General features: G+C 56.5%; 50 protein-coding genes. 8 read left to right on the forward strand and 42 right to left on the reverse strand.

Annotation, left to right across the window (positions count from 1 at the left end; translation table 11 throughout):
- The 17 genes from G560_RS0116220 to G560_RS0116310 form a co-directional block, all read right to left on the reverse strand.
- Window positions 1-245 (reverse strand): helix-turn-helix domain-containing protein (locus G560_RS0116220; RefSeq protein WP_244870038.1); only part of this gene is annotated, 245 nt, incomplete at its 3' end.
- Between the two features lie 98 nt (window positions 246-343).
- Window positions 344-889 (reverse strand): AAA family ATPase, encoded by a 546-nt coding sequence (locus tag G560_RS0116225; protein ID WP_022705348.1) that lies wholly within the window; start codon window positions 887-889, stop codon window positions 344-346.
- Window positions 890-1,212: 323 nt separating this feature from the next.
- Complete coding sequence (locus G560_RS19565) at window positions 1,213-3,204, reverse strand: type IV secretory system conjugative DNA transfer family protein (protein WP_022705349.1); 1,992 nt, start codon at window positions 3,202-3,204, stop codon at window positions 1,213-1,215.
- Between the two features lie 2 nt (window positions 3,205-3,206).
- Window positions 3,207-5,396, reverse strand: coding sequence for a hypothetical protein (locus G560_RS0116240; protein ID WP_155947347.1), 2,190 nt, complete (start codon window positions 5,394-5,396; stop codon window positions 3,207-3,209).
- Window positions 5,397-5,459: 63 nt separating this feature from the next.
- The gene (locus G560_RS0116245) at window positions 5,460-6,446 is read right to left on the reverse strand and encodes an ATPase, T2SS/T4P/T4SS family (RefSeq protein ID WP_022705351.1); all 987 of its coding nucleotides are present in this window, start codon (window positions 6,444-6,446) and stop codon (window positions 5,460-5,462) included.
- On the reverse strand, window positions 6,446-7,750 hold the full coding sequence (locus G560_RS0116250) for a TraB/TrbI/VirB10 family type IV secretion system protein (protein ID WP_028914190.1): 1,305 nt from the start codon (window positions 7,748-7,750) through the stop codon (window positions 6,446-6,448). The genes G560_RS0116245 and G560_RS0116250 overlap by 1 nt, the downstream gene beginning before the upstream one ends.
- A complete protein-coding gene (locus tag G560_RS0116255; protein ID WP_033419477.1) occupies window positions 7,747-8,463 on the reverse strand; it encodes a TrbG/VirB9 family P-type conjugative transfer protein in 717 nt (238 codons plus the stop codon). The genes G560_RS0116250 and G560_RS0116255 overlap by 4 nt, the downstream gene beginning before the upstream one ends.
- A 1-nt stretch (window position 8,464) precedes the next feature.
- Window positions 8,465-9,145, reverse strand: coding sequence for a VirB8 family type IV secretion system protein (locus G560_RS0116260; RefSeq protein ID WP_022705354.1), 681 nt, complete (start codon window positions 9,143-9,145; stop codon window positions 8,465-8,467).
- Window positions 9,146-9,190: 45 nt separating this feature from the next.
- On the reverse strand, window positions 9,191-10,192 hold the full coding sequence (locus G560_RS0116265; RefSeq protein WP_022705355.1) for a TrbL/VirB6 family protein: 1,002 nt from the start codon (window positions 10,190-10,192) through the stop codon (window positions 9,191-9,193).
- On the reverse strand, window positions 10,192-10,674 hold the full coding sequence (locus tag G560_RS0116270) for a hypothetical protein (RefSeq protein ID WP_155947349.1): 483 nt from the start codon (window positions 10,672-10,674) through the stop codon (window positions 10,192-10,194). Before G560_RS0116270 ends, G560_RS0116265 begins: the two co-directional genes overlap by 1 nt.
- Before the next feature lie 2 nt (window positions 10,675-10,676).
- Window positions 10,677-11,474, reverse strand: coding sequence for a type IV secretion system protein (locus G560_RS20415; RefSeq protein ID WP_022705357.1), 798 nt, complete (start codon window positions 11,472-11,474; stop codon window positions 10,677-10,679).
- Window positions 11,471-12,613 (reverse strand): lytic transglycosylase domain-containing protein, encoded by a 1,143-nt coding sequence (locus G560_RS21675; protein ID WP_022705358.1) that lies wholly within the window; start codon window positions 12,611-12,613, stop codon window positions 11,471-11,473. Before G560_RS21675 ends, G560_RS20415 begins: the two co-directional genes overlap by 4 nt.
- A 170-nt stretch (window positions 12,614-12,783) precedes the next feature.
- Window positions 12,784-15,126: a VirB4 family type IV secretion/conjugal transfer ATPase gene (locus G560_RS0116290; protein ID WP_022705359.1), complete on the reverse strand. Its 2,343-nt coding sequence runs from the start codon at window positions 15,124-15,126 to the stop codon at window positions 12,784-12,786.
- Window positions 15,116-15,382, reverse strand: coding sequence for a VirB3 family type IV secretion system protein (locus G560_RS19570; RefSeq protein WP_022705360.1), 267 nt, complete (start codon window positions 15,380-15,382; stop codon window positions 15,116-15,118). Before G560_RS19570 ends, G560_RS0116290 begins: the two co-directional genes overlap by 11 nt.
- 15 nt (window positions 15,383-15,397) lie before the next feature.
- A complete protein-coding gene (locus G560_RS20420) occupies window positions 15,398-15,697 on the reverse strand; it encodes a TrbC/VirB2 family protein (RefSeq protein ID WP_081647686.1) in 300 nt (99 codons plus the stop codon).
- Between the two features lie 20 nt (window positions 15,698-15,717).
- Window positions 15,718-16,335, reverse strand: coding sequence for a lytic transglycosylase domain-containing protein (locus tag G560_RS19580; RefSeq protein WP_231575888.1), 618 nt, complete (start codon window positions 16,333-16,335; stop codon window positions 15,718-15,720).
- The gene (locus G560_RS0116310; protein ID WP_050525242.1) at window positions 16,319-16,657 is read right to left on the reverse strand and encodes a hypothetical protein; all 339 of its coding nucleotides are present in this window, start codon (window positions 16,655-16,657) and stop codon (window positions 16,319-16,321) included. The genes G560_RS19580 and G560_RS0116310 overlap by 17 nt, the downstream gene beginning before the upstream one ends.
- 205 nt (window positions 16,658-16,862) lie before the next feature.
- Here G560_RS0116310 and G560_RS0116315 point away from each other — a divergent pair, with 205 nt between their 5' ends.
- The 3 genes from G560_RS0116315 (at window position 16,863) to G560_RS0116325 (ending at window position 18,948) form a co-directional block, all read left to right on the forward strand.
- The gene (locus tag G560_RS0116315; RefSeq protein WP_162140878.1) at window positions 16,863-17,240 is read left to right on the forward strand and encodes a hypothetical protein; all 378 of its coding nucleotides are present in this window, start codon (window positions 16,863-16,865) and stop codon (window positions 17,238-17,240) included.
- Window positions 17,241-17,252: 12 nt separating this feature from the next.
- Window positions 17,253-17,891 (forward strand): hypothetical protein, encoded by a 639-nt coding sequence (locus tag G560_RS0116320; protein WP_022705365.1) that lies wholly within the window; start codon window positions 17,253-17,255, stop codon window positions 17,889-17,891.
- Window positions 17,892-18,108: 217 nt separating this feature from the next.
- A complete protein-coding gene (locus G560_RS0116325; protein ID WP_022705366.1) occupies window positions 18,109-18,948 on the forward strand; it encodes a hypothetical protein in 840 nt (279 codons plus the stop codon).
- Window positions 18,949-18,999: 51 nt separating this feature from the next.
- On the opposite strand, the gene G560_RS19585 is transcribed toward G560_RS0116325, so the two are convergent.
- The 13 genes from G560_RS19585 to G560_RS0116395 all read right to left on the reverse strand — a co-directional run bounded on the left by G560_RS19585 (window position 19,000) and on the right by G560_RS0116395 (window position 32,971).
- A complete protein-coding gene (locus G560_RS19585) occupies window positions 19,000-20,148 on the reverse strand; it encodes a Fic family protein (protein WP_022705367.1) in 1,149 nt (382 codons plus the stop codon).
- A 668-nt stretch (window positions 20,149-20,816) separates the two neighbouring features.
- Window positions 20,817-23,966, reverse strand: coding sequence for an efflux RND transporter permease subunit (locus tag G560_RS0116335; protein ID WP_022705368.1), 3,150 nt, complete (start codon window positions 23,964-23,966; stop codon window positions 20,817-20,819).
- Window positions 23,963-25,399 carry an efflux RND transporter periplasmic adaptor subunit gene (locus G560_RS0116340; protein ID WP_022705369.1) on the reverse strand — a complete coding sequence of 479 codons (1,437 nt, stop codon included), beginning with the start codon at window positions 25,397-25,399 and terminating at the stop codon, window positions 23,963-23,965. Before G560_RS0116340 ends, G560_RS0116335 begins: the two co-directional genes overlap by 4 nt.
- A complete protein-coding gene (locus tag G560_RS0116345; protein ID WP_022705370.1) occupies window positions 25,396-25,794 on the reverse strand; it encodes a FixH family protein in 399 nt (132 codons plus the stop codon). The genes G560_RS0116340 and G560_RS0116345 overlap by 4 nt, the downstream gene beginning before the upstream one ends.
- A 323-nt stretch (window positions 25,795-26,117) precedes the next feature.
- The gene (locus tag G560_RS21250) at window positions 26,118-26,306 is read right to left on the reverse strand and encodes a hypothetical protein (protein WP_162140879.1); all 189 of its coding nucleotides are present in this window, start codon (window positions 26,304-26,306) and stop codon (window positions 26,118-26,120) included.
- A 48-nt stretch (window positions 26,307-26,354) separates the two neighbouring features.
- The gene (locus G560_RS0116355; RefSeq protein ID WP_022705372.1) at window positions 26,355-26,822 is read right to left on the reverse strand and encodes a DUF411 domain-containing protein; all 468 of its coding nucleotides are present in this window, start codon (window positions 26,820-26,822) and stop codon (window positions 26,355-26,357) included.
- A 13-nt stretch (window positions 26,823-26,835) separates the two neighbouring features.
- Entirely contained in the window at window positions 26,836-27,435 is a 600-nt protein-coding gene (locus G560_RS0116360) for an SCO family protein (protein ID WP_022705373.1), read from the reverse strand.
- Window positions 27,417-27,866: a copper chaperone PCu(A)C gene (locus G560_RS0116365; protein WP_244870047.1), complete on the reverse strand. Its 450-nt coding sequence runs from the start codon at window positions 27,864-27,866 to the stop codon at window positions 27,417-27,419. The genes G560_RS0116360 and G560_RS0116365 overlap by 19 nt, the downstream gene beginning before the upstream one ends.
- A gap of 24 nt (window positions 27,867-27,890) precedes the next feature.
- Window positions 27,891-28,481: an SCO family protein gene (locus G560_RS0116370; RefSeq protein ID WP_028914195.1), complete on the reverse strand. Its 591-nt coding sequence runs from the start codon at window positions 28,479-28,481 to the stop codon at window positions 27,891-27,893.
- Between the two features lie 34 nt (window positions 28,482-28,515).
- Entirely contained in the window at window positions 28,516-29,178 is a 663-nt protein-coding gene (locus G560_RS0116375) for a DsbA family protein (RefSeq protein ID WP_022705376.1), read from the reverse strand.
- Complete coding sequence (locus tag G560_RS0116380) at window positions 29,175-29,612, reverse strand: disulfide bond formation protein B (protein ID WP_050525245.1); 438 nt, start codon at window positions 29,610-29,612, stop codon at window positions 29,175-29,177. The genes G560_RS0116375 and G560_RS0116380 overlap by 4 nt, the downstream gene beginning before the upstream one ends.
- Complete coding sequence (gene lspA / locus G560_RS20790) at window positions 29,605-30,702, reverse strand: signal peptidase II (RefSeq protein WP_081647688.1); 1,098 nt, start codon at window positions 30,700-30,702, stop codon at window positions 29,605-29,607. Before lspA ends, G560_RS0116380 begins: the two co-directional genes overlap by 8 nt.
- A 1-nt stretch (window position 30,703) precedes the next feature.
- Entirely contained in the window at window positions 30,704-32,971 is a 2,268-nt protein-coding gene (locus G560_RS0116395) for a heavy metal translocating P-type ATPase (RefSeq protein ID WP_022705378.1), read from the reverse strand.
- Window positions 32,972-33,056: 85 nt separating this feature from the next.
- On the opposite strand from G560_RS0116395, the gene G560_RS0116400 reads away from it, so the two are divergent.
- Complete coding sequence (locus G560_RS0116400; RefSeq protein ID WP_022705379.1) at window positions 33,057-33,494, forward strand: MerR family transcriptional regulator; 438 nt, start codon at window positions 33,057-33,059, stop codon at window positions 33,492-33,494.
- Window positions 33,495-33,496: 2 nt separating this feature from the next.
- On the opposite strand, the gene G560_RS0116405 is transcribed toward G560_RS0116400, so the two are convergent.
- The 8 genes from G560_RS0116405 to mntR all read right to left on the reverse strand — a co-directional run bounded on the left by G560_RS0116405 (window position 33,497) and on the right by mntR (window position 39,482).
- On the reverse strand, window positions 33,497-34,063 hold the full coding sequence (locus tag G560_RS0116405; protein ID WP_022705380.1) for a DedA family protein: 567 nt from the start codon (window positions 34,061-34,063) through the stop codon (window positions 33,497-33,499).
- 266 nt (window positions 34,064-34,329) lie between these two features.
- A complete protein-coding gene (locus G560_RS0116410) occupies window positions 34,330-34,821 on the reverse strand; it encodes a hypothetical protein (RefSeq protein WP_022705381.1) in 492 nt (163 codons plus the stop codon).
- A gap of 40 nt (window positions 34,822-34,861) precedes the next feature.
- Window positions 34,862-35,374 (reverse strand): TlpA family protein disulfide reductase, encoded by a 513-nt coding sequence (locus G560_RS0116415; RefSeq protein ID WP_022705382.1) that lies wholly within the window; start codon window positions 35,372-35,374, stop codon window positions 34,862-34,864.
- Window positions 35,375-35,473: 99 nt separating this feature from the next.
- Complete coding sequence (locus G560_RS0116420) at window positions 35,474-35,869, reverse strand: c-type cytochrome (RefSeq protein WP_231575889.1); 396 nt, start codon at window positions 35,867-35,869, stop codon at window positions 35,474-35,476.
- 184 nt (window positions 35,870-36,053) lie between these two features.
- The gene (locus G560_RS21110; RefSeq protein WP_022705384.1) at window positions 36,054-36,197 is read right to left on the reverse strand and encodes a hypothetical protein; all 144 of its coding nucleotides are present in this window, start codon (window positions 36,195-36,197) and stop codon (window positions 36,054-36,056) included.
- A gap of 55 nt (window positions 36,198-36,252) precedes the next feature.
- A complete protein-coding gene (locus tag G560_RS0116430; protein WP_022705385.1) occupies window positions 36,253-36,708 on the reverse strand; it encodes a DUF411 domain-containing protein in 456 nt (151 codons plus the stop codon).
- Window positions 36,709-36,746: 38 nt separating this feature from the next.
- Window positions 36,747-38,093, reverse strand: a complete 1,347-nt coding sequence (locus G560_RS19595) for a multicopper oxidase family protein (RefSeq protein WP_022705386.1) — start codon at window positions 38,091-38,093, stop codon at window positions 36,747-36,749.
- An 885-nt stretch (window positions 38,094-38,978) separates the two neighbouring features.
- Window positions 38,979-39,482, reverse strand: coding sequence for a manganese-binding transcriptional regulator MntR (gene mntR / locus G560_RS0116440; protein ID WP_022705387.1), 504 nt, complete (start codon window positions 39,480-39,482; stop codon window positions 38,979-38,981).
- 115 nt (window positions 39,483-39,597) lie between these two features.
- Here mntR and G560_RS0116445 point away from each other — a divergent pair, with 115 nt between their 5' ends.
- The 3 genes from G560_RS0116445 to G560_RS0116455 all read left to right on the forward strand — a co-directional run bounded on the left by G560_RS0116445 (window position 39,598) and on the right by G560_RS0116455 (window position 42,344).
- Window positions 39,598-40,737 carry a multicopper oxidase domain-containing protein gene (locus G560_RS0116445; RefSeq protein WP_022705388.1) on the forward strand — a complete coding sequence of 380 codons (1,140 nt, stop codon included), beginning with the start codon at window positions 39,598-39,600 and terminating at the stop codon, window positions 40,735-40,737.
- Entirely contained in the window at window positions 40,734-41,915 is a 1,182-nt protein-coding gene (locus tag G560_RS0116450) for a ZIP family metal transporter (RefSeq protein WP_022705389.1), read from the forward strand. The genes G560_RS0116445 and G560_RS0116450 overlap by 4 nt, the downstream gene beginning before the upstream one ends.
- A 126-nt stretch (window positions 41,916-42,041) precedes the next feature.
- A complete protein-coding gene (locus tag G560_RS0116455) occupies window positions 42,042-42,344 on the forward strand; it encodes a hypothetical protein (protein ID WP_050525243.1) in 303 nt (100 codons plus the stop codon).
- A gap of 128 nt (window positions 42,345-42,472) precedes the next feature.
- Here G560_RS0116455 and G560_RS0116460 read toward each other — a convergent pair whose 3' ends face one another.
- Window positions 42,473-43,135: a L,D-transpeptidase gene (locus tag G560_RS0116460; RefSeq protein ID WP_022705391.1), complete on the reverse strand. Its 663-nt coding sequence runs from the start codon at window positions 43,133-43,135 to the stop codon at window positions 42,473-42,475.
- Between the two features lie 219 nt (window positions 43,136-43,354).
- Here G560_RS0116460 and lnt point away from each other — a divergent pair, with 219 nt between their 5' ends.
- Window positions 43,355-44,941: an apolipoprotein N-acyltransferase gene (gene lnt / locus G560_RS19600; RefSeq protein WP_033419478.1), complete on the forward strand. Its 1,587-nt coding sequence runs from the start codon at window positions 43,355-43,357 to the stop codon at window positions 44,939-44,941.
- Between the two features lie 252 nt (window positions 44,942-45,193).
- On the opposite strand, the gene G560_RS0116470 is transcribed toward lnt, so the two are convergent.
- From G560_RS0116470 to G560_RS0116485, 3 genes are all read right to left on the reverse strand, one after another.
- Window positions 45,194-45,700, reverse strand: a complete 507-nt coding sequence (locus G560_RS0116470; protein WP_022705393.1) for a L,D-transpeptidase family protein — start codon at window positions 45,698-45,700, stop codon at window positions 45,194-45,196.
- Between the two features lie 280 nt (window positions 45,701-45,980).
- The gene (gene mrdA, locus G560_RS0116475; protein ID WP_028914201.1) at window positions 45,981-47,921 is read right to left on the reverse strand and encodes a penicillin-binding protein 2; all 1,941 of its coding nucleotides are present in this window, start codon (window positions 47,919-47,921) and stop codon (window positions 45,981-45,983) included.
- A gap of 435 nt (window positions 47,922-48,356) precedes the next feature.
- Window positions 48,357-48,622: ATP-binding protein (locus G560_RS0116485; protein WP_022705396.1), on the reverse strand; the 266-nt coding region annotated here is incomplete at its 5' end.

Below are 48,622 nucleotides of genomic sequence, written 5' to 3' on the forward strand. Positions count from 1 at the left end.
GCAGTCCGGCGCTCTTTGCGTGATTTGCGCTGATCCGAAACAAGCCATGCTGTCAGCTGAGTGACATACGGATCCAGCTTGCTCGGACGATCCGGCGTCTGAAACGCTGGCTCAACAATCCCCTCCCGCAAATACTTCTTGATCGTGTTGCGCGAGATGCCCGTGCGCCGCGCGATCTCGCGAATGGGCATCTTCTCTCGCAGCGCCCATCCCCGGATAACTTTTAAAAAACTCATGTCTATCACTCCAAGTGCCCCCAGCTGATTCAAGCTGAGGCAAGGTTGCACATGGGTCAGTTCTCAGTGACAATTTTTGCTGTTGCCGGGTCAGTTCTCAGTGACAATCAACAATTCGGAATTTGCAGTCGAAGATGCCGGAAGAATGCGACATTGGGATCGGCGGGCAAGGGGGCCTCGGGCTCTGCTGCGCCCTCTACAATGGCTTCACCTTCTGCTGGAATCGGCAGGTCGAGGAGGTCGCCGACCCCAGAGAGAGCGGGCGCATATTCGATTCTTGCAATAGCAATTCTGCAGTCCGGGTCCAGATCAATGATAAAGGGTGAAAGCGGCCCAAGGTCTCCGGCCGCCTCGTAGCTGAAAGTGAGATCCAGCGAAATAGTGGGCAGCGCATCCAGCAGGACACTTGCCGGTGCATTGTCTTGAACTCGCTGTGTTCGGCATGAGATAAAAGCGGCGCGAAGCGATGCAGAAAAATCCTCAAGCCGGAATTGCCCGGCCTTGTCGCCAATAAAGCGGTCTAGCACCTCGGTCAGCGATGTTTTCCCGCTGTTATTGCGACCCACGATCACCGTTGAACTGGCCTCGACCGAAATTTCGACATCTTCAAGAAGCCTGAAACCACGCACATTTATTCCGGTCAGTCTGATCATAAAATTACCCGCTTTAACATTCATGGATTGATGCCCGCTCAACCGTTGAGTGTCACCATGTTTTTTTAATCGTGCTTCCTAATTTTCCAACGTTGTCCTCGCCGTCAAAGCCTGAAGCTGCATCTTTGCCTGTCCGTCTTCTGTCCGAAAATGCACCCATGCCAGTTGCGGTCGATGGCTGCCCCGCATCAAGGACTTAGACGGGACAGAACCCCATGCCAAAACCTTTGCAGTTTTGGGAAGTTTTCGCCAGCGATGTGGCCCTGACAACTGTAACTTTGCCTGATTCGGATTCGGGTTCTTCGTGATGAGCACGATCGCAGCTATGCCTCTTGTGCCTGAAGGCTGACGGTGAACTTGTTCATCCGGGCTACCGAGATTGTCGCCGACGGTTTCAAGGCATCCAGACCAACTTCGGGCTCAGCGACAGCCTCGGGCGGACCCGCTGTGAGAGCCACTTCGGACTCGAATTCCGCCTGCGCTGCGTCCTGCAAAACTTCCTCCCGCGCCACAATTTCGGCCGCCAGCTTCGGCTCCGGCTCGACGGGGGCTACTGCCTTTGCTTTCTCCGGCCGCACGAAATCCACCACCACCCGTTCCGCAACTCGCCGCTCCAGCGCTTCCAGCCGTTCGGTCAACACCTGAACCGAGGCTCCTTCTTTTGACGGATAGGGCAGGACACCCTTCTGGGCCTCGAACAACTTCCTAAACGTCGGATCTTGGAAATACACAATCCGATGCACCAGAAGGGGGTTTTGCCGTTCTGGGATCAGGATCGCCAGATCCGGGTTCAAACGCCGAACTTCATCTGGCGTCAGCAGTGGCCGTTCCTCCATTCGCCGACTGACCGAGCGCCGCTGCATGAAGTCCCGATCCCGCGACACGCTGTCCGATACCGAAAGCTTGGTGGTTTTACCCAAAGCGTCTGAGATTTCCCCGGCAGTTTTCTTGTCGTTGGCGGCAAGGTAGAGTTTCATGCCTGCAGCAGATTCAAGCGACAATCGAACATTTTCGCCATAGATGTTGTCGAGGCCGGGGATCGACTGTGTGATAATCGAAACCCGCGCGCCGTGACCGGCCAGCTGCTTTAGCGCCTGCTCAACAATGGGCATCGGCCCCAACTGGTCGAATTCATCCAACATGACCATCACGGGCCAAGGCTCCAACTTTGGGTCGGGCAAGGTCGACCGCATGGTGGCGATCAACTCCCCAAAGAACAGCCGAACCAGTGGCGACAGCGTGCGGATATCGTCGGCGTTGACGACGACGTAGATCGACATCGGGCGTTTACGCAGATCGGCGAAGGAAAAGTCGTTTCCGGATGTCGCGCGGTCCACGGCCGGATTGTTCCAAAGCGTCATACCCGCGCCGCCCAAGACCGAGGCATGCGAGGAAAGAGTGCGGTCGGAATAGCCCGCGAACTTGCGGAAGGTCTGGGCGGCGTTGGGATGTTTCACTTCCTCGGCATGCTCGCCGTACACCGCTTGCGTCGCACCGCGCCCGAAGAGGATGCGGCTGATTTCTCCGATAGTGGGTTTGCCCCGCTCAATGGCCAGAAGACCTGCGGCGACGTAAAGCTCGCGCCCTTCTGTCAAAAAGTCCCCGGCAGTGCCTTTGTCGGAAACGGTCAAAAAGTAGTCCGATATCTTGGCCAATTCCGTATAGCGTTGTTCGAGATTTGCAATCCGTGCCACGCGCTCGAGCGGGTTGTAGCGATGGGTTGGATGCTCAAAATCAAAGGGCGAGAAACGATAGACCGCGTCGCCCTCCGATTGGCGATGCCGGGATGTGGCCTCAAAAATCTCGCCTTTGACGTCAAGAATGACGACGCTGCCGTTGAAGAGAAGGGTGTTCGGGATGACATACCCCACGCCTTTGCCCGCGCGGGTTGGGGCCACAACGAGGCAATGCGGGAATTTCTGGAACGTGGCGCTAACGTAGGGCGCGGATTTCGCGGGGGCGGCGAGCTTGCCGAAGACGAGACCTGCGCCCAAAGGCTGCAGAAGACCATTTGCCTTCATCTGGGCCCGTGCTTGGAATTTTGACTGACCATATTCGGTGAGTTGCTGGCGGAACGTCAGGGCAACGGCCGCAATCGTGAAGAGGCCGGTTGAACCGCCGACGATCTGCCAGGGCAGGACCCAAGGCACGGACGTCAACCGGTCAAAACCTGGAAACTCTGCCAAGAGCACGAAAAGACCTGTCGCATTCGGATCGCGCCCGAGGATCAGGTTGAGAACGAGTCCCCCAGCGATAAGGCCGACGAGCAAGCCTGATGTGAGGCCAAGCGGCAGCAACAGTGCAATACGCTGCATGATCAAAACTCTCTGTGGTGGTCATGGGCGCGGTTGCGGTCGCGCGCATGCTCAGGCGGGCGTTCATGCCCATGGGCAAGGGCTGCAAATTTCTGCTCGGCTGCTTCTGCTTCATGGGAACTGAGACCAAGCGCGGGATGTTCTTTCGCCGCTGAGACCACCGCAAGTGCCACTGCCTGCCGGGCAGTGGGGTCGGGCACATCCCTAGCAAGTGCCTCGGTGCGGCCTGCGGCGATGTCTTTCAGGATCGACGCGCCATAGCGTTCTGTCATCGCGTCCGCAAAATCGCGCGCCTGATCTTCGTTGCGGAAGGTGACCGAGCCTTGCTGTGCCTGCACCGAAGCAAGCTTACCCAAGGCCGCGACCAGTAGATCAGGGCCTCGTGCCACCTCAATCGTGCGCGCAGAATGGATCAACTCTGCGGCCCGCTCGTAAAAGTTGTCAACGAGCTCTGCCGCGCGGCTTCGGGCAGTATTGTCGCCCATATCAAGCCGATGGCGGGCCGCAACCTCCGCAATGTCGGACTTCACCCAGCCCTCTTCTTGATGGGCGTTGGCGGCACCTACAATGAGACGCAGCCCCAGTTTGGATCCGTCGATCCCAGCCTCAATGGCTGCAGCTTGCAGACCCGCTTTGAGGTTTGTGCGGGTGTCATTGCTCAGATCTATTTCCTCGGCGCCCACCATCATTGATGTTGCGCCAAACGCCGTGCTGTAAAGGGTTGAGCGCGGTGGGGCCTCAACTGCTTCGCGCTCCTTGTCGAGACCAAAGGCTGCGGCGGCGTCTTTGGCAATGCCTTGCATTTCTGTGCGTAGATCGTCCTGCACGTCCCAAGGCAGACGGTCGATCTGGGCACTCGATTGCTCCACCCAAGTAGATATAGCCCGCGCCGGGTCCGCGGCGAAGTCTGCGCGTTGCCGTTCTTCTGCGGCATAGGCTGCAATTACAGGACTTTGCGCCAGGTGTGTGGCCAAGGCCTCGCTCAGCGGCCCCTCATCAGGAAACTTGGCCAGTATCTCCGACCCGCCATTTTGGGCATAGGAGGTCACAACCAAAAGCTCGTCCGGCAGAAATCCACTGGAGTCTGCGCCATCGATGAACCTCCCCGTGCCAAGCGCCTCATTCGCGTCGGGAATATGCGCTTTAACCAATTCCCGGAACTCTGGATCAGCGATCAGCCTCTCGGCCAGATCCCGCGTGTCGGCATCATCGCGCCCCAAGGTCAGAACCAGTTGCGCATCCTCGCCTGCATAGATCGCAGTTTCCGGGCGAGGAAACTCGGGTTGCTCGCGATGTTCAATGATAAGTCCAGTGGGGGCGGGCTCGGGTGCGTCCAACAAATCGCGATCCATCTCTGCGGCGCGATTTACTGCCACCTCGAGCCCTTTCTCGCCGCCCTCGTAGAAATCCCAAGCGTGACGCAAGGCGTCGCGGGAATTTGGGAAGCTCATTTCCGAGATGGTGATCTCAACCTCTCCTCCCGGCAAATGCGCCTCATATCCCGTGTGCATGCCCTTCTCTGTCGCGACAGCCACAGGCCGCAGCTCGACATTTGCATCGGTGGTGACCCAGTCGCCTGCGGCGATGATGGCTGGTTTGTCACTGGCGGCGGCATCCGGTTGCGCCATTTCGCGATCCGCGCCTGCATCCCTGGCCTGCACTGCTGCTTGCAGTTTTGGACCGGGTGCCACTTCGTCTGTGTGCTCGGCCCAAAGGGCCGCTGCCTTTTCCGGTTCGCGGCGCGCGAAGGCTTCCAGATCATCTTTCACCCTGGCATCGAGCCGCTCAATCACATTTTCCCCGTCCTTGCTCCAGTCGACCTTGCCGAGCCGTTCCATTAGCGAGGCCTCCATCGCATTCAGGAACCCCACGCGAAACTCTGCGTCTGGCGCATGCGAGTCCGGCAAGCTCTTGAAATAACGCGCCTCGCCGCCCTCATGGACCCCGTGGATTTCTGTCCGGGCCATAGTGCGTGCAGAATTGCCATCAATGTGAGCCACCGAAGGCCGCTCTGCGGGATCGGCACGGAAGAAGGCCTCTCCTGCCAAGCGCGGGTCTTCGAATTCTTGCGCCTCGCCTGACCGGCTCTGGTACAAGGAAAAGTACTCTTTTGGGCGTAAGGCGGCCGGATGCTCCGTCTCTGCGCGGTCAGTTTCTGGGCGGGCTTGCCCTGCATTAAATACGTTTTCCATTGATGTACCTGTGACGCGGGCAAAGAGCCGGAAAAGAGAGAAGAAAAGGAACGGGCTTTGGCGCTAGTCGTCGAGACCCGGAAAATACATCTCCATGATCCCGCGCTGATCGCCGATGCGGCCCATTTGCAAGATCACATCGATTGAAGTCTGCAGGTATCGGATCACTTCGCCGAAACTGAGCTTAGTGCCTTGGGCCATGACGAGGAGCGCCAAGCGGTCCATGGCTTTGCGTGCGGAATGCGCATGGAGCGTGGTGAACGACCCCGAATGCCCGGTGTTGATTGCATCGAGAAACGTCGCGGCCTCAGACCCGCGCAATTCGCCGAGGATAATCCGATCTGGCCGCAGGCGCAGCGTCGCTTGCAAAAGCTTGTCGGCGGACCGAGGCGATCGCTCATCCCGCTGGGCGATCAAGCTGACAGTGTTGGGCTGGCCGGGCAGCAATTCCAGGGAGTCCTCGATGGTGACAATACGTTCATCCGGGGCCACCATTTCCAAGAGCTTGCGGCCAAGTTCGGTTTTGCCAGTCGAGGTGCCACCAGACACGATGACGTTGAGGCGTTCGCGCACGAGGGTTTGAAGGAATGCATCAACATCGACCCCTTCAGATTTGGCGCGAATGCCTGCAACCATCGCCCGCCGCTCCTCCTCCAAAGAACGTTCTTGCCCGCGCAGAAAGCTGAAGGCGCGGGCGGGCCGCCGTGCATCCCCGATATGTGAGCGAAACATGCGGATGCCGATTACCGTGCCACTTGAGACCGCCGGGGTGCCAACGACCTGACAGCGCAGCATCAAATCGCGGTAGCGCACAGCCGCCGAGACAAGTGGGGCGGCATCGGTAAAGGTGTTGGACGTTGAGTTGGCAATTTGGGAGGCGAGATCACGGACCTGACGCGCGGGCAGGGCGGATAGATCGCTCCGCGTCATGTGAATCTGCCCCAACCGCTCGATCCAAATGCTGCCATCTGCATTGATCGCGATTTCCATGACGGCAGGATCTACAAGAACTGCATCCAGCTGGCCAAGATAAGTGTCGAGATAGCTCATCAGTAGAACTCGATGTCAGCATCAACGCGGACCATCACCACGGCCCCTTGATTGACGCTGATGGTGGGGGGAATGCTGAGATAATCGGCCATGACGGTGTTGACCGCCTCGCCGAGATCATTGCCGACGCTTTCGGCTGTATCCGATGCCGTTTGATTGCTGTCGTATTTCGCGGCGGCGATGGCTGGGACAGCGCCGATCACAGAAATCAGCGCGGCCGTGCCAAAGCGTTGCAGAAAATGGTTGCGGACCTTACCGGACAGACCCGAGCGCCCCATGCGGTCAGTGCCATAGGCAGCAAGGCTGACGGACTGGCCATCTGTTGTGACCAACCGATCCCAAGCAATCAGCACACGTCGCTGGCCGGGAGAGACATCGCTATCGTAGCGCCCGAAGAGGCGCGAGCCACGCGGGATCAACACCTGGCTCATATCGAAGGACCAGACATCATGGCTGACGATGGCCGCAACATTGCCGGATAGATCAGTGCTGAGTGCCGTTTCAAGTGAGGCCTCGATCAACGTGCCTTGCATTATGGTGTTTGCCGGATTGGCGATCACTTCCGCTTGCCGAATGTCAGCCGCTTTGGCACTCGCCCGGCGGAAGGCATCATCTACCGTTCCTGCACTGCCAGACGTTGCAGCCTCTCCAGTCCCGCCCGCATCCAAGCTTGAGCGTAGGGCTACCATATCCGAATGGATCTGCGACTGCTTCAAGGCTTCAGCCTCCTCGCGACGTCGGGCCAATTCCGCTTCCCGGGCCTTTGCTGCGTCAGCGGCCGGGTCGCCTGCGATCAAAGCTTGGGTGTCTAGTTCGGTCTGCAGGCGGATATTTTCGCGCTCAAGCTCCGAAAGGGCCGCTTCGCGCGCTCTCGCGTCGGCATCCAAGCTATCGACTTGCGCCTTTAGGGCTTGCAGACCAGCCTCGTCCAAAACTGTCACAGGGTTCGCCTTGAGATCAGCGATCTGGGCATTCAACCTATCCACCTCGGCTTGAAGCCGGTCTTCCTCGCTTCGATCAACGGGGGCGGATGCAAGCTGCGGTTTGGCTTTTGTGATGCTGAACCCGTCTGTGCCGGTTCCATCCCCTTGGAAATCACTGACCGAGGCGGTTTCAATGGCGGGTGCTGCGGCAGGAGCGTCGGGTGCAGCAAGCACGAGCCAGGCCCCGACGCCGACACCCGCGACAGCAGTAACGGCGGATAGAGCATAGGGGTTGATGCCGCGCCGGCGTTTTGGCGCATCAGTTGGTTTTATACGCGCCATACGAGCTGAGAGTTTGTCGCTTTGAGCCTCGTCATTCATTGGAGGGCTCCTGGTTCGGCCGTCACGCAAACATAGTCGTCGCCATAGCGCAGCACCCAACGCTCGGACCGCGTGCTGACGGTAATGGTGGTGCCGCGCACAGCAGAATTGACCGAATATTCCTGGCCCTTGTCATCCGCGCGGAAAATCGTAGGCATGGGTGCGCCCGGCGGGATTAAAAACATCGTTCTGCGCCCATCATCCGAGATAGAGATCGGTGTAAAGGCTGGCAGCTTTTTGCGCTTTTTCATAACCTTATAGGTCATGGGTTGGACGGGTGGGATTTCAGAGGCTGTCTGCTTGGCCCCACTTGCTCCCGGTACGGTGAATTTCACCGAATAGTTCGGATTGCCTTTGGCACTTTCAGAGACCTGCAAGAAGTAGATGTTGCGCTGGGTCTCAACCGTGAGGTTTGTCGAGGCCCCTGCAACAACGGGCTTGATGATGAAAAGGTTTGGCCGCTCCAATTTATCGATCTTGAAGCTTTCGAGATCACCGATGGCGATGGACTGGATTTTCTCACCGGCACCCAATTCGACAAGGGTCACAGCGCGAAGCCGTGTGGTGATCCGGTAGACTTGGCCTTCTTGATAATTTGCATAAGTCACCCGCGCATCGCGACTGCCGGATTTGGGGGCGGTTTCGGCAAAAGCGGGCAGGGCGGTGAGACTGGCCAGTAATCCCAAGGCAGCAATTGTCATGTGTGATGTCATCTTAGCCCTCTTGAGCTTGCAGGGTTTCGGCGGTGATGCGGTAATTGGTCACCAAGAACCCGGTCGGGTTTTGCCAAACGAGATCGAGTGCTGTTTGTTTGGAGGGCTCAAAGCGATAGGTGACGGTCGCTGTGAACTTACCCTCACGGTCTGGAATGCCCTCGCCGTCAGAGACCCAGGTCTTGGTAAAGCGCACTTGTGCTGTGGTGTCGGTGACCGGCGTGATCGACAGTATATCAACGACAACACGCCCACTCTGGCCGTAAAGCTTTGGCGGGTAGTTGGCGTTTCCTTCGGTCCAGAGGCTTACAAGGCCTTGGCGTGCATTGGCCGCAGACCAAGTGTAGGCGCGTAAGATACGGGCCTCATTGTCGTGTTGATCATAGGTTTCGCGGTCGGTGACATAGGCGAAAAGCAGGCTTTGTCGGATCGCTTCAGCCTGTTCGATCCCGGCTTTTTCCACCGCGACCACGCGTTCAGCCACACCAGTGTCTTTGTCGACGATGGCCAGAAAGGCTTCGGTCTGTTTCAAAGGAAGCATGACGGCGACGGCAATCATCCCTATGAGGCCAATGGCCAGTCCGCCACCTGCAATTGCGTAAGCAATGCGCTCGCGCTTTTTGACGCCAAAGAACATCTCAGCCTCAATAAAGCTTCTCAATTCAGGGGATGAACCTGTCATAGTCTTGCTCCGAAAAAAGGGGAATTACGCGGGTATCGGGCGGCGTTAGCTGTCGCGAAGAAACTGAGAGAAGCGCTGCCTTGTAGCGTGGCCACGCTCAGCATCTGAGCGGGCTTGATCGCGCAGATGATGGTGCTCGGTTTTGCCGCCATGCATCATCCCCGAGCGAAACTCGTTCATCCGCCGCGACGTATAGTCGGAGGTTTTTTCCAGCGGTTTGCCAGCAATGCGCAACGCTTGCGGCGCAAAACCAGCCAGACTTATCTGCCCGGTGATATGCGTGACGGCATTCGGAATCGACATCAGCGCAAAGATGCCCACGAAAACGATAACAAAGAAACCGAGGATTGATCCTAGATCAGTGACATCCGTTGCCTTTTTGAAGACGTCGTGAGCAACCGTAACAACGGCGACGATTACCCCGGCAGAGGCGACCGGATACATGAGATAGCCAATCATTGCAGAGAGCCAAGCTTCAAAGATGCCCTTGGTTTTGTCAAAGATCGTGGCGCCGATGGCGATGGGGGCCACGCCCAGGAGAAAGGCGATCATTAACTTGGAGAAGCCTACGATGAAGACATAGACAGCCATGAGGATTCCAAGAACGACATAGAGGACTGCGGCAACAAATCCCCGCATAATTGAAGACATGGCAGAGGAAACAGAGTCCACGTTTCCGGCCATCATATTCGCCATGTCATCCATTGCTGCAGTGGCTGATGTTCCAACACCACTGCCACCCATTCGGAAATATTCCAGCGCGAGATCGCCTAGGCCATTGCTCAATGCTTGGTAAATTTCGACAAAGTTCATCCACGAAAGGCCAAACATCAGCACCATGGCGATCCGAAACGACAGTTGCACCGCATCTCGCATGGCAATGCGATAGACATTCAGTGCCATATTGATCCCGACGAGCACAAGAAGCAGGGTCAATAGGCTAGTGTAGATCGGCGCGATTGCACGGGCAGTTGTCTCGAAATACTGTTGGCCAACTGCGGCTATAGCACCATCAAGCGTTGCCAAAATGGTCGAGACGCTATCCATCAAAATGGCCCGCCACACATTGTTTCAGCAACAGCGATGAGTTCATCAGCCACGTTTGAGATTGATTCAGTGTCAGCCCAGCTCAGAAGCTTAGTGTTGCTTTGCTCGCGAAGCTTTTTGGCGATCGGCTCTGACTTGCCCCAAGACGCGACCTTTCCGGCACATGAACAATCTTTGTTTTCGATGACGTTTACAGCTCGCACATAACCAAAGATGTCACGATAAGCCCGAGCTTCAGGACCTTTCTGGCTTTGTACATATTCATGTGGCCAAGTTGCGCGGCAAGACCGCCATTCCTCGTTCACGGCACCTTCAATGGGTCGTACATCATCGGGCACTGTAACCTTTGGCAGCACGTTCAAAAATGCCTCTTCTTGGGCTGGATTCGCTGGGACAGGGGTTTGAGCCATGCTCGGCCCACCAAAAGCGACAAGAGACACCATCGTGAGAGCCAAGATTGTGGTGGGTTTATTCTTTGACATGGTCATTTCTCTCCAAGGACCTTTATGAACTTTTGTTCTTCGGCGGCGGTGGCTGCGTCCATGACGCCGGCCTCACCCATGCCCATCAGCTGGGCGGATTCCATATTCCAGATATTGGCAAGCGCAATAGACAGCTCCGCCGTCACGCGGGTGTTCAGATCAATGGCCTCTTTCATCCCTTCGGTGCCGGGAATTGCCTGAACGAGATCATTTACTCGACCAAGGCTTTCGGACGCCTTGACGGAGGAGGTTTCAGCGGCGGCGGAGAGAAATGCGGCGGTATTGGCCTGTGTGCCGATCCGGGCGGCCCCTGGGTTTTCGCTCTTGGCGAGCGCATCGACGGTTTTCACATCAAGGCCAACGGAGGTGAAAAACTCAGAAACATAGGTTTCGGCAGGCTTGCCCCCGACTTTGCCAGAAGTGGTCATGCTGGAATAACTGCCATCCTTCGCGGCCAAGAGCCCGCCAGTCAGATTATTCACATCAGGCAAGATATCATCGAAAAACGTCTTGGGATCCGGAATGCCGAGGGCCTCCAGCGTCAGTCCTTCCTTCAACGCCTTCAATTGCTGTTCTAAAAGTAGGATCTGCTGGATCTGCTTCAGAATCTGATCATCGAGTTTCAAATTGGACGCAATCTGCTCTTTTACCTGCAGCTTGGCCTCTGTCAGAACCTCACCAAGCTTCAAAAAGCTTTTGATGTCAAAAATAGGAACGCCTTGTGCAAGCGAAGGGATTGGAAGGATGAGTGTAACAGACAGAATGAAAGGTGGGAGACCCCGTAGGAATTTGCGGATCATTCAGTATTTGCCCCTACTTTGATAAATGTTGCGTCGGTAGCATAGGCCTGCAGCCACAGTGCGTAGCGCGCTTGATCGACGCGTCCCCGGGCTGCCTTGACCCGGTTGACCATCAGCGCAATCCGCACGGCCTCGGCTCGCGCATAGCTGTTGAGGTCCAGCGCCTCCTTGGCGGATTTGGTGGTCGGAATGCGCTCGATGATGCTGCGCAAGCGCTTTAGCGATGTTTCAATCTCAAGACTGGCCTGCATGCCATAATGCAGCCCTGCGTCCGAGATATTGCTGGCCTCAGATATTGCCATGTCTCGCGGATCAAACGTGCCGACTTGATCAATCCCACTGATCCGACCCGCATAAGCGTTAAAGAAGCTCGTGATCCGAACCACGTAACCTTGGGTTTCCTTATAGGGTGGGACGCCACCGTATTTGATCACAGCACCGGGCCCAGCGTTATATGCGGCCAAAGCAAGAGGGACGGAGCCAAATCGATTGAGTTGCGCCAGAAAATACCGCGCCCCGCCATCAAGCTGCAGCATTGGATCATCATAGTAGGCGGGGTAGATGCCCAGATCTTTTGCAGTTCCCGGCATAACTTGGGTAAGCCCAAACGCTCCTACGGGACTGCGCGCTCCGATGGAAAACCCAGATTCCTGCTTCACCAGGCTTTGGAACCAGATGCGGAACTCGACCGCGCTTAAGCCGGCCCGCGCAAGACCGGGATGCCCCGCATATTTGCGAGCCGTGGCGACAATCATTTCCTCAACGCTGGTCTTGGCATCACCAAACAGCCGCGCGGCATAGGGATTTTTGTCGTCAACTGCATAGAGGACCTTCGCCTCTGCACCGGGAAGTGTTTCCAGATTGCCGATCCACGGCGTTTTGCCGGTCATCATCGCCAATGTGGCGTCCAGAGCATCAAGTTGATCTTGATGCAGCGCATCGATGCGACGCTTTTTGTCGGCTTCAAGTTCGCGCGCGCCGGTCAGCGTTGTCATCTGCGCAATCTCAAGAATGTGCTGAAACAATGCTTTCGTATCCAAGCCAGGCACACCTTGTGCCGCCGCTGCAAAAGGCAGCGCCGTAACGGCCATCAACAGCCCGCAAAGAAAATATGAAAACCTATCGGCAGGGCGAGACATGAGTGTCTGTTGCCAAGTTTGGGCCAGTGCCCATTGTAGAGACCACGGTGTTAGAGCCTGCAGTACTCCAGCAATTGGTCTTGGTGATTGGCACTTCCGCGCAAGCAGACAGGGTCAGAGCGCTGAATCCTATAATAGTAATTATGTAATATATTGATTTCATTAGGTAATCATTCCTTCCAGAATTTGGACCGTGACGCATAGTCGGCACCAAAGGCATTCAAACCAGCCTGACCACCGCCGAGGGCAGTCAAAAGTGGCCCCAAGGCTTTGAGATCGACATTCAGAACTGTGGAGCTGCGCGGGTTGCGCGACAGCACCATACGTTGGCCCGGGATCGGGCTCAGGACAAAATCCAACTCGCCATCGGTCAGGCGGAACCCGTCATAGTCTGAGACCGCCGCCTCGCCATTGGGAAAGAGCAACTGGTTTGGCAGGGCTTCCAGGATTGAGCGGGCTTTTGATCCCCGGATCTGGCTCGGGAACTGGGTCATCATCACCACGACGACGTTCTTCTTGCGCGCAGTCACCAACCATTCGGCGAGCTTCTTGGCGAAGTATTCGTCGTCAAGAACTTTCCAAGCTTCATCAATCAGGATCAGCGTCGGGCGCTTTTCCTCGATCAGCATCTCAATGCGGCGGAAGAGATAGCCAAGGATTGCAGTGCGCTCGGTGCCAAGGTCGAGGATTTCTGTAAGATCGACGGCTGTCACGTCGTGGCTGGTAAAATCCACCACGGGCTCGTCGGCTTCGCCAAAGACCCAGCCATAACGGCCCTCCGGCCCCCATTCGCGCAAGCGCTGCGCCAGATCGAGGCCATCCCCGACATCACCAAAGAGCTCTTGAAACGCCCGAAAATTCCGCAACCCAACGCGCGCTTTGCCGTTTTGGGCAATGGCCGATTTGAGCGCTTCTGATTGCAACGGCGACAGTGGTCCACTGCGCTGCTCTAAAAGTGCCACCAGCCAATCCAAAAACCACGCCTCGCCACGCTCGCCGGATTCAGTGGCAAGCGGGTTTAACCCCGTTGGACGCCCGGCGCGAATTTCGGCGTAGCGACCACCAAGCGCGTGAACTGCCATCTTCAGCCCCGCTTCCTTATCAAAGATGATGGTTCGGCCGCCTGCCCTTTGGGCTTGCGCAGCCAAGAAGGCCACCGTCGTGGATTTCCCGCCGCCAGATTTGCCCAGAACGAGTGTGTGGCCGTTGGTGGGTTCGGCTTTGGGATCGCCTGGCTCATGAAAACTGAACCGATGCAGCGAACCTTGCAGCGTCTGAAACAGCGTGATCGGTGTGCCCCACGGCAGACGCGCAGGCTCTGTCCCGGTGTCAGCTGCATGCAGGGCTGCCATATCGGCGAAATTGATCGATGATACGGTCATGTCGCGCGCGCGATACGCCATATTGCCGGGATGCATGGAAAACAGACCTGCTTCGAGCGCCGTTGTTTCTCGCACCAGCCGCATACCGTTCTGATGCGCGATGCCGCGGATGCGCGCGACTTCAGTATCTAGAGCAGTTTGGCCCTCTGCAAAAATGGTAATGGTCATCTGATGCAGACCAAAACCCAACTCGCCGCTTTCAGCCTTGTCGGCGGCCTCGAAGAGCTGCGCTTCGACCGTTGCGGCGATGTCTTCGGCAGCGCGCATCTGTGTCACGCGGCGCTTGACGCGCTCGGTGATGCTGCCGCGTTCAATCGGCGTATAGCTATGGGTGATGATGGTGTCACGGCTCGCGCCGAGCGCATCAAGCATGCCGGGCCAAGTTGAGGTGGCATAGGATTTGACATAGAGGACCGCGCCAACGCGTGGTGTGTCAGTGCCCTCTTCCACGGTGAACTGCGCTTTTTCAAAGCGGATTGCGGCCCCGGCGGCATCTTCCGCGAGGAGGCCGAAGGGGCTGCGCGGCACAAGGCGAAGCTCGCCCGTGAGAAGGGACGCATAAAACCCGATGAGGCTGCCGTCACTGATTTTGAGTCGGTGGCTTTTTGCGCCAAGCCCGGTCTCCAAGATCGAGACCACTTCGTGGAGTTCCTCAAGCCGCCGATCGGTATCCTCGCCCCAGATCTTTGCAGCGGCCTTGCCGAACAGAGGCACGGCAAGCGGTGCGGTTCGCTGCCGCACCACGGTCAGGATCAGCACTGACTCTTGCAGGTTGCGGCGGCCGAGATCTTGTCCCCAAGCTTTGTCGATATCCGCGGCAAAACTTTGACCGTGGATCGGCTTTAGTCCAGTCTCGGCAGGACGCATCATGCGGTGCAAATAAAAGGTGAAGCGCTCATCCAGCGTGTCCAAGAGATGCGCTAAGCCTGCACGTAAGGCCGTGATTGCGGACGCTCCCGTGGTTACCCCGTCGATACCAGTGATTTCCAACGAGATCATCAGCGCATTGTCCCGTGTGCGCACGGTCTCATCATCAATCTCGATGACATAGGGCAAATGCGCATAGAGTTTTGGGTCCGCCGGGATCAATGCCCGCGCCCTGCCCCGCACGCCGTCCCGCTCAAGAAACATGACGCCGCCCTTTGCGCAAAATGGCGAGGGGCGTGACTTGCATCATAACGGCAAAGACATGGTGGCCGTTTGGATTGACCCGTGTCGCGATACGAGCCAACCCGTACCAGACCGGAGCCGTCAGAAACCACCAGATCACTTTGAACAGAATGAAAGGAAGCACGGTCATGGCCCCCACGGCCATGGCGTAGGGCATCGGAAGCCCCAAAAACTTTGCCTGCCGTGAGAGGCCAAGGATGACCGCGCTTTTTTCCATGATGCTTTCCTCGCCTTAGCTAAACGACGAGCGCAGGTTTGCGACAATGGCGGGGCCTGCAAAAACCAGGAAGGCGCCGACCACGACCAGTGCCACCCAAGCCCAAGAGATGCGGTTAAACGCCGCGAGAAACCCGGTGACGACAAAGGCAATGCCGAAGAAGGCAGTCGCGAGCGTGCCCCGGAAGGACGCAAGTATTCCGGTGGCCACGGTTTCTGCTTTGGTAAAGACGACCTGCGCTAGGGCGGGTTCGGCATGGGTGAGAACGACAAGCGTGGCCGCCAGGGCCAGCGTCAAAGCTGGAGAGAGTTGCATGAGGATTTTCCTTGGGGGGTCTAGAGGTCTGCGAGGATACGGTCGTAAGCCGCCATTACTTTCACGATGTGATTGCGGGTCTCAGTATAGGGCGGCACACCGCCATATTTGCGCACGGCCTGTGGCCCGGCATTATATGCGGCGAGAGCCAGCGTCAGGCTCTCAAAACTGTCCATTTGCTCGAGCAAATAGCGGGCACCACCATCGAGGTTTTCCAGCGGGTCAGATGCATTGACGCGTAAATACTTGGCGGTGTCTGGCATGAGTTGTGCAAGGCCTTGCGCCCCGACCCGGCTAACCGCCCGTTGGGTGTAATTGCTCTCGACCTTGATCATCGCTTGAAAAAACGCCGCCCATTGCTTTGGGCTGAGATCCAATCGCGCAAGCGCCGGGTGATCTTGATACCGTGTTGCGATCAATCGGATCGACGGCAAGACGGCCGTCGGTACCGCAACGCTCCGAGAGCCGAGCGCGGCAGTGGCGCCAAGACCACCCGCCTTCTCGTCTCGGGAACTTTCCACTGGTTTTTTCTTGGCCGGAACAATCAGATGCCCCTGCCCGTCATAGCGCAGAACTACAGCGTCATAGGAGGCGAGCTGAACATCGCCGCCCTGCCCCGGATTATTCCAGCGAATCACGTCCGCCTGGGCGGCTCCGCATACCGGTGCGGACATCGCCAGCGATAAAAGGCACGTCGAGATGATCGAGATTGAGTTTGCCGAACGCCAGCCCGAAGAGGCCGATTGACGAATTGACGATCCGCTCTCGGGCAAGGGCCGTGACCAGCATAAAACGCTCGCCACTCGCATTGACGACGTAAAACAGCCATTCGCCCGAGAAGCGTTCATCGGGGTTTGGCGCAGTGACACACTCGATCTCAACTGTCGCTCCGTCCTTGGCGGCCAGGCTGCGGAAATCCCGCTCCAGCAAAACTGGTAATGCACGCCGTTTCATAGTCATGGGGTCCCCTCGGATGGTTCTGTTGGGGTCGTTGTAACGCAGATTTTTCCGTGCAGCGATGCCTAACAGAATTTATGTTGCATTCAATATAAAAATGACAAACACACTGATTTAAGTTGATACGAAGGCCGCTGATCCAGTCGTTCTTGATTGGAAACCGCGCCTTCAACGTTGTCATGCGAGGCGGTGGACCTGTGCGAAAGATGTGCTGGAATTTATGAGTGGCCAAGAAAATAAGGGTTTTGAGACGACAGTGTTTATGGATTCACGCGCGTTGAGGCCCAGATTTTCGCGCATCTGCAGTGCATTAGGGATTGCTGGCATTTGTCTTAGCTTGGCGAGCCGCGCGGCCTTCGCACAACCTGAAGTGATTCTCTGCCTTGCCCCTGCAGTGCCTATCACGGCTTTGCCGGAGGCTGTTCTTGCCGAATACCGCGCAGAAATCAGCGCCGAGTTCGAAGCCTATTTTTCAACGGTGAGCGACTACATCGCCTGCCATGACGAAGAGCGTGCGCGTGTACTGGCCGAGGCGAATGCCGCGACCGCCTCCTACGCTTCGTTTCTTCAAACACCCTCAAATTGAAAAGGACACTCCGTGAAGCCGCTTCTCCTTGCCCTATTGCTAAGCCTTGGATTTTCTACTGCCGCTGTGCAACCCGCCGCCGCTTACCCGGTCGATTGCGCCATCCTCTTGTGTTTGGCGGGCGGATGGCCCGGTTCCGCCGAATGCAGCCATGCGCGTGCGGTCTTTATCCGCCGCATCACACCTTGGCCTATAGAGCCGCCGCTGCAAATCTGGAATTGCCCGATGCGGGTGGGTTATCCGAAACCGACAGATTTGGAACGGCTATTTGATATTCGCGCGAATGCGCCAAAGCCAGAATGGTCTTGGCGATTTCCGACCAGAGAGGTTCCCGTGCAACGCGTTGCCAATCAGGCCGATGTCGACATCTCTGATCCCGCCTTTGATTTTGTTCGCTCCATCAAGGTTTTTGAAATCACATTCCAGATGCAGCGCAGTGGTGATGACAATTGCAGCAGTTCAGCTGCTTTCTATGAGGGTAGCTACGGGTCCCAAGGCGATTATCAGCGCAAGCGAAGTGACCCAAGTGCTGTACCCGCCGCGTCGGACTTCAGGATGCCGGTCGAATGTCGCAACTACCGCTACCGATCCGTCTTTGTCGAATGGCGCGATTACATGGGCAGCTATGGCTCAGAGGAGGTCCACTATTAGGCCCTACCTGAATTCGAGCAAAATAAGCCCATAGCGCGAGACGATCTCACCCCCAGAAACCAAAACGACGCCAGACCATAGGTCCGACGCCGGTTCAGAAACGCTTTGCACCGCATTTCTAACCGAGCTTTTGGACCCCTTCAACTCCTAGATCACTCTGGGAGACGAAAAATTATGGCCGAATGGTTTGGCGTCTCACTTCAGAAAGCAGACGACAATGAGCCTCACAACCGGCGCCCTACTTCGCCGCATCACTGAAACCGATCTCTCGGTGTCCGCCCACAAACTTGCCACGATTATTCTCGACGGGATTGCTTGGAAGGATGGCTACAACGGCCTTCCGCGTGGCACTGCGGCCTTTACGCTTGCCTCATTGGCAGAGCGCATGGGCATCTCGCGTCAGTACCTGTCCAATTTACTTGGTGAGCTTGCTGCCTCTGGGCTTCGCTTGGAACGGCGCAAACCGCATGGCAAATATGCGCCGTGGCTGTTCCGGTTTGGCGAGAAAACTCGCGAGAGATCACAGGATGTGGTGTCATCAGGCCACGACACATCACTCTTTAAAGAAGACTCTCACAAAACTATATTTGCAGGAAAGATAGATATCGGGGGAACGCAAAGCGTGTTTCAGACCCGGTGGGCCGGGCTGATCAAGGCGGCTAAAACCGCCCTGCCCTGCTGGAATGTTGATACGCAGGTGATTTGGGAACGGTTTATTGCGTTCAATCGGCAACGAGGGAATGCGAGCGTGCCAGCGGGGTATTTGTTGGGGTTTATGCGGCGGTGGCGGCATGCGCCAAAGGCTGCTCATGAAGAGGTGAAGGTGCCGGAAACAGCCGTTTCCGTTGATCCGGTGCAGGCTGAACTCACAGAATTGATTAGCGCCGCACCGGTTAGAAATAGGCAGTTTCACGAGGCGGATTTGTGCCGATTGATCGGCCAAGCTGCTTATCAAGCTCGCGTCCACGAGGTCGTAAAGCAGTTCGGCTGCCCGAGGTTCACTGCAACTCTTGCTGTGCATGGGCAAGCGGTCTTGGTCGGGGAGATTTTGCGGTGAAGCTTGATAGAGATCGCATCAAACCTTTTGGATATCTTCCATTGATATCGATCATCTTTGCATGTCAATGCCGTCTGCGGGGGGCTGCATTAGAGCCCTTCTTGCGCAAAGCCAATAGCGCGTATGCCGCCGTTCACCGGTTCGTCTGAGCGCGCCCTTCTCGACGAGGTCCTGCAGGTCCCGGGTTGCGGTCGCGCGCGAGGTGCCTGTGATCTTGAGGTAATTCTCGGCGCTGAGCCCGCCTTTGAAGCCAGCGGGACCTTCACGGAACATCCGTGCGATAGCTTTTTCCTGGCGATCGTTCAACTGATCGCGGTGCCGGTCGTAAAACTGCGCCTTGCTGATGAAAAACCCGACACGGTCGAGCGTGACCTGTTGGGCCTTCAGGACGATCTCGGCGAACCAGACGAGCCACTCTGACACGTCCAGCGTCTTTTGATGGAACTCGAGCTGATCGTAATAGGCCTTGCGTTCTTTCTCGATGGTGAAGGCAAGCGCTATGAGGCTCGGTTGGCCAATGTTCTGCGCCAATGACTTTTCAGCCAGGGCGCGGCCCAACCGGCCATTGCCATCCTCGAAAGGATGGATGCTCTCAAAGTATAGGTGACTGAGCCCCGCACGTGTCAGGCCTGGGAGCGGTGTTGCGCGGCCGGGTCCGGTCTTGTTGAACCAGTCAACGTAGCGCTCCATTTCGGGCATGACTTGAACGGAGGGAGGCGCTTCAAAATGGATTGTCGGTCGATCAAGGCGGCCCGAGACGATTTGCATTGCCTCGGAGTGCTGGCGGTACTCGCCAATGCTCTCCAACCGGCGATCATGGGACAGAAGCATGTGGTGCCAGCGAAACAGGGTCTCGTGGTCGAGCGGATCCGCAAAACCCGAATAGAGGTCCACCATCATTTCAGCCACGCCCTGCTCACGCGGTTTGGTCGGGTAGCTGTCGGGGTCCAGTCCCATCTGGCGGCGTAAAGACGACTGTACGCTCAATCGATCGAGGATTTCGCCCTCAATGGCACTGGTTTGCATCGCTTCGTCGCTCAGAAGTTCGATGCGCAGTTGCTCGCGATCAGGTTGGCTGACATGATGCACGGCACCGACGATCTCGCCGGAGGACAGCAGAAATTTCTGCTCGAACGTCTCCAGAGTGGAGGCGTCATACCGGAAATCCGGCCAATCAGGTAATGTCCAGTTCCAGGGCATGAGTTATAAGCATCCTTTCTATAACTCACATATAGACCATTTTTGATGCATAGAAGTCAATGCTATCGCTCAGTTGCGGCGTGTGGCGCGCTCCCTGCCAAGGTCGAAACCGGCTTCGGCGTTAGACGTTCTCAAGTGACAGCAGTTTGCTGCGCTCGCTGCGTAATTGTCGAAAAACTGGACGCTCTCAAGCTACCCCGAGGTTTACGACGTAACCTTCTGCAGCGCCAATATCGAGCGACGCCAGCTTTGCTGGTAAGCCGCAAATAGTTCTCTTGGTGCGGGCCACACCCAGATCACTGACTATGTTTCCATGGAGCGTACGCGACAGAACATCAACTCGCCTAAGCTCGCGCTCGCTCATCATGACCCATCCCATGTGTATCCTCCAACGCGCCGAGATGGCGACACAGGGAGGGTGACACTTTAACTTTGCTCACAGGGGACATTCTAACTTTGCGGCGACAAAGCCCAACCCTATAATCAAGGTTATGTAATATATTGATTTTATTTGATAATCGTTCCTTCCATAAATTTGGCCGTGAAGCATAATCGGCCCCGAAGGCATTCAGCCCGGCCTGACCGCCGCCAAGGGTCGCCAAAAGTGACCGCAAGGCTTTGAGATTGACGTTGAAAACTGTGGAACTGCGCGGGTTACGCGACAGCACCTACCGGGCAGTCTGCTCAAACGGAAAATCTGATGCCGCGCTCGTTCTTTTCAGACCCCAGCCTTTGATGATGCCATAGACGGCGGGAATGACGATCAGAGTAAGCAAGGTTGACGATACCATTCCGCCGATCATCGGCACGGCGATGCGTTGCATGATTTCCGATCCTGTGCCATGCGCCCAGAGGATCGGCATCAGGCCCGCCATTATCGCGACCACAGTCATCATTTTGGGCCGTACACGGTCCACCGCACCGACCATGATTGCCGCGTAGAGCTCGTCGCGGGTCAAATCGCGGCCTTTGCACCGTTCGCGTGCCTCGGTCAGTGCCTGATCGAGGTATATCAACATAATCACCCCGGTCTCTGCCGCCACGCCAGCCAGCGCGATAAAGCCTACTGCCACCGCAACCGACATATTGAAGCCCATGAACCACATCAGCCAGATGCCTCCGACCAGTGCAAAGGGCAATGACAGCATGACGATCAGGGTTTCCGTCAGGCGGCGGAAGTTGAGGAAGAGGAGCAAAAAGATCAGCGCCAGCGTCAGCGGCACCACAATGGCAAGCCGTTCTTTGGCGCGTTCGAGGTATTCGAACTGCCCGCTCCAGCCCAGCGAATAGCCTTGCGGCAAGGTTACAGATGCGGCCACAGCCGCCTGCGCTTCTTCAACAAAGCCGCCCAAATCACGGCCCGCAATATCAACGAAGATATAGACCGCCAACTGTCCGTTTTCGGTGCGGATCGAGGTGGCCCCACGTGTGCGCTCGATTTTTGCCACATCGCCCAAGGGTATGGTGCCGCCGCCAGGCAGCGCCACTTGAACCTCGCGCCCGATCGCTTCCGGGTCTGACCGCAGGGCCGCCGGATAGCGGACGGCGACATCATACCGCTCGCGCCCCTCGACCGTTTGGGTGATCGCTTGGGCCCCGAGTGCCATGCCGATCACGTCTTGTACATCCTGCACAGACAAGCCGTATCGACCAAGAGCGGCGCGGTCAGGGGTGATATCAAGATAGTAACCGCCGATCACCCGTTCGGCATAGGCGCTGGTTGTGCCGGGAACCGTGCGCAACACAGCCTCGACCTCACGCGCGACCTTTTCCATCTCGGTCAGGCTGGTGCCATAGACCTTGATGCCCACAGGGGTGCGGATACCGGTGGACAGCATGTCGATGCGCGCGCGGATTGGCATGGTCCACGCATTCGACACGCCGGGAAATTGCAGTGCCGCGTCCATTTCTTGCCGCAGGCTTTCGGTGGTGACACCGGGGCGCCATTCGGCCTCGGGGCGCAGTTGAATGATAGTTTCGAACATTTCTGTCGGTGCGGGGTCGGTGGCAGTCAAAGCGCGGCCTGCCTTGCCGAAGACCGTTAGCACCTCAGGGAAGGTCTTGATGATGCGGTCTTGCGTCTGCATCAGTTCGGCCGCTTTTGTGACCGATAGCCCCGGCAAAGTGGTCGGCATATACATCAGAGTGCCCTCGTTTAGCACCGGCATGAATTCGGACCCTAGCTGGCGCGCAGGCCAGATGGTGGCGACAAGTGCCGCGAGGGCCACGATAATCGTTAGGCTTTTAGCCTTCAGAACGGCTTGAATCACTGGACGGTAAATCGCGATCAAGGCCCGGTTTACAGGGTTTTTGTGTTCCGGGATGATCCGGCCCCGCACGAACACCACCATCAACGCTGGCACCAGCGTTACCGACAGGAACGCCGCTGCAGCCATAGCAAACGTCTTGGTATAGGCAAGCGGGCCGAACATGCGGCCTTCTTGCCCTTCCAGCGAAAAGATTGGCAAGAACGACACGGTGATGATCAAAAGGCTGAAGAAAAGCGCAGGACCGACTTCGGTAGCCGCCTCGATCAACACCTCGGTGCGGGGCTTGTCAGGGGCGGCGCGTTCCAAGTGTTTATGCGCGTTTTCGATCATCACGATGGCCGCATCGATCATCGCACCGATGGCAATGGCGATGCCGCCAAGGCTCATTATGTTCGCGCCAATCCCAAGGAATTTCATCGCAGTGAAGGCCATCAGCAACCCAACCGGCAGCATGATGATCGCCACCAAGGCAGAGCGAAAATGAAGCAAAAACACGATGGTCACGAACGCGACGACTAGGCTCTCTTCCAGTAGCGTCGTCTTTAGCGTCTCGATGGCTGACAGGATCAAATTTGAACGGTCATAGACCGGTACGATCTCTACCCCTTCGGGCAGGCTTTGGGCGACCACGTCCAACTCGGCCTTGGCGTTCTCGATCACATCCAGCGCATTGGCCCCGACCCGTTGCAACACGATGCCACTTGCCACCTCGCCCTCGCCGTTCAACTCGGCGATGCCGCGGCGTTCATTCGGAACGATTTCGATTCGCGCCACGTCTTTTAGGCTGATAGGCACGCCGCCGATGCTGCGCAGCGTGATGTTGCCAATATCTTCGATTCCCGAAAGATAACCGCGGCCGCGCACCATGAATTCGAATTCGGCCAGCTCTACCGTGCGCCCGCCGGTATCCATATTGCTTTCAGAAATAGCCGTGCCGATGTCGGACAACGTAATCCCTTGCGCCCGCATCCGTACGGGATCGACTGTCACCGAGTATTGCTTGACGAAACCACCAACGCTCGCAACCTCGGAAACGCCTTCGGCCCGACTTACGCCAAAGCGCACGACCCAATCTTGCAAGGATCGCAATTCTGCAAGCGACAAGTTTTCGCCTGTGATTGCATATTGGTAGACCCAGCCCACACCCGTCGCATCGGGGCCAAGAGCGGGCGTCACCCCGTCAGGCAGGCGGGCCGCAGCGGCGTTGAGGTATTCCAAAACGCGGGATCGCGCCCAATAGGGGTCAACACCGTCCTCGAAAATGATGTAAACGAACGAGATACCAAAGAATGAAAACCCCCGCACCACGCGTGATCGTGGCACCGTCAGCATGGCCGAGGTCAGCGGATAGGTCACCTGATCTTCGACCACTTGCGGGGCCTGACCCGGATAGTTGGTCAGCACGATCACCTGCACATCCGACAGATCGGGGATGGCGTCGATTGGCAACGTGCGCAGCGACCAAACCCCGGCCGCGACAATCAAGGCGGTGGCAAAGAACACGAGCACCAGATTGCGGGCCGACCATGTGATGATACGCGCGATCATTTGACTGCTTCCGGTGTTGCCAGCGTCGCGAGTGCGGCGTTCAGGTTGCTTTCCGCGTCGATCAGGAATGTCGCCGTTGTGACGATGCGGTCACCTTCATTGATGCCTTCGCGGATTTCTACCATTCCGGCACCTTGCCGTCCCAAGACCACATCTTGCGGTGCAAACTTGCCCTCGCCCAGATCGCGGATAACGACTTGGCGGTCGCCGGTATCAATGACCGCTGATTGTGGGACTTGTACCACCGGCCCATCGTCGCCCGTAGCAAGCGTGACATCGGCAAACATGTTGACCAGCAAGCGCCCGTCAGGGTTGGCAAGGTCAATGCGAACACGGGCTGTGCGTGTCTGCATGTCCACCTGCGGATAGATCTCGTCTATGACCCCGGAAAAGGTTTCGCCGGGCAGACCAGTGAAAGCGATTGTCGCCATGTTTCCGCGCCGAAGCCCTTTCAAGGCGCTTTCCGGTACATCGGCCATGACCCACATCACCGACGTGTCAGCGATGCGGAACAACGCCTCGCCCGCGGATGACATCATGCCCTCGACCGCCATCCGGTCCAGCACGACACCAGAACGCGGTGCCAACAGCGCGATGTTCACCGGCGCGCGCCTGTCAGTTGCAATTTGGTCGATAACCGCCGCAGGAACACCCAGATTTGCCAATCTTTGGCGGCTACCTTCGGCGCGCCCACCGTCATTGCGCAGATCCGAGACATAGAGCGCCGCTGCAGCAGCTATTTCGGGTGAATACAGCATCGCCAACGGCGCGCCAGCCACGACCATTGATCCGGTCGTCACATCCTCGACCGTCTCAATAAACGCATCAGCGCGCAATGAGATGACACTGACCCGACGATCGTCCAACACCACTATTCCCGGCGCGCGGATCGTCATAGCCATCGGCTCCAACACCGCGAGTGCTGTGCGCACGCCGGTCCGTTGCAACTTACCCGGCGATACGGTCACTGAACCCGCATCACTTGCCTCGTCAGCAAAGACGGGAAGATAATCCATTCCCATCGAATCGAGCTTTGGCACCGGAGAGGTATCTGGCAGGCCCATTGGGTGACGATAATAAAGTATCTTGCGCGGCGCGCCGTCGGCCGCGGCAAGAGGAGCTGCGGCCGGATCGAATGACACATCTTCGCTTGCCAGCACGGGCAAGAACGCGCGACCATCGACGGCGTTTTTCGGCACGGCCGACCACTCGGCCAAGCCGTCGGGATGGCGGTAATAGATGATGGGGCCAGCCGCTTCTTTGGCCGTGGCTGGCATCGCTTCCGCGTCCAGTCCGGTCCATATCACAAACTGCACCTGTGCCGCATCCGTTAGCATCGCAGGCGTCCAACCTTTGCCCCCGGCTGCAAGGCCCATCCATCCGGTTATGCCGCCGACGAAACCAAGCATAACCAGCTTTCCAAACACGCTCATGGCAACACCTCGATCACAATCTGCGCCTGCACCGTCTCCGCCTCACCCTGAACCTTTGCTGCGACGGAAAAGCGCCAGTTGCCGTCCATCGTCAGATCGGTGGAAAAGCGGTAGTGACCGGGTTTTTCGATTGGCAATGCCACTATGGGCGTCGTCATAGTCTCCATGCCGTCCGGTTCCATATCCATCCGCGTCGCAAAAAGGATGGCCCCGTCGACTGGCGTGTTGGTGCGGGTGTCGATCAGGGCCACATCCAGAATTGCTCCGTTGCCGAACGGATACTTGGTTTGGGCAAGGACAAGGGAATAATCAGACGCGGCCGCCTGCGCCATCGGCACAGAAAATTGGGCCGCAACCACAAGGGCCGCAAGAAAGCGGGGCAATAAATGGAACATGACAGACCTGTAAATTTGGACAAAGGGGGTCGCCGACACTTGGAGCGTATCCCCGAAAGGAACCTACCCCAGATCAACGTGCAGCTTTGGGGCGCGCGAAGCACCCCACCCTTCATGCCTTCGGTGGTCTTCTCAGGCCGTTGTCCATGTACTGAAGACTATCCGTTAGCCCAACAGTCAAAAAGACCGCAATCTTCGAAGTTGGAAAAAACTCCAAGACGGCCAGTTTCTTGCTTTGAACCGATGACACCGCACGGCATTGCATCGTGGACACGCACGCGGCATCACATTCCGGCAAATCTGGGCAATCACTTGGGCAGCAATCATCCTGCATGGTTATCATGACCGCTGCACTTGCGGTTGAAACATGACTCAGGCTGGTCTGCACCAAAAAAGCGCCGACCAGCAATCCAACTAGAAAAAGGCGCATCTTTATCCACATCAAATTGATATGAAGTAAATGTAGAACGACGACAATACACAATTCGTTGAGCTTTTGTGCCGAATTTCATGATGGTGGCAGCACCCACAAGGCCATTTCAAGAACGCATGGCGTTCGTTCACGCAGCCTCATAGCGCGAGAAGACTTCGGTCGTGCCATCGCGCCGGATCAGAAACACATCGTATGCTTCGCGCTCGTTATCCGGCCCCATTCCCGGTGAGCCGTAGGGCATGCCAGGCACGGCCAAACCTATAGCATCGGGGCGCTCGACCAGAAGGCGGCGGATATCAGACGGTGGCACATGGCCTTCAAGCATATACTGATCAATCCGACCAGTGTGGCATGAGATCATGTCTTGCGGGATGCCGTTGTCCGATTTGTAGCGCATCAGCAATGTTCCAAGGCTGTCCTCGGTGGTGACAGTAAAGCCCTCAGCCTGTAAAACATCGACCCAAGCCGAACAGCATCCGCAGTTTCGATCTTTGACGACATGGATGGAGGCCTCTGCCGCAAAGGCTGGGCGGGCAATGGCTGTGGCTCCGGCGGTCAGCATCAGGTGGCGGCGTGTCAGGGTGGTGATGGTCATGGTTAGCTCCTTTTCATGCAAAAATACGGCGTAGTTTTGGGACAGCGAAACGCCGGTCCTCATGAAAGTCAATAATGCTGGCAAATTGTCCGTTGGCATAGAACAGGAAAACACCCGCAGTGTGGTTCATCGTATAGTCGCCGTCTCCGGCAAGCACTTTCTCAAAGCTGACGCGAAAATCAGTGGCCGCGCGGGCAGTCTCGCGCAAACTGCCAGTAAGGCCTATGATGCGCGGGTCGAAATTGGATATGTAATCTGCCAGCACCTCCGGTGTGTCACGCTCGGGGTCGACTGTGATCAGGGCAACCGTCAGCCTATCGGCGTCTGCGCCAAGCGCTTCCAACCAGTCAGCTATATCAAGCAGCGTCGTTGGGCAGACGTCGGGGCAGTAACTAAAGCCAAAAAACACCATTGCAGGGCGTCCTCGCCAATCTGCGGGTGTGACCTCCTGCCCGACGTGATTGGTCAGACGCCAGTCCATTGATGTCAGTGGCAATGGTAATAGCGGGTTAGGAACGGCGCGGTTGCGCGTCCTCCACGCCCCCAGCCCTAGCATGAACGCCGAAGCTCCGGCCACACCGGCAAGGGACAGGATTATTTGGCGTCGTCGCACGCCGCCCCCTTTGCCCGCATCGACAGAATATCTACGGTGACATCAAGGTTGCCAGCCTGCTCGAACGTCAGGGTGATGGGAAAGGTTTGGCCTTCGACCAGTGGATCGGTCAGGCCCATGAGCATCCCGTGAAATCCTCCCGGAGACAGAGCCACAGTTTGGCCTGCTGGAACGGGAATTGACGCAGCATGGGGCATCGCGGCGACACCATCTGTGACAGTGGTTTCATGCAGCATCGGCATGCTGGCCGCCGGTGTCGTGAGGCCAAGCAGGGCGTCATCCATCGCGCCGCTGTTGGTGATCTCCAGATACAAAACCGCTGGGCGCCCCGTTCCGATAGAGGCACGGGACCAAGCCTGTTGGACGCTGATATCGCCGCTCGTAAAGGTTTCACAGGCTTGCGCCATTGGGGCCGCCAACAAAAATGCCATTGCAGGAAGGAGATTTTTCATGTGTCAGAACCTCGATTTCAGATCGGAAAGAATGGCATCGGCAGGGGTGCCATAGTCGAATTGGCGCAACCAATCACCCTTCGGGCCGATAAGGTAAAGGGCTGCACTATGCGACATGGTGTAGCCATCGGTAGCATCTGTCGCGTCCTCGCGCTCAAAGAATGTCTTGAAACTCTCCGCTGCTGCCCGCGTGGCCTCTGCATCACCCGTTAGCCCCAGAATGGCGGGGTGAAAGGCATGGGCAAAGGTGTCAATTCCCAACCTACGGTCACGTTCGGGATCAATCGAGATGAAGATGGGTTGCACCTTTGCCGCAGCATCGCCCAGATCGTCCATCACCTGTGCTACCTCGGACAGCGTGGTCGGACAGACATCAGGGCAATTGGTAAAGCCAAAGAACACCAGTTGAAACTTGCCTGCGAATTCGTCTGTTGTGCGAAGCTGGCCTGCGCCATCGGCCAGAAAAAATTCAGACCTAAACGTGGTTTCATGGGTTTGTGTGTTCATTTGGGGCCGCAGAATGAAGGCGCCATAGGCCAGGGCCGCAAGCCCGGCCATGACCCAAAGCCCGATCTGTATATGTCGAAGCCTCATAGACGGCAGTCTCCATTAGCGTTTGTGATTGCAATTAGCCTGCTTGTTCCACGGCTAGCCGAATGTCGGCAATCAGAGTATTGGCGCTGAAATTTTCTAGCCGCTTGCCATTCAGGAAAAATGTGGGGGTCTGGCGGATATTCAACGTCTCGACATCGGCGGCGTCCTGGTTCAGCACAGCGGTGGTGCCGGGAAACAGCATGTCGCCCTCGGCTTTGTCCAGATCAAGGCCAGCAGCCCCGGCGATTTCCCATGCCACATCCAGCGCAGGCGCGCCGTGAACAGCCCAGCCTGGCTGCTCTTCCAGCAAAGCGTCCAAAACAGGCTCGAACAGATCCTGACGCCGCGCGGCTTCCAGCATCCGCACGACCTCATCTGACCCTTCGTGAAACACGGTGTAGCGCAACACAATTCGCAACTGCGTCGGGAATTCTTTGCGCAACTGCTGCAACACGGGGTGATAGGCGCGGCACGCCTCACAGGACGGGTCGAAAAACTCGACCAGCGTCACAGGGGCATCGACCGGGCCAAGGATGGGCGAATAGGGCCGGATCAGAACAGCGTCATCGGAAATAGGGGCTGTTGCTGCGGCAAGGGCGGTGTCACGTTGACGCTGACGGGTGACGTAAAACGCGCCGCCACCAAAGGCGACCAGGCCCAAAGCGGTCGAGCCGATAACAAAAGCGCGGCGGTTCATGCGCGGGTTCCTTTCAGTAAGCTAAGATTGGCCAGGATGGCCGCAAAAGCGATGGTTGATAGATAGGGCAAGGGCATCCCAAGGACCACCTGCGCCTGATCCGTGCAGGAAGGACCTGATGCGGTGCAAGGTACGATGGCGGCAGGGATCAGCCCAGCATAAAGCCCACTATGCCAAAGTGCCAGTGCCAGTCCCGCCAGTGCGAGGGGCAGCGCGTATATCCGCACTCCGGTATCACCACGCAATGTGGCTATCCCCAAAAGCGGCACCAAAGGAAACATGGCGATGCGCTGATACCAACACAGAGTGCAGGGCATCTGGCCCAGCACCTCACCGATGAACAGCGCAGCCAAGGTGGCGACAAGGGCAATCCCGAAAGCTACCGCCAGCGCCCCTTCCAAACGGAAAGTTGTAAGGTCTCCGTTTTCACGCATCGGCATTCTCCTGCTCAGGCGCCTTACGCAGCATTGCCAAAATCAATGCCACCGCCCCAAGACTGATCGCCACATCAGCCATATTGAATGTCGGCCAATGCCACGCCCTCCAATAGACGTCGAGAAAATCTGTAACCATGCCTTGCCGCGCCCGATCAATGATGTTCCCGAGCGATCCACCGACAACCAGAGTCAGCCCCAGCCGTTCCCATCGGTTGTTCGTCCGCAGCGCCATGATGGCGATGCCCAGGGTCAACGCACCGGTCAGGGCAATCATGGCCCATGGCCTGCCTGCCATGACCCCGGACAACAAGCCAAAACTGGCACCTTCATTAAAGCCAAGAGCGAGATTAAACCCTGGCGAGACAGGATAGACATCCCCTTGCGTCAACCACACAAGCGCCATGAGCTTTGTGATCTGATCAAAAGCGACCACACAAAGCAGAACAAGACCCATCGCAAAACGCGTTTCCGGAATCTCTGCCCACAATCCGATCCAGCGTGGAACATCCTTGCAATATGTCAGGTAGGCCTGCCCAAGTGTGCGGGCCAAAGCAGCTTCCTCTGATCGGATTTGCAGGCTGGCCGAGGTCAGGAATATCACGACAGCCGCCGCGGTCGGCAGCGCAGGGATTGCCAGTGCCACACCAGCCAATAGCAAAGCCTGCCCCAAAAAAGCAGGGTTGCGGCTGATGCGAAACAACCCGGTTTGTACCAGCGCCCCGGTATCGGCCTGAGGAACACCTACCCGCCAAGATGCCCCCATCGACCTTTGGGCCGCAAAGGCGACCATCGTGCCAACTGCGGAGACGCATATCCCAATAATGCTAAGGGCGGCAAACGCGCCTTCGGTCCACAGCGGGTCGGCCTTGTGCAAGGCCGGAACTGCCAGCCAGAGCATCGGTCCAAAGCCCGCCAACACAAAGGATGAGCGAAAACCAAGCGCAGCGAGGCGATCTTGGCCTTTGGCCTTGTCAAACAGCCAGACCGATTGTCCGATCGCGCGTGAGGCATTTGCATTGCCCCAGACAAACAGGGCCAGATATCCCGCCAACACGGCAAGGGCGGCCCAACCAAACAGCGATATCACGTCAACCCTCCCGCTCAGGATTAAAGCGCAGCAGGCGAAGCGCGTTCAGGGTAACCAGCACGGTGGCACCGGTATCAGCCAGAATGGCGATCCACAGCCCAGTAATTCCCAACACGGAGGTCACGAGAAAGACCGCCTTCAGCCCCAGCGCCAGTGTCACGTTCTGACGGATGTTGGCCATCGCCGCCCGCGCCAGGCGGATTTGCGCAGGCACATCCGTCACCCGGTCGCGCAGAATGGCGGCATCTGCGGTTTCCAGCGCCACATCGGTGCCCGACCCCATCGCTACGCCAACAGACGCCTGTTTCAGCGCCGGCGCGTCATTGATGCCGTCACCAATCATCATCACATGACCGGTCTCACCCATCTTCTTGATCGCCGTCAACTTGTCCTCGGGCATCATTTCCGCCTGAAACTCTATGCCGAGGCCGCCCGCAATAGCCGCTGCGGTGCGTGGGTTGTCGCCTGTCAGAACCACTGGGGTGATCCCCATGGCGCGCAACTGGCGCACCGCATCAGCGGCATCGCTGCGCGGCTCATCACGCAGCGCAAACAAGGCCAGCGGCTCGCGGGCGCGGTAAAGCACAGCAACCGTCTTTCCCTCTTCCTCCAGCGCTGACGCCTGGCGCAACCCGATCCCGTCCAGACCACCTTGCTCCATTGCATATTTGGGGTTGGTGACCCAGACGGATGCACCGTCAATCACCGCCTCGACCCCTTTACCTAGGATCGCACGGGCGTCCTGCGCCGCCAAAACAGGGGCATTCGCTTCCCTAGCCTTGCCGGAAATCGCCAAGGCAAGAGGATGGCTGGACCCTGCTTCAACCGCTGCGGCAAGCGACAGCACAGCGCTCCCATCCAGCGCGCCCAGTGCCACCACATCCGTCACCACAGGGCGGCCATGCGTCAGAGTGCCGGTCTTATCAAAGGCCACATGTGTGGTCTTGGCGGCGGCCTCGATCACCGCCCCGCCTTTCATCAACAGCCCCTTGCGCGCACCTGCAGACATCGCCGAGGCAATGGACGCAGGCACCGAAATCACCAGCGCACAAGGGCAACCGATCAGCAAAAGCGCGAGGCCGCGATAAACCCATGTGTCCCATGACTGCCCAAACATGAGGGGGGGCACGAGGATAACCAGCAGCGCTACGCCTACGATTGCAGGCATATACCAACGGCTGAACCGATCGATGAACCGTTCTGTCGGCGCGCGGGCCTCCTCGGCCTCTTCCACCAATTGGATAATGCGGGAAATTGTGTTGTCTTGTGCAGCTTTGGTCACTCTCACGCTCAAGGCGGCCTCGGTATTGATGGAGCCTGCAAAGACCGCATCGCCTGGCCCCTTGGTGCGCGGCACGCTTTCGCCCGTTACCGGGCTTTCATCGATGCCACTTGTGCCCGATGCAATCTCACCATCCGCTGGGATGCGATCACCGGGACGCACCAGAACGATCTGGCCCACAGTCAGGGTTTCCGCGGGAACTTCACGGGTGGTGCCATTTTCCTCCAGCAGCGCCGTTTTGGGCACGAGATTGGCCAATGCACGAATGCCGTCACGCGCTTTGTTGGCCGCAACGCCTTCCAGCACCTCGCCCACCGCAAACAAAAAGACCACCAGCGCCGCCTCTTCCGCCGCGTTGATGAACAGCGCGCCTATGGCGGCAATGGTCATCAGGCTTTCGATGGTAAAAGGTTGGCCGACGCGCAGCGCGGCAAAGGCCCGTTTGGCCACTGGGGCCACTCCGATGAGGCAGGCGATGAAAAACGCCCAATAGCCGATCTCAGACGAAGTCAAAAGTTCGATGCCCCAGGCGACCACCAAAAGAATGCCGGTCACGATGACCAGTTGGCCCTTGGAGGTCTGATACCAACGCTTGCCCCTGTCGGCGGGGTCGTCATGCACATGGCCTGCACTGCCGTGGCCCGCATCAGGGCTGGATTTGGCGTCATGGTCATGGCCGTCGTGATCGGAATGATCCTGCGCACCTGCCTGCTCGGGCATCACAAACCCCTTCCGCGCGGCGGCCTCGCCCTTTGGCGCAATGCCGTAGCCAAGTGATTTGACCGTCGCCTCAATCCGCCCGCGGGGGGTTTGCGCCTCATCCAGTGTCAACCGCAGGCGTTCGGTCATCAGTGCCACACTGATATCAGAAACCCCCGGCAGCCGCCCCACCGCATCCTTGATCTTGTTGGCACAAGATCCGCAGTCCATGCCCGAAACGGTCCATTCGCAACTGCTGTCGGTTTGTTCAACGGGTGGCGTGGTCATATCTGTCTCCGGTCTGGTCAAGGCATTGCTCTTATTGATTCCCATCTCTAATGTCTCTAGCAACTAGAGGTTCAAGAGGTTTTTTATGCTGACCATCGGAAAGTTAAGCAGGACTGCCGGCGTCAAAGTGCCGACGATCCGCTATTATGAAGAAATCGGTCTGCTGCCCGAAGCGGAACGAAGCGCCGGAAATCAGCGGCTTTATGGCACCGCCACAATGGACCGGCTGACCTTCATCCGCCATGCCCGTGAGCTGGGCTTCACGCTGGAGGCCATCCGCGATCTGCTCAGCCTGTCCGATACCCCCGATCAATCCTGTGCGGCGGCGGATCAGATCGCAAAGGCACAACTTGTCGCCGTGCGTGACCGCCTTGCCCGCCTGCGCGCCTTGGAAATCGAGTTGGAACGTATGATTGCCCAATGCGCCCATGGCACCATCGCCGATTGCCGCGTGATTGAGGTGCTGGGGAACCATGATCTGTGCGGCCATGCGCATAACGCGTCGGATCACCCATCCCTATAACGTCAGCCGACCGTCCGCGAGAGCCGCCGCCATCCCAGAATAGCAAGGCCGAGAAAAACCAAAAGCAGCACGATGCTGAAGGTGCCCCACCCGTCAACCACCGCACGCTCAATCGCGGCGCCAAGGTAATATCCAGCACCCACCAACAGCCCCGTCCATAGCAAAGCCGAGGAAGCATTCAACACCGTAAACACCGGCCACTTCATTTGCGTCAGACCCACAGGCAGCGCCCCAATTGTGCGCATTCCCTTGGGATAACGATAGATGAAGATATAAGCCCAGCCATAGGCATCCAGCATTGATTCGGCTTTGCCCATCAGCGCCAAAAGACGCGGCCGTGACGCCAGAAAGCCTGCGCCAAACCGCCGCGCCACGGCAAAGCGCAATTCATCACCCAAATAGCCACCCGCAAATGTCGCAACCGCGACCAGTGCGACATCCAGCGCCCCGGCTTGCGCCGCATACCCCCCGAACAACGGCAAAGACCCGCTTTTCAAGGCGCAATAGCCAAAAAGCAGCAGGTAAACCAATGTGCCATACTGCGAAATCAGAGAGATAATAGCTTCCAAGAAAAACGATCCTTTAGGCGAAAGTTTTGTTGAGTGGCCGATGCTTATGGATCATGTAGCGTTCTGCCCTCAGCGTTAGATACATAGCGGACCCGCGCGGTGATGGCATTGGCGAACAATGATCTTTTTTGGAAATATACGCCCCTCCCCTCGGAATAGATCAATATGAGCCAGCATGCCTGTGGAGGTGAAGCCGAGCATCAGGAGCGAGCCGATGCTGCCGGTCCAGCCGAGAATTCGGCAAAGATGCTATACCGCAAAACCCATCATTGATTGCATTTGTCATTAAAGGTCTGTCCTGCCCACCAGAACGCGACCAAGGGAATAACAATCCATTGCAAAACCGGCGACAGGCCCGCATCGAGGAACGGAATGATCGGCATCAAATCTGAATAGGCCCAAGCTTCGCGGATCGTGATATTGAGCCATTCGCTGAAGAAAGTATATCCCAAGCCGAAAGCTACAGTCAAAGCTCTTACGGAACGCCGCGTCGCAGCGAAATAGGGCCAGCCTTTGCCTATCAGTATCAAGACGAGCATCAGTGTGCTTAGGGCGATCAGGATATCCCCACCCGTGCAATGAACGGCCGCAAAGACGATCTCCTTCCAACTGCCCGCGGTCCAAATCGTGTAAAGCGGCATGTGTGCAAACTCCCAGATCAGATTGGCTGGGATGATCACTGAAAAATATCGACGAACTGCGGTTAAAGAAATCGCGTCCGTCAACGACGGCATGACGCCTATTGTGGGATCGCTCATTGGCCCTCCTGGCTCGGTTTCCCATTTGGGTTGGCGATGTTCATTCTATAAAATCCCGCAAGAAGGACACCATCTTTGGATCGTCCCATTTGGCCGGCCCGATCAGTCGCCCAAGCTCTTGCCCTTTATCGTCAATCAGGATTGTCGTCGGCAGGCCAATTGCGCGCAGCGCGGTCATCGACAACATGGTATTGTCGACATACATGGTAAGGTTATTAACGCCAATATCATTGTAAAAGCGTCGGACTGCGGGCGCACCTGCCCTGTCTATCGACAGAGCAACCACCTCGAAAACATCGCTCCCTAGTTCTGCCTGTAGCGCATCCAGCGTCGGCATCTCTTCTCGGCATGGAACGCACCATGTCGCCCACAGGTTCACGAGGATGACCTTACCTCGAAAATCTTCCATATCTCCCCGACGGCCGTCTTCTGTCAGATAGCGCACATTGACGATCGGTTGTGGCATTGCACGGACAGCAAACCCTTGCGGTCCCGCGAACGCTATTCCAAAAGACCATGCCCATACAATCAGAGCCCGCGTAAAATGTTTCATTGCGTTGGTCCCTTGGCAGTTTTGCGTTTCAAATTACGGATCGCCAGCAGAGGCACCAGCATGAGCTTGGGGGTTCATTCTTGCTTGCAGACTTCTGCGTCATGGTTGTACCTTCTCATCCGCTTGGCTGCGGCTTTCCTGCAATTCGCGGATCCGGTCGGGCCATGTGTTCTTGATAAAGGCCAAGATTTCCACAATTTCTTCATCCTTCAGCACTTCTTCGAAACCGGGCATGTCGCTTTCATAGCCGTTCCCGACGATCGCCGCAGTTCCACGCTTTACGATGTCAGTCAATATGCGGTCCGAATGATGCCAAGTATGCCCCGATGGGTCATGCGGTGGGGCGGGCAATCTGCCGTTTGGCAATCTTGAGCGCCACTCAGGCTGCCCCTCAAGGTTAGCACCGTGGCAACTGGCGCAGTTTTCTTGATAAAGGCGCGCGCCCGTGGGTATGTCGTTCTGCGCCGCAACCGGTAAGACCGTTGCGGTGAACAAAAATGCGGAGAGCCTAATGGTGTTTTTCACTGCGCTTCCGCCTCCTTGTTGCGAGCCACCTACAGAGGATGAAAAATGCCACGAACAACGACAAGATAAGCAGGACGCAAACCGCCCAGGCCAATCCCATCATCAACAGGCTGTCGCCGCTACTGGCACCTTCAATCCGCATCTCGGTGCCTTACTATTTCCCGTCGTCCGAGCGGATGTATTTGACCAGTGCAATTGCCGCCAGCCCCAGCACCACCACAATCAGTAGCCAAACGAGACCCGTCGCAACAACCATACTGCCACCCATCATTCCACCGTCCATCATCATACAATTCATCCTTTTTTCCTGTGAAGCCGGTCTGGCGCGCAATTGCGCCAGACCGTGCAATTGATCATTCGACCATGTAGACAGTCGGGCTCACACCTTTTTCGACAGCGAACACTTTGAATGGCTCCTGTTTAGCGCCGCCCATACCCGGCGACCCCATCGGCATGCCCGGAAGCGTCACTCCGGCAATTTTTGGTCGCTCATCAAGAAGTTTTTTGACGGCGGCAATCGGAACATGGCCACTCACAGCATAGTCGCCCAGAAATGCAGTATGGCAGCCCTGAAAATCATCCGGGATACCTGCCTCGCGGCTGATTTGCGAAAGATCTTGGGTAGGTTTCACTTCTACCGTGAAACCGTTTTGGCGCAGATAGTCGGCGTAGTCTTCGCAACATCCACATTGCGGATTCTTGTAAAGCATGACCTCCTGCGCTGCCGTCGGTGCGGCATTCAGGCTCATCGCGAATATGGCGGCAGCACCAGCGGTGCCAAGGCTTGCAAACCCAAATATCTTTTTCATTGGTTCATTCCTTCATGTGATCAGTGTTTTGTGGGTCTTCAAATTTTAGTGCTGCCGGAGGCGACGCGGACGACGCCCATCATGCCAGCTGCCTGATGTTCTAGAATGTGGCAATGGAACATCCAGTCTCCTGGATTGTCCGCCACAAACGCGATCTCAACCCGTTCCTCGGGGGCCATCATCACTGTATCCTGCCATTCGCGATAACGCGTTGGTTGCCCGTTGCGCGAGATGACGCGGAACGAATGCCCGTGGAAATGGATCGGGTGATGCCAGGCCGTGCGATTGTCCATCTCGAACACGTGCGACGTTCCCTGCGGCAAAACCAGCAAGGGTTCCTTGATCGGACCTGTCGCCGCCCTGCCGTTAATGAACCAAATGTTGCCTTCGCGCATCTGGTCCATCATCGACCTCATGCTATTGCCCATCATCATCTGCCCCATCATTCCGCCATTGAAGACGATCTGATGCCGCTCAGCCGAGGCCATGTCAGGGTCGGCAAGCGGGTTAGGCTGCAGATCTATCGGCCAATCCGGCACCGTGTCCCGTAATCTGTCAGGCGCATAGACGAGATCGACCAGACGGTATTCCAACCCTTGGTAGAAAATATCGGTGACAAAAGCCGCATCACCAGGCTTGCCGGTCATGTCGATCACCAAATCAACCCGCATCGCCGGGCCGATAAGCACGATATCGCCTTCTGGTGCATGGGGCGCCACGGGCTGACCGTCCAGCGCGACAATAACTGGCGCAAACGTCCCAAAATTTAACGCGAAAATTCGGGCATTGGCTGCATTGATCAGCCGAAGTCGGATGCGCTCTCCGGCCCGGACTGAAATACGTTCCGGTATTTGACCGTTTATAGTCACAGAATTCCCAATACGTCCGCCATGCATGGCATCGGCCTGACTGCCGAAATCACCCACAATCTGCCCGTCGGGAGACATCCGCCAATCATCGAGCATCCAAGTCATGTCGCGATCCACGCGGATCGGGTCCGTTTCCTCAACGATCAATGGCCCGGAAAGCCCGCGTCCGACCTGTTCCGAACTGCGATGGTGGGGATGATACCAGAACGTGCCAGCGTCGAGTGCATCGAATTCGTAGAGAAAGTCGCTGCCAGCCGAAATCGGATCTTGTGTCAGGAACGGCACGCCATCCATAGCATTCGGAGTCCGTATGCCATGCCAGTGGACCGTTGTGCCTTCATCCAACCCATTTTGGGCCAAAACACGAATACGGTCGCCCTGACGCACGCGGATTTCAGGGCCCGGAATAGATCCGTTGTAGCTCCAGACATCGGTCGGGCCATAAGGTGCTGGACGCAAGGCCGCCTGGCCGGACGCCGCGCGCAGCACGAACGGTTCGTCTGTCGGGCCTGCCATGGCTATTCGTGCAGGTGACAAAGCGGATATGGCTGTGAAAGCGGCACCAGTGCGCAGCACTTGCCGTCGTGAGATATTTCTGTTGAGCATCATCGCTTCTGCCTTGTTCTGAAAGTGTCGCGCTGGCCAAATTCGGCCAAGTCAACGGTCAGGCCTCGCCACGAGCGAGACCAAATTCAAATTCAGATAGGAAGCTTGGGAGGGAATGGGTCAAGCGAAGGGCTGACGCCGCGCGGGATCAAAGGTTCGTCAACCGAAACGATGAGACCAAATAGTATCGCAAATCGCCAAGAAGACGCTTGACCTATGATCCCAGCCGTTCCCACTGAACCGCAAGGAACAGGACACCCACCCTCGCAAATTACGCCAGAAACATATCCCTCGGGACCGCACCCATCGCATCGCTGATCTGCACTTCCGGCGGTATCCATATGCACCATGGCGATGTCAGCCATGCTCGCCGACGATCCCTTTGGGGCAATCACTGCACCGAAGGTCAGGGCTAGAATCAAAGCAAGGCGAAGGACATGGATCATAGAAGCCATATGCAGCCTTCCAGTAAGGGGAGGTCAAGCGATACTCTGTCACTTGGCCGTGATAACCTTCAATTCCAGTGCTTATTCTTGCCTCTCTCATGTCGGAACCAATCACATTTTTTGGGCAGCTAGTCTTGGCCCCTCCCCCGCAAGTGAGTTCACGCGGGTTAAGCGGCGCACGTGTCCTGAGCCAGCACAGATCGTTACTCAAATGCTGCAAGGTGCCTAAGAGTGCCGATGGCAATTCTTGAAAAAGCAGTGAAGGTTTTCTGGCGCCCTTCGGTTTGGCATGGTCAACAATGTTGATTGCTTATACGCTGGCAAGTATCGATACTGCCTCGATTAGGGGCTAGTTGCTGCGCAATGCCTCGCCCATGAGGTTCCTGCGATCTACTCTCGACCCGTCTGCGAATGCTGCGAATAGCGCGAGCGTTCGATCGCTCACATGATGTTCAATCCCTTCGGCATCCCGTTCGGCGGTCTCTAAGTCGAGACCAAGGCTGAGAAGAAAGCGCAATACAATTTCATGCCTGTGGCGGCATTCTTTCGCCAGAGCGCGTCCCTCTTCAGTCAGAAAGACAGAGCGGTATTTCGCACGGGTAATCAGTCCTTCGCGTGCGAGACGATCGAGCGTCTTGGCAACGGTAGGTGCTGTAACCCCCATTTTCGTTGCAATATCAACAGGTCTCGCTTCGCCTTTCGCATAGATCAGCTCGGCAATCAGTTCGACATAGTCCTCCGCCAGTTCATTTCGTCGGGCCGCACGCACCCCGACAAAAGCTTCGGCACGGGAATCCACCGCGCGCTCGTCAGGCATGACGGCTTCTACTTCCTGATTATCATTCTTTTTCATCCGTTAAGCTTTGCATGAATTGGATTGACAGGTAAAGGTGTAGAGTAGACAAGTTAGCCTTGTCTAACTTTTGATGCATAGACTTTAGCACTGCTCCCGCAAGGAAACCTGATTCATGGCCGACGCTTCCAAACCCTCTCTTGATCCTTCGCGCCGCGCTCTGCTGGTTGGTGGCCTAGTGGCCGCAGGCGGAGCAGCCATCGCCGCTGGCAGTGCGCGCTCTCAAAGCGCAGCGGATCCTATGGCTGGTCACGATATGTCCACCATGCCGGCAGATCCATATGCTGCCCCAATGCAGGGAATGGCGCACGGCAACATGACAACGGTTGGCTTGGTCGATCACAATCGAAACGGGTTTGATCCGACTGCCATGTTGACGGATTGGGAAAGGGGAACAACCGAGCTATTGCCTGATGGGAGAACGCTTCGAACATTCGAAGTCGATGCCATTGACAAGGAAATCGAGATTGCACCCGGCCTTTTCTTTCCAGCCTGGACCTTCAATGGCCGGGTCCCTGGTCCTGCCCTGAGGGCGAAGGAGGGCGAACGGCTTAGGATAGTCTTTCGCAACTTAGGCTCGCACCCACATTCCATGCACTTTCATGGCATCCATTCGGCGCGGATGGATGGTGTTCCTGGTGCTGGATTGATTGGTCCGGGCGAGGAGTTTATCTACGAATTTGACGCTAAACCTTTTGGTTGCCACCTTTATCACTGCCACGCCTTGCCCCTAAAGCGGCATATGCACAAAGGTATGTATGGTCTTTTCGTTATCGACCCCGATCCTGAGCGTCACCCCGAGAACGCGACCGTCGCGGCATCGCGCCTGCTTGGCAGCCCTGAGAATGCTCATTGGCAAGAGATGGCTATGGTGATGAACGCCTTCGACACTAATTTCGACGGCGCAAATGAAGTTTATGCTGCAAACACTGTCGGCCAAGCCTACATGAATGAGCCAATTCGCATCGACAAATCGCGCCCAGTTCGCATTTACTTGGTGAACGTGACCGAATTCGACCCGATCAATTCATTCCATTTGCACGCGAATTTTTTTGACTATTACGACACCGGAACCACGTTGACGCCAACGCTGCGCACCGTTGATCTGATCATGCAATGTCAGGCGCAGCGCGGAATCCTTGAGTTCAGCTTCGCCGATCACGAAGATGGAATGTACATGTTTCATGCACATCAGTCCGAGTTCACCGAACTTGGTTGGGTTGGAATGTTTGATGTAAGGAGCTCTGCGAAATGAACGAGCAGGTTCAGCCAAAGCGCCCCGCACTGAGCCGCTTGCTGCTGGTGCTTGTGCCACTGGCAGCCATGCTTGGCATGTTCGTTTGGATTGCGTCGCTTGATCCCCTGCGCAGTTTCAACAATGGCGCGCCGCCTGTAGAGGCATTGACCGTGGAGCGGACAATTCTGGACGAGACCGGGATCGGGCTTTTGGTCCGTGCCGGTGGTTCAGACGCCATGGTGATCGCCCAGGTGGCGGTGGACGACGCGTTCTGGACTTTCACGCAGAATCCGCCCGGGCCGATCGTTCGTGGGGGTGCTGTGTGGATCCAGATACCCTATCCGTGGGTTTTCGGCGAGGCGCACGCAATTAATATGCTGTCTAATACTGGTGCTTCGTTCGAACATGAAATCGCTGTAGCTGTGCCAACACCAAAGGCCACGGTGGGTCAGCTTCGCCTTCAGGCATTAGTGGGAGCGATTGTTGGGTTGCTGCCTGTGGCGCTAGGTCTGATGTTCTATCCGGCAATGCGAAGCGCCGGGCGTGTCGGGGTGAGTTTTCTTCTCGCGCTGACGGTCGGTTTGCTGACCTTCCTGCTCATTGACATGACGTCCGAGGCGTTGGAGCTTGCAGACCAGGCTGCAGCATTGTTCCAAGGATCGGCCATGGTCTGGCTGTCTGGGCTCGCGAGTTTCCTCATGCTGATGGCAATCGGACGCTGGCGCGGCACGCCGGAAGGGCTGGCGTTGGCATTTTACATTGCCCTAGGGATAGGCTTGCACAACTTTGGCGAAGGGCTGGCGATTGGCGGCGCGTTTGCTGCCGGATCGGCAGGGCTCGGTACGTTCCTCGTTCTCGGCTTTGCTCTCCACAATGTTACCGAAGGGATTGGCATCGCTGCGCCGATGTTGCGGATCCGGCCGCCACTCTGGAGTTTTGCAGCCCTGACCCTTTTGGCGGGTGGCCCTGCCGTTCTAGGAATGTGGGCAGGAAGTCTTGCATACGCTCCGCAATGGTCGGCATTGGCGATGGCCGTTGGGGCTGGCGCAATTTTGCAGGTTATGGTCGAGGTTACGGCCTATCTGATGCGCCAGAGCAGCGACCGGCAAGCGGTGCTGTTTTCTCCCGCCGTTCTCGGAGGGTTTCTTGCGGGGCTCGGTTTCATGTATGCAACTGCTGCGCTGATCAAGGTTTGATCAACGCACGTTTTCTCCAGATCTCAACACTTCGGATCGTCTACGCGATAAAGCAATAAATGTGGATACTCTATGCCGCCACATTATGATACTTGGCCAATGACCGAAGTTAAGGAACCTGCGCACATGGACAGCAACATCCCCGTCGTGACAAAACAAGTTCGGTCGATCGTACTTGTTTTCGGACTTCTGGTACTTGCAGCCTGCTCCACGCCGATAAATCAGACTACCGATAAATCCACCGGGTTCCTCAAGGAACTGCCTGAAGGGGTCGCCCTGATTGCGGCACCCTATCAAAACCTTCAGGAGGTGATCTTGCAACCCGACGACGGGTGCTATTGGTATCGCCATTTCGGACCCGTCGAAACGACAATGCTTCCTTTACTTACGGTCGATGGAAGACCAATCTGCACAAAAGTCGCAGGCTAACAAAACCGTTTACTAGGCTATGCGCTGGCTTTTAAGCCGTGCATTCAGGTGTTTGACACACGGAGTCGAGTTTACTCTGTAAAGGATGAACTTCCGCCGCGGTGCCACGCCCGCACTAAGACTTTTTGTTAGCTTGTCGTTAAACGACCTTCTTCTGCCGGATAAAGGTATGCTGTCACGCCGGTCTCAACTTGGTCGAACAGCGAATTTATGTGTGGCATGACCATACGCACACACCCGGAACTCGCCCGGTTACCTATAGAACGCGGAAGCGGCGTCCCATGGATCCGCAAATAGGTATCACGATCACCCACAAACAGATACAGCGCCCGCGACCCCAAGGCGTTTGCCGGTCCAGGCTCCATCCCATCTGCGTATTTGGCATAGAGTTCGGGCTCACGTTCGATCATGGACTGCGTGGGGGTCCAAATCGGCCATTTTACCTTGCGTTTGATGGTATAAGTACCAGGCTCGTATAATCCACTTCGGCCAATGGCGACGCCGTAACGCATGGCCGTGCCATCGAACTGAATGTGATAAAGATACCGAGCAACGGCATCGACATGAATATCCCCCGGCACAAGCCCAGCACGCGCTTCTACCCGAGTTGGTAGCAAGCGCGGTTGCAATCCCCAAGGGTTGGTCGTCGCAGCATCATAACCTGCTGGGGTAACGAGCGCATCCCAAGTCGCCCACTGATCTTCCATATGAGACGAGGCGAAAACCGGTGTTGCAATTGGCGACGAAAACAGCGCTGTTGCCGTTGCGATAAAATGGCGTCGTGTGAGCATGGGCGTCGCTTTCTCATCAATACTTGGAGCGTTACTTTATATTTTTCCGACGGGCTTTAAAGGTCAAGCAATACGGGACAGGTGTCCAGTCAAGTCTGTGTGACCATTGATGAAAGTTGAAAGCCTGCACACGTATTATGTCATTCTGACAATGCCGTGATGTGTCAAAGGATCTATTGCACCTAAAGAAACTAGAGCCCCTAAGCGTCTTTGCTCGATATGGAGGGTTTTCAAATTTCGGTCCGAATGGAAACACACAGACTTTGCAGCAAAACGCGTTTACAAAACTTGGCCAGTTTTGCTGTCTCCATTGCGGCGGGTGCATCCTTTGTCTTGGCCCTCCCGCCCTATTCGATTCTGCCGCTTGCGCTCATTCCCTTTGCGGTCCTGGCGGTGTTGTTGCGTGGTGTGTCCCCCCTCAAGGCGTTCAGTTTGGGATATGTGTTCGGCTTGGGTCAGTTCGTGCCAGGCCTTTTCTGGATCACCGAAAGCTTCCAGGTGGAGGCAGACCGGTTCGGATGGCTCGCCCTGCCCGCCGTGTTCGGACTTGCGATGTTGCTCTCAGCGTTTCCGGCATTGGCATGTGCTATCGCTACGCGCATGACGCGGGCCGGCCTACCGTCGGCGCTGTCGTTGGCATCAGCCTGGGCGGGAGCCGAGTGGCTGAGAGGGCATATTCTGACTGGCTTCCCTTGGAATCTAGCGGCCTATAGTCTGATGGACTGGACGGTGCTATCCCAAGCTGCTTCGTTGATCGGCAGTTACGGGCTAGGGTTTCTGATCGTGCTAAGCGCAACACTCGCGGGATATACCTTTTGTCCCTCCGATCACCGTTTGCGCAGGCTCCGTGTCGCCGGGACGGCCGCAATCTTGATTAGCATATCTGGGTTCGGCATAATGCGGATAGCGGTCTCTACCCTGCCCCCAGAAGGTGGTACGCGCATCCGGGTTGTTCAACCGAACATAGCCCAAAGCGCCAAATGGGATCAAGCTACCCGAGACGAGAACAAACAGCGGCTTATAACCTTGTCCGAACGCGCTGGATCGTTTGATCTTTTGCTCTGGCCCGAAACTGCTTGGCCAGGTTTTCTGGCAGAGGATGAGGGAGCACGCATTATATTGGCAAGCCTTCTACCGGAATCCGGCGTCTTGATCACGGGCAGTCCAGTGCAGGAAGAAACCGCAACCCGAACGACATACCGCAATGCCGTGCTTGCCATTGCCTCAGACGGAACGATTTTGGCGCAATACGCCAAACACCACCTCGTGCCCTTTGGCGAATATGTTCCCTTGCGCGGCATATTGCCCCTTCCGCGCTTGGTTGAGTCTCTTGGCGACTTTATGCCCGGCCCGGGGCCAAGCACGTTGACGATTGGGGTCGGCCTCCCCTTGGTTGGTGTTGCAATCTGCTATGAGGCCATTTTTCCAGGTCATGTCGTTGATGGCGCAACCCGACCGAGCTGGATTTTCAACGCCACAAATGACGCCTGGTTCGGAACATCAATCGGGCCTTGGCAGCATCTGGCATCAGCGCGCATGCGGGCCGTTGAAGAAGGCCTTCCCCTTGTTCGTGCCGCAAACACTGGGATTTCTGTTGTGGTCGATGCGTATGGCAGAACAATTGCCATGATCGAGCTCGAAAGGTCAGGCATCATCGATGCGCGCTTACCCCGACCGCTTCCGCCAACACCCTATGCTCGTTTTGGTGACTGGACTGCAATAGCGTTGATCATGTTTGCATGGATCATCGCCGGATTGCGACTGCGGCTGCAAAAGCCAGCACGCCTGACAAGCATAATGACATGATCGGCTCGTTTTGAGAGCCTATGCACAATCTTTGCTGGCCGGGCAACACAACAAATGGCTCGAATCTGACCTTACGTCGGCTGGACCCCAGCCCACTTGGCCGCTAACGCCTTTGGCGATTGGCGGCTGGTTAGAACAGCCATCAGCCTGTTTTCTGTGCATCGGATTTTGAGTTGGCAACGCCTTTTTGAATGAGCTCTTGTCTGAACCTCGAAACATTGCGGTCCAAGACGCAACAAGCCATGCTTGGCTTCAAACAAAGATCTCAATCGGTGTCCCATCTCGTACCATCGCATAAATCTCTTCCATTTCGCGATCTGAAACCGAGATGCACCCCGCCGTCCAATCCGGCTTGATCGGATCGATGTTGCGCCTCCGCCCGCCGTGAATGAATATTTCGCCGCCAGGTTCGCGTCCTTGCGCTTTGGCGAAAGCGATGTCAGCCTCATTTGGATAGGAAATGCCGATGGAAAGGTGAAACAAGCTGTTCGGATTGCGCCGGTCAATGATGTATTTGCCTTCGGGTGTTTTGCCATCGCCTTCAAATTGCTTGTGTCCCATCGGCGCAAAGCCAAGATCTGTTTTATAGGATTTAAGAACGCGATCACCGTTGTAAAGAAACAAACGTCGGTCGCCCTTGAATAATTGTATGCGGGTGACTTCCGGGCCGTCATAGGTCCTGAACCTGCTATTGGCACAGCCGACCAAGCCAAGAGCAAGACTGCCTAGAACGACTACGCGGCGTGTCGCATGTTTCATATTCACTCCTCAATCCATTTGGGTCGGATTGCTATAAAGTACAGTTTTGTGACCAGTCCTGACAAATGTGAGATAAGCTCAATCACGGGCGTTGGCAAAAAGATAGCCTTGAGCTAGCGGCCTTGACTGCGGTCATGGAGAAATCCCGCGAGTTTTAGGGGTCCAGCAGATCATGGATTGCAGCCATCGGAAATCCACGCGGTGTAGGGTTGCGCAATTTGTCAGATGATTGGCCCTAGGGTGTAATGTTGTGGAGCGTTCGACGAAAGGAAGGAGGAGCCTACCCATTCTTGCGCCCCCCATTTGTGTCAGGAGGTAAGATCAGGCTGCTCAACCGTTGCAAATCAGTGCTAATGCGCCCACGCTGATCAACTGGATAGGCCTCAGGAGTTGGCATGCCACCATTCAGGTAAAACAACACGAGATCGCGCGCAATTGGAGCCGCCGCTGTTGACCCGCCGCCGCCATGTTCAACAAGGACTGATACTGCGATTTCAGGTTTGTCGAACGGAGCAAAGCCGGTGAAAAGTGCGTGATCGCGCCGTCTCCAAGGCAGATCCGCTTGGCTTCTGACACCGGCCGCGCGTTCAGAAGTTGTTATACTGAATACCTGACTTGATCCTGTCTTGCCCGCCATGAATTGCCCTTCGGTCACGATCCGAGAGGCCTTGGCAGTTCCGCGACTAGAATTGACGACATCAAACATCCCTTTATGAACCAAGGCCAATGACGATGGCGTAAAGCCCATAGGCTCCATGTCGGGGTCTAATGAGCCAACCTGCGGCTTTACAATGCGCGGCACCACCGCACGACCTGAAGCGACCCGCGCCGTCATGACCGCAAGTTGCATTGGTGTCGACAGAACAAAACCCTGCCCAATTGATGCATTGATCGTATCGCCAATCAACCAATCGCTGCCCTGCGTTTCTTGCTTCCATGCGCGGGACGGATTGAGTCCGGCTGACATCCCCGAGAACGGTAAATCAGGTTTCTGACCAAGGCCTAACCGCGTATTCATTGCGTTTAGGCCATCAATACCAACTCGCTGTGCCATCTCATAGAAGAATACATCACAGGATTCGCGCAGCGCGCCTTGCAGGTTCACGCGCCCGTGGCCGCCCCTTTTCCAACAGTGAAACCTCCGTCCCGCAATTTCGACGAAGCCAGGGCAGGTGACAGTATCTTGTTCTTTGACCACTCCGCCTTCTAGCGCGGCAAGAGCAAGCGACATTTTGACGGTCGATCCAGGTGGGTAGGCCCCTTGCACGGTTTTATCTGCGAATGGGCGATATTCAGAATCGCGGAGCGCACCGTAGTCACGCGACGATATTCCGTTTACAAACAGATTCGGATCAAATGAGGGCGCTGACGCCGATGCCAGAATATCACCATTACGAACATCCATGACAACAGCAGCGGCGCTTTGGTCCCCCAATCGGGCCAATGTGAAGTTCTGTAGATGATGGTCGAGCGTCAGGTAAACGTCTTCACCCGCTGTTGGGGACGTTCGATTGAGATCGCGCATGACGCGGCCTGTAGCATTGACTTCAACTGCCAAGGTGCCCTGCAAGCCACGCAACTCTGTCTCGAACGCCTTTTCAACGCTGGTTTTACCAATTTTGAATCCCGGCAGCGACAACAACGGATCTTTGGTCTCGACAGCTTCCAAATCATTTGAACTAACACGCCCGACATATCCGATCATATGCGCAAAATCAGGGCCAAATGGGTAGGTTCGCTGCAGTACCGTTTCAAGGTTTACGCCTGGAAGCGTAGGTGCGTTCACAGCTACCCGCGATAATTCTTCCCATGTAATGTCTTCGGCAACGGATATCGGCACGAAGGCACTTGTTTTGCTACTATTGTTTAGGATTTCAGCGATATCATCATCGGAAATCGGCAACGCCAATTGCAATTGGCGAAGTACCGAGGCTAGGTCGCCTGCCTGCTCCCGTATTACGGTCACTTGGTAGGTGGGTCGATTATCAGCAAGAACATCGCCAAAACGATCAAGAATGCGCCCACGTACTGGCGCAATCAATTGCAGATTGATCCGATTGTTTTCGGCAAGCATGCGATACTGCTCGGCATCGCGGATTTGCATCTGGCGCATCCGCAAGCCTAGAACGCCAACAATAGCAACCTGGACGCCACCCATCACAAGCGCCCGCCTCGTTATACCTTTCTGGCTAATTTCCGCGGCTTGAATAGATCGACGCATCAGCTTTCTCCTATCGTCGGAAAAATGTCGCTACGTTTCCGCCATTCGGTTCGGATAGCGAGGCACAGCAAGACAAAGCCAACTGCAGCGAGCCAAGGTCGAAGGGGATCGAACCAACGCAACAGCGCCTCGCTGCCAAAAATCAACATTAGAACCTTGTTGCAAGTCGGGCAGGCTATCCCAAGAAATGACGCAACGCTGCCTATTCCGGCTTTCTTTGTTGAACAGCTTGGCTGGTGGATCGCTGTGAACACGCCTGCGAGGCTCGCGAAAATCAAAAGGTAGGGAAGTTCCCAGCCTGCTATCGGAGTCATTCTTGTAAATAGCGGATTTTGCCATATCGTCGTGATGGTCCCCATCGTTGTTGATTGTCACTGAGAACTGACCCGGCATTGTCACCGCGATTTGACCCACCCATTAGTTATGTTCTCTATGTCATGATGGCGTCAATGCTGTTGCCTCCTTTCGCTTTTTCTTCGCTGTTTCGGAGCTGGCCTTGAAGCGGTAGCTGTCATTGCCAGTCTCGAGGATGTGGCAGCGATGGGGAAGACGATCGAGCAGTGCGGTGGTCATCTTGGCATCGCCGAACACGCTGGCCCATTCGCTGAAGCTCAGGTTGGTGGTGATGATGACGCTGGTGCGTTCATACAGCTTGCTCAGAAGGTGGAAGAGCAATGCACCGCCAGAGGCACTGAACGGCA

The organism is Pseudorhodobacter ferrugineus DSM 5888 (genome assembly GCF_000420745.1).
GTDB classification, from domain to species: domain Bacteria; phylum Pseudomonadota; class Alphaproteobacteria; order Rhodobacterales; family Rhodobacteraceae; genus Pseudorhodobacter; species Pseudorhodobacter ferrugineus.

What these genes read in the sequence shown, in the direction of transcription:
- G560_RS0116325 (WP_022705366.1), top strand. Translation starts at nt 18,109, where the DNA reads ATGAGCCTCACAACCGGCGCCCTACTTCGCCGCATCACTGAAACCGAT.
- G560_RS0116395 (WP_022705378.1), bottom strand. Translation starts at nt 32,971, where the DNA reads ATGACCACGCCACCCGTTGAACAAACCGACAGCAGTTGCGAATGGACC.
- G560_RS0116470 (WP_022705393.1), bottom strand. Translation starts at nt 45,700, where the DNA reads ATGAAACATGCGACACGCCGCGTAGTCGTTCTAGGCAGTCTTGCTCTT.
- G560_RS0116290 (WP_022705359.1), bottom strand. Translation starts at nt 15,126, where the DNA reads ATGTTTCTTGAGCGGGACGGCGTGCGGGGCAGGGCGCGGGCATTGATC.
- G560_RS21675 (WP_022705358.1), bottom strand. Translation starts at nt 12,613, where the DNA reads ATGTCTCGCCCTGCCGATAGGTTTTCATATTTTCTTTGCGGGCTGTTG.
- G560_RS19570 (WP_022705360.1), bottom strand. Translation starts at nt 15,382, where the DNA reads ATGGAAAAAAGCGCGGTCATCCTTGGCCTCTCACGGCAGGCAAAGTTT.
- mntR (WP_022705387.1), bottom strand. Translation starts at nt 39,482, where the DNA reads ATGAAAAAGAATGATAATCAGGAAGTAGAAGCCGTCATGCCTGACGAG.
- G560_RS0116265 (WP_022705355.1), bottom strand. Translation starts at nt 10,192, where the DNA reads ATGGATAGCGTCTCGACCATTTTGGCAACGCTTGATGGTGCTATAGCC.
- G560_RS0116245 (WP_022705351.1), bottom strand. Translation starts at nt 6,446, where the DNA reads ATGAGCTATCTCGACACTTATCTTGGCCAGCTGGATGCAGTTCTTGTA.
- G560_RS0116335 (WP_022705368.1), bottom strand. Translation starts at nt 23,966, where the DNA reads ATGATCGCGCGTATCATCACATGGTCGGCCCGCAATCTGGTGCTCGTG.
- G560_RS0116415 (WP_022705382.1), bottom strand. Translation starts at nt 35,374, where the DNA reads ATGAAACATTTTACGCGGGCTCTGATTGTATGGGCATGGTCTTTTGGA.
- G560_RS0116370 (WP_028914195.1), bottom strand. Translation starts at nt 28,481, where the DNA reads ATGAGGCTTCGACATATACAGATCGGGCTTTGGGTCATGGCCGGGCTT.
- G560_RS21250 (WP_162140879.1), bottom strand. Translation starts at nt 26,306, where the DNA reads ATGAAATTCGGCACAAAAGCTCAACGAATTGTGTATTGTCGTCGTTCT.
- G560_RS0116250 (WP_028914190.1), bottom strand. Translation starts at nt 7,750, where the DNA reads ATGAATGACGAGGCTCAAAGCGACAAACTCTCAGCTCGTATGGCGCGT.
- G560_RS0116410 (WP_022705381.1), bottom strand. Translation starts at nt 34,821, where the DNA reads ATGAGCGATCCCACAATAGGCGTCATGCCGTCGTTGACGGACGCGATT.
- G560_RS0116380 (WP_050525245.1), bottom strand. Translation starts at nt 29,612, where the DNA reads ATGCGTGAAAACGGAGACCTTACAACTTTCCGTTTGGAAGGGGCGCTG.
- G560_RS20415 (WP_022705357.1), bottom strand. Translation starts at nt 11,474, where the DNA reads ATGATCCGCAAATTCCTACGGGGTCTCCCACCTTTCATTCTGTCTGTT.
- G560_RS0116255 (WP_033419477.1), bottom strand. Translation starts at nt 8,463, where the DNA reads ATGACATCACACATGACAATTGCTGCCTTGGGATTACTGGCCAGTCTC.
- G560_RS0116455 (WP_050525243.1), top strand. Translation starts at nt 42,042, where the DNA reads ATGGACAGCAACATCCCCGTCGTGACAAAACAAGTTCGGTCGATCGTA.
- G560_RS19585 (WP_022705367.1), bottom strand. Translation starts at nt 20,148, where the DNA reads ATGCCCTGGAACTGGACATTACCTGATTGGCCGGATTTCCGGTATGAC.
- G560_RS0116365 (WP_244870047.1), bottom strand. Translation starts at nt 27,866, where the DNA reads ATGGCATTTTTGTTGGCGGCCCCAATGGCGCAAGCCTGTGAAACCTTT.
- lnt (WP_033419478.1), top strand. Translation starts at nt 43,355, where the DNA reads ATGGAGGGTTTTCAAATTTCGGTCCGAATGGAAACACACAGACTTTGC.
- G560_RS0116260 (WP_022705354.1), bottom strand. Translation starts at nt 9,145, where the DNA reads ATGACAGGTTCATCCCCTGAATTGAGAAGCTTTATTGAGGCTGAGATG.
- G560_RS20420 (WP_081647686.1), bottom strand. Translation starts at nt 15,697, where the DNA reads ATGCAACTCTCTCCAGCTTTGACGCTGGCCCTGGCGGCCACGCTTGTC.
- G560_RS0116375 (WP_022705376.1), bottom strand. Translation starts at nt 29,178, where the DNA reads ATGAACCGCCGCGCTTTTGTTATCGGCTCGACCGCTTTGGGCCTGGTC.
- G560_RS19595 (WP_022705386.1), bottom strand. Translation starts at nt 38,093, where the DNA reads ATGGCAGGCCCGACAGACGAACCGTTCGTGCTGCGCGCGGCGTCCGGC.
- G560_RS0116345 (WP_022705370.1), bottom strand. Translation starts at nt 25,794, where the DNA reads ATGTTCCATTTATTGCCCCGCTTTCTTGCGGCCCTTGTGGTTGCGGCC.
- G560_RS0116355 (WP_022705372.1), bottom strand. Translation starts at nt 26,822, where the DNA reads ATGACCATCACCACCCTGACACGCCGCCACCTGATGCTGACCGCCGGA.
- G560_RS0116430 (WP_022705385.1), bottom strand. Translation starts at nt 36,708, where the DNA reads ATGAAAAAGATATTTGGGTTTGCAAGCCTTGGCACCGCTGGTGCTGCC.
- G560_RS0116460 (WP_022705391.1), bottom strand. Translation starts at nt 43,135, where the DNA reads ATGCTCACACGACGCCATTTTATCGCAACGGCAACAGCGCTGTTTTCG.
- G560_RS21110 (WP_022705384.1), bottom strand. Translation starts at nt 36,197, where the DNA reads ATGAATTGTATGATGATGGACGGTGGAATGATGGGTGGCAGTATGGTT.
- G560_RS0116445 (WP_022705388.1), top strand. Translation starts at nt 39,598, where the DNA reads ATGGCCGACGCTTCCAAACCCTCTCTTGATCCTTCGCGCCGCGCTCTG.
- G560_RS0116240 (WP_155947347.1), bottom strand. Translation starts at nt 5,396, where the DNA reads ATGGAAAACGTATTTAATGCAGGGCAAGCCCGCCCAGAAACTGACCGC.
- G560_RS0116310 (WP_050525242.1), bottom strand. Translation starts at nt 16,657, where the DNA reads ATGACTATGAAACGGCGTGCATTACCAGTTTTGCTGGAGCGGGATTTC.
- mrdA (WP_028914201.1), bottom strand. Translation starts at nt 47,921, where the DNA reads ATGCGTCGATCTATTCAAGCCGCGGAAATTAGCCAGAAAGGTATAACG.
- G560_RS0116340 (WP_022705369.1), bottom strand. Translation starts at nt 25,399, where the DNA reads ATGAGCGTGTTTGGAAAGCTGGTTATGCTTGGTTTCGTCGGCGGCATA.
- G560_RS0116270 (WP_155947349.1), bottom strand. Translation starts at nt 10,674, where the DNA reads ATGTCAAAGAATAAACCCACCACAATCTTGGCTCTCACGATGGTGTCT.
- G560_RS0116400 (WP_022705379.1), top strand. Translation starts at nt 33,057, where the DNA reads ATGCTGACCATCGGAAAGTTAAGCAGGACTGCCGGCGTCAAAGTGCCG.
- G560_RS0116450 (WP_022705389.1), top strand. Translation starts at nt 40,734, where the DNA reads ATGAACGAGCAGGTTCAGCCAAAGCGCCCCGCACTGAGCCGCTTGCTG.
- G560_RS19565 (WP_022705349.1), bottom strand. Translation starts at nt 3,204, where the DNA reads ATGCAGCGTATTGCACTGTTGCTGCCGCTTGGCCTCACATCAGGCTTG.
- G560_RS0116225 (WP_022705348.1), bottom strand. Translation starts at nt 889, where the DNA reads ATGATCAGACTGACCGGAATAAATGTGCGTGGTTTCAGGCTTCTTGAA.